General features: G+C 66.7%; 54 protein-coding genes (2 of these 54 running past the window's edge). 35 read left to right on the top strand and 19 right to left on the bottom strand.

What is annotated here, in order from left to right:
- The 5 genes in view from ASE58_RS14505 to ASE58_RS14485 are tightly spaced (at most 52 nt apart) and all read right to left on the bottom strand, a layout consistent with a single transcriptional unit that may run on beyond the window.
- Window positions 1-665: the 5' portion of an alpha/beta fold hydrolase gene (locus tag ASE58_RS14505; RefSeq protein WP_235513634.1), read on the bottom strand. The gene continues 151 nt to the left of window position 1, outside the view; only the first 665 of its 816 coding nucleotides appear in the window; it begins with the start codon at window positions 663-665; its stop codon lies off the left edge, out of view.
- Window positions 652-1,830, bottom strand: a complete 1,179-nt coding sequence (coaBC, locus tag ASE58_RS14500; RefSeq protein WP_055822824.1) for a bifunctional phosphopantothenoylcysteine decarboxylase/phosphopantothenate--cysteine ligase CoaBC — start codon at window positions 1,828-1,830, stop codon at window positions 652-654. Before coaBC ends, ASE58_RS14505 begins: the two co-directional genes overlap by 14 nt.
- Complete coding sequence (locus ASE58_RS14495) at window positions 1,827-2,915, bottom strand: hypothetical protein (RefSeq protein WP_055822821.1); 1,089 nt, start codon at window positions 2,913-2,915, stop codon at window positions 1,827-1,829. Before ASE58_RS14495 ends, coaBC begins: the two co-directional genes overlap by 4 nt.
- Window positions 2,912-4,444 carry a 2-polyprenylphenol 6-hydroxylase gene (gene ubiB / locus ASE58_RS14490; RefSeq protein WP_055762148.1) on the bottom strand — a complete coding sequence of 511 codons (1,533 nt, stop codon included), beginning with the start codon at window positions 4,442-4,444 and terminating at the stop codon, window positions 2,912-2,914. Before ubiB ends, ASE58_RS14495 begins: the two co-directional genes overlap by 4 nt.
- Window positions 4,445-4,496: 52 nt before the next feature.
- Window positions 4,497-5,228: a class I SAM-dependent methyltransferase gene (locus tag ASE58_RS14485; protein ID WP_055822819.1), complete on the bottom strand. Its 732-nt coding sequence runs from the start codon at window positions 5,226-5,228 to the stop codon at window positions 4,497-4,499.
- Between the two features lie 92 nt (window positions 5,229-5,320).
- On the opposite strand from ASE58_RS14485, the gene mutM reads away from it, so the two are divergent.
- From mutM to dnaA, 3 genes are all read left to right on the top strand, one after another.
- The gene (mutM, locus tag ASE58_RS14480; protein ID WP_055822816.1) at window positions 5,321-6,133 is read left to right on the top strand and encodes a bifunctional DNA-formamidopyrimidine glycosylase/DNA-(apurinic or apyrimidinic site) lyase; all 813 of its coding nucleotides are present in this window, start codon (window positions 5,321-5,323) and stop codon (window positions 6,131-6,133) included.
- 93 nt (window positions 6,134-6,226) lie between these two features.
- On the top strand, window positions 6,227-6,490 hold the full coding sequence (gene rpsT / locus ASE58_RS14475) for a 30S ribosomal protein S20 (protein WP_055762140.1): 264 nt from the start codon (window positions 6,227-6,229) through the stop codon (window positions 6,488-6,490).
- Between the two features lie 442 nt (window positions 6,491-6,932).
- Window positions 6,933-8,387 (top strand): chromosomal replication initiator protein DnaA, encoded by a 1,455-nt coding sequence (gene dnaA / locus ASE58_RS14470; RefSeq protein WP_055822811.1) that lies wholly within the window; start codon window positions 6,933-6,935, stop codon window positions 8,385-8,387.
- A 191-nt stretch (window positions 8,388-8,578) separates the two neighbouring features.
- Here the strand turns inward: dnaA and ASE58_RS14465 are convergent, their stop codons facing one another.
- The 4 genes from ASE58_RS14465 to secB form a co-directional block, all read right to left on the bottom strand.
- A complete protein-coding gene (locus tag ASE58_RS14465) occupies window positions 8,579-10,249 on the bottom strand; it encodes an alpha-D-glucose phosphate-specific phosphoglucomutase (protein WP_055822807.1) in 1,671 nt (556 codons plus the stop codon).
- A gap of 66 nt (window positions 10,250-10,315) precedes the next feature.
- Window positions 10,316-11,320 carry a tryptophan--tRNA ligase gene (gene trpS / locus ASE58_RS14460; protein WP_055822804.1) on the bottom strand — a complete coding sequence of 335 codons (1,005 nt, stop codon included), beginning with the start codon at window positions 11,318-11,320 and terminating at the stop codon, window positions 10,316-10,318.
- A gap of 16 nt (window positions 11,321-11,336) precedes the next feature.
- Window positions 11,337-12,917, bottom strand: coding sequence for a murein biosynthesis integral membrane protein MurJ (gene murJ / locus ASE58_RS14455; RefSeq protein WP_055822801.1), 1,581 nt, complete (start codon window positions 12,915-12,917; stop codon window positions 11,337-11,339).
- Window positions 12,918-12,946: 29 nt separating this feature from the next.
- Window positions 12,947-13,447, bottom strand: a complete 501-nt coding sequence (gene secB / locus ASE58_RS14450; RefSeq protein ID WP_055762125.1) for a protein-export chaperone SecB — start codon at window positions 13,445-13,447, stop codon at window positions 12,947-12,949.
- A 180-nt stretch (window positions 13,448-13,627) separates the two neighbouring features.
- Here secB and ASE58_RS14445 point away from each other — a divergent pair, with 180 nt between their 5' ends.
- From ASE58_RS14445 to ASE58_RS14435, 3 genes are read left to right on the top strand one after another with little or no spacing between them, the layout of a single operon-like run.
- On the top strand, window positions 13,628-14,272 hold the full coding sequence (locus ASE58_RS14445) for a Tim44/TimA family putative adaptor protein (RefSeq protein ID WP_443024669.1): 645 nt from the start codon (window positions 13,628-13,630) through the stop codon (window positions 14,270-14,272).
- Window positions 14,273-14,292: 20 nt separating this feature from the next.
- Window positions 14,293-15,579 (top strand): murein transglycosylase A, encoded by a 1,287-nt coding sequence (mltA, locus tag ASE58_RS14440; protein ID WP_235513632.1) that lies wholly within the window; start codon window positions 14,293-14,295, stop codon window positions 15,577-15,579.
- Window positions 15,560-16,105, top strand: a complete 546-nt coding sequence (locus ASE58_RS14435; protein WP_055822795.1) for a Smr/MutS family protein — start codon at window positions 15,560-15,562, stop codon at window positions 16,103-16,105. The genes mltA and ASE58_RS14435 overlap by 20 nt, the downstream gene beginning before the upstream one ends.
- A 71-nt stretch (window positions 16,106-16,176) precedes the next feature.
- On the opposite strand, the gene ASE58_RS14430 is transcribed toward ASE58_RS14435, so the two are convergent.
- Window positions 16,177-19,539, bottom strand: coding sequence for a family 16 glycosylhydrolase (locus tag ASE58_RS14430; protein WP_055822790.1), 3,363 nt, complete (start codon window positions 19,537-19,539; stop codon window positions 16,177-16,179).
- A gap of 346 nt (window positions 19,540-19,885) precedes the next feature.
- Here ASE58_RS14430 and ASE58_RS14425 point away from each other — a divergent pair, with 346 nt between their 5' ends.
- From ASE58_RS14425 to ASE58_RS14370, 12 genes are all read left to right on the top strand, one after another.
- Window positions 19,886-21,112, top strand: coding sequence for an outer membrane beta-barrel protein (locus tag ASE58_RS14425; RefSeq protein WP_055822788.1), 1,227 nt, complete (start codon window positions 19,886-19,888; stop codon window positions 21,110-21,112).
- A gap of 18 nt (window positions 21,113-21,130) precedes the next feature.
- A complete protein-coding gene (locus ASE58_RS14420) occupies window positions 21,131-21,934 on the top strand; it encodes a polysaccharide biosynthesis/export family protein (protein ID WP_055822786.1) in 804 nt (267 codons plus the stop codon).
- A gap of 29 nt (window positions 21,935-21,963) precedes the next feature.
- A complete protein-coding gene (locus tag ASE58_RS14415; RefSeq protein WP_055822781.1) occupies window positions 21,964-23,175 on the top strand; it encodes an ATP-binding protein in 1,212 nt (403 codons plus the stop codon).
- A gap of 37 nt (window positions 23,176-23,212) precedes the next feature.
- Complete coding sequence (locus ASE58_RS14410; protein WP_055822778.1) at window positions 23,213-24,553, top strand: GNVR domain-containing protein; 1,341 nt, start codon at window positions 23,213-23,215, stop codon at window positions 24,551-24,553.
- Between the two features lie 20 nt (window positions 24,554-24,573).
- Window positions 24,574-25,305 (top strand): P-loop NTPase, encoded by a 732-nt coding sequence (locus tag ASE58_RS14405; RefSeq protein ID WP_055822775.1) that lies wholly within the window; start codon window positions 24,574-24,576, stop codon window positions 25,303-25,305.
- Window positions 25,306-25,371: 66 nt separating this feature from the next.
- Entirely contained in the window at window positions 25,372-26,643 is a 1,272-nt protein-coding gene (locus ASE58_RS14400; RefSeq protein ID WP_055822773.1) for a lipopolysaccharide biosynthesis protein, read from the top strand.
- Entirely contained in the window at window positions 26,636-27,466 is an 831-nt protein-coding gene (locus tag ASE58_RS17990; RefSeq protein WP_055822770.1) for a hypothetical protein, read from the top strand. Before ASE58_RS14400 ends, ASE58_RS17990 begins: the two co-directional genes overlap by 8 nt.
- Window positions 27,463-28,914, top strand: a complete 1,452-nt coding sequence (locus ASE58_RS14390; RefSeq protein WP_055822767.1) for an MOP flippase family protein — start codon at window positions 27,463-27,465, stop codon at window positions 28,912-28,914. The genes ASE58_RS17990 and ASE58_RS14390 overlap by 4 nt, the downstream gene beginning before the upstream one ends.
- Before the next feature lie 75 nt (window positions 28,915-28,989).
- Entirely contained in the window at window positions 28,990-30,378 is a 1,389-nt protein-coding gene (locus ASE58_RS14385; RefSeq protein WP_162233530.1) for an O-antigen ligase family protein, read from the top strand.
- A 10-nt stretch (window positions 30,379-30,388) separates the two neighbouring features.
- Window positions 30,389-31,417: an acyltransferase family protein gene (locus ASE58_RS14380; protein WP_055822762.1), complete on the top strand. Its 1,029-nt coding sequence runs from the start codon at window positions 30,389-30,391 to the stop codon at window positions 31,415-31,417.
- 82 nt (window positions 31,418-31,499) lie between these two features.
- Entirely contained in the window at window positions 31,500-32,438 is a 939-nt protein-coding gene (locus tag ASE58_RS14375) for a glycosyltransferase family 2 protein (protein WP_235513631.1), read from the top strand.
- A gap of 60 nt (window positions 32,439-32,498) precedes the next feature.
- Window positions 32,499-32,810: a hypothetical protein gene (locus tag ASE58_RS14370; RefSeq protein WP_055822756.1), complete on the top strand. Its 312-nt coding sequence runs from the start codon at window positions 32,499-32,501 to the stop codon at window positions 32,808-32,810.
- 56 nt (window positions 32,811-32,866) lie between these two features.
- On the opposite strand, the gene ASE58_RS14365 is transcribed toward ASE58_RS14370, so the two are convergent.
- The 5 genes from ASE58_RS14365 to ASE58_RS14345 all read right to left on the bottom strand — a co-directional run bounded on the left by ASE58_RS14365 (window position 32,867) and on the right by ASE58_RS14345 (window position 37,423).
- Entirely contained in the window at window positions 32,867-34,258 is a 1,392-nt protein-coding gene (locus ASE58_RS14365; RefSeq protein WP_055822754.1) for a hypothetical protein, read from the bottom strand.
- Window positions 34,259-34,261: 3 nt separating this feature from the next.
- Entirely contained in the window at window positions 34,262-34,522 is a 261-nt protein-coding gene (locus ASE58_RS14360) for a spike base protein, RCAP_Rcc01079 family (RefSeq protein WP_055822752.1), read from the bottom strand.
- Window positions 34,523-34,626: 104 nt separating this feature from the next.
- Window positions 34,627-35,541: a glycosyltransferase family 2 protein gene (locus ASE58_RS14355; RefSeq protein ID WP_055822749.1), complete on the bottom strand. Its 915-nt coding sequence runs from the start codon at window positions 35,539-35,541 to the stop codon at window positions 34,627-34,629.
- Entirely contained in the window at window positions 35,538-36,611 is a 1,074-nt protein-coding gene (locus tag ASE58_RS14350) for an acyltransferase family protein (RefSeq protein WP_055822746.1), read from the bottom strand. Before ASE58_RS14350 ends, ASE58_RS14355 begins: the two co-directional genes overlap by 4 nt.
- Window positions 36,611-37,423 (bottom strand): WecB/TagA/CpsF family glycosyltransferase, encoded by an 813-nt coding sequence (locus ASE58_RS14345; RefSeq protein WP_162233529.1) that lies wholly within the window; start codon window positions 37,421-37,423, stop codon window positions 36,611-36,613. The genes ASE58_RS14350 and ASE58_RS14345 overlap by 1 nt, the downstream gene beginning before the upstream one ends.
- Window positions 37,424-38,025: 602 nt before the next feature.
- Here ASE58_RS14345 and ASE58_RS14340 point away from each other — a divergent pair.
- The 5 genes from ASE58_RS14340 to ASE58_RS14320 all read left to right on the top strand — a co-directional run bounded on the left by ASE58_RS14340 (window position 38,026) and on the right by ASE58_RS14320 (window position 43,205).
- The gene (locus tag ASE58_RS14340) at window positions 38,026-38,523 is read left to right on the top strand and encodes a glucuronosyltransferase (protein ID WP_055822740.1); all 498 of its coding nucleotides are present in this window, start codon (window positions 38,026-38,028) and stop codon (window positions 38,521-38,523) included.
- The gene (locus ASE58_RS14335) at window positions 38,520-39,020 is read left to right on the top strand and encodes a glycosyltransferase (RefSeq protein WP_055822737.1); all 501 of its coding nucleotides are present in this window, start codon (window positions 38,520-38,522) and stop codon (window positions 39,018-39,020) included. Before ASE58_RS14340 ends, ASE58_RS14335 begins: the two co-directional genes overlap by 4 nt.
- Window positions 39,020-39,982, top strand: a complete 963-nt coding sequence (locus ASE58_RS14330) for a glycosyltransferase family 2 protein (protein WP_055822734.1) — start codon at window positions 39,020-39,022, stop codon at window positions 39,980-39,982. Before ASE58_RS14335 ends, ASE58_RS14330 begins: the two co-directional genes overlap by 1 nt.
- A gap of 87 nt (window positions 39,983-40,069) precedes the next feature.
- The gene (locus tag ASE58_RS14325; RefSeq protein ID WP_055822731.1) at window positions 40,070-41,827 is read left to right on the top strand and encodes a type I secretion system permease/ATPase; all 1,758 of its coding nucleotides are present in this window, start codon (window positions 40,070-40,072) and stop codon (window positions 41,825-41,827) included.
- A gap of 4 nt (window positions 41,828-41,831) precedes the next feature.
- A complete protein-coding gene (locus ASE58_RS14320; protein WP_055822728.1) occupies window positions 41,832-43,205 on the top strand; it encodes an HlyD family type I secretion periplasmic adaptor subunit in 1,374 nt (457 codons plus the stop codon).
- Window positions 43,206-43,292: 87 nt separating this feature from the next.
- Here ASE58_RS14320 and ASE58_RS18365 read toward each other — a convergent pair whose 3' ends face one another.
- Window positions 43,293-44,675: a sugar transferase gene (locus tag ASE58_RS18365; protein WP_055762053.1), complete on the bottom strand. Its 1,383-nt coding sequence runs from the start codon at window positions 44,673-44,675 to the stop codon at window positions 43,293-43,295.
- A gap of 307 nt (window positions 44,676-44,982) precedes the next feature.
- Between ASE58_RS18365 and ASE58_RS14310 the strand changes: the two genes are divergently transcribed.
- Together ASE58_RS14310 and ASE58_RS14305 are read left to right on the top strand one after the other, a co-directional pair.
- Window positions 44,983-45,450: a PilZ domain-containing protein gene (locus tag ASE58_RS14310; RefSeq protein WP_055822725.1), complete on the top strand. Its 468-nt coding sequence runs from the start codon at window positions 44,983-44,985 to the stop codon at window positions 45,448-45,450.
- A 65-nt stretch (window positions 45,451-45,515) separates the two neighbouring features.
- Window positions 45,516-46,496: an NAD-dependent epimerase/dehydratase family protein gene (locus ASE58_RS14305; protein WP_055822721.1), complete on the top strand. Its 981-nt coding sequence runs from the start codon at window positions 45,516-45,518 to the stop codon at window positions 46,494-46,496.
- Here the strand turns inward: ASE58_RS14305 and dapE are convergent.
- On the bottom strand, window positions 46,481-47,647 hold the full coding sequence (gene dapE / locus ASE58_RS14300; protein WP_055822718.1) for a succinyl-diaminopimelate desuccinylase: 1,167 nt from the start codon (window positions 47,645-47,647) through the stop codon (window positions 46,481-46,483). The genes ASE58_RS14305 and dapE overlap by 16 nt on opposite strands.
- Window positions 47,648-47,717: 70 nt before the next feature.
- Between dapE and ASE58_RS14295 the strand changes: the two genes are divergently transcribed.
- The 4 genes from ASE58_RS14295 to ASE58_RS18460 all read left to right on the top strand — a co-directional run bounded on the left by ASE58_RS14295 (window position 47,718) and on the right by ASE58_RS18460 (window position 50,827).
- The gene (locus ASE58_RS14295; protein ID WP_055822715.1) at window positions 47,718-48,689 is read left to right on the top strand and encodes an esterase-like activity of phytase family protein; all 972 of its coding nucleotides are present in this window, start codon (window positions 47,718-47,720) and stop codon (window positions 48,687-48,689) included.
- A gap of 124 nt (window positions 48,690-48,813) precedes the next feature.
- Window positions 48,814-49,980, top strand: a complete 1,167-nt coding sequence (locus ASE58_RS14290) for a nucleotide sugar dehydrogenase (protein ID WP_055822714.1) — start codon at window positions 48,814-48,816, stop codon at window positions 49,978-49,980.
- Window positions 49,981-50,096: 116 nt separating this feature from the next.
- Window positions 50,097-50,594: a YcxB family protein gene (locus tag ASE58_RS14285; RefSeq protein WP_156347752.1), complete on the top strand. Its 498-nt coding sequence runs from the start codon at window positions 50,097-50,099 to the stop codon at window positions 50,592-50,594.
- Window positions 50,595-50,704: 110 nt separating this feature from the next.
- Window positions 50,705-50,827, top strand: coding sequence for a hypothetical protein (locus ASE58_RS18460; RefSeq protein WP_268795076.1), 123 nt, complete (start codon window positions 50,705-50,707; stop codon window positions 50,825-50,827).
- Between the two features lie 163 nt (window positions 50,828-50,990).
- Here the strand turns inward: ASE58_RS18460 and rpmB are convergent, their stop codons facing one another.
- A complete protein-coding gene (rpmB, locus tag ASE58_RS14280) occupies window positions 50,991-51,293 on the bottom strand; it encodes a 50S ribosomal protein L28 (protein WP_055762031.1) in 303 nt (100 codons plus the stop codon).
- Window positions 51,294-51,456: 163 nt separating this feature from the next.
- On the opposite strand from rpmB, the gene ASE58_RS14275 reads away from it, so the two are divergent.
- From ASE58_RS14275 to map, 4 genes are read left to right on the top strand one after another with little or no spacing between them, the layout of a single operon-like run.
- Window positions 51,457-51,687, top strand: a complete 231-nt coding sequence (locus ASE58_RS14275; protein WP_055762028.1) for a hypothetical protein — start codon at window positions 51,457-51,459, stop codon at window positions 51,685-51,687.
- A gap of 57 nt (window positions 51,688-51,744) precedes the next feature.
- Window positions 51,745-52,179 (top strand): nucleoside deaminase, encoded by a 435-nt coding sequence (locus ASE58_RS14270; RefSeq protein ID WP_055823530.1) that lies wholly within the window; start codon window positions 51,745-51,747, stop codon window positions 52,177-52,179.
- Between the two features lie 48 nt (window positions 52,180-52,227).
- Window positions 52,228-52,425 carry a ParD-like family protein gene (locus ASE58_RS14265; protein WP_055823527.1) on the top strand — a complete coding sequence of 66 codons (198 nt, stop codon included), beginning with the start codon at window positions 52,228-52,230 and terminating at the stop codon, window positions 52,423-52,425.
- A 1-nt stretch (window position 52,426) separates the two neighbouring features.
- Window positions 52,427-53,200 carry a type I methionyl aminopeptidase gene (gene map, locus ASE58_RS14260; protein ID WP_055823524.1) on the top strand — a complete coding sequence of 258 codons (774 nt, stop codon included), beginning with the start codon at window positions 52,427-52,429 and terminating at the stop codon, window positions 53,198-53,200.
- A 132-nt stretch (window positions 53,201-53,332) separates the two neighbouring features.
- Here the strand turns inward: map and ASE58_RS14255 are convergent, their stop codons facing one another.
- Window positions 53,333-54,010, bottom strand: a complete 678-nt coding sequence (locus ASE58_RS14255) for an OmpA family protein (RefSeq protein ID WP_055762025.1) — start codon at window positions 54,008-54,010, stop codon at window positions 53,333-53,335.
- Between the two features lie 176 nt (window positions 54,011-54,186).
- Between ASE58_RS14255 and ASE58_RS14250 the strand changes: the two genes are divergently transcribed.
- Window positions 54,187-55,491 carry a hemolysin family protein gene (locus ASE58_RS14250; RefSeq protein WP_055822708.1) on the top strand — a complete coding sequence of 435 codons (1,305 nt, stop codon included), beginning with the start codon at window positions 54,187-54,189 and terminating at the stop codon, window positions 55,489-55,491.
- A gap of 152 nt (window positions 55,492-55,643) precedes the next feature.
- On the top strand, window positions 55,644-55,968 hold the 5' portion of the coding sequence (locus ASE58_RS14245; protein WP_055822706.1) for a DUF3800 domain-containing protein. Its footprint extends 419 nt past the window's final position; only the first 325 of its 744 coding nucleotides appear in the window; the start codon lies at window positions 55,644-55,646; its stop codon lies off the right edge, out of view.

Genomic DNA, 55,968 nt, shown 5'->3' with positions numbered 1-55,968 from the left:
GCCTCGGCATAGGGGCGCGAGAAGCGTTGTGGCGTCTCGCCATCGTCGGCTCCCACGAGCAGCGCGACACGGGTGACCGGCGCCACCCCGCCGACCGTCATCAGCGGATCGAAACTGGTGACCGGCGCGGCGAAGCCGGCATGCCCCTGCTTCGCGCGGAACCTGCGCCATTCGGGCAGCATGCACGGGCATCCCGCGAGCACGACGCCATCGACCAGACCGGGGCGCAGGCCGGCGAGCGCCGCCGCCATCGCCGCACCGCCCGACTGGCCGATCAGGATGCTGCGCGCCTGCGGATAGCGGGCGCGCCAGCCCTTGATCGTGTCGGCCACCACCGCGATCCGGTCGGCGGTATAGGCATCGCCTCCGGTCCCGCCGCGCGATCCGGGGGAGTGGTTGCCGGCAGCGTCGTGATAGCCCGGCCGCAGCAGCGCAACGACATGGGCGGACGGGATGGCATCGGCCAGGTGCTGCGCCGATCCGGCGAACGATGCCGGCACCTCGCCCTCGCCATCGCCGTGGAGCACGATGACCAAGGTACGGACGTCCCGCGCTGCGCCGGGGCCGAACTCCTGCCCGGCCAGCGCCACGGCCGACGGAGCCGTCGCATGGGGCGCGCATCCGGCCACGGCGGCGGCGAGGAGGAGGAGGCTATGCCAGCGCATCGGCGATCCGGTCGGCCAATCGGCCGGCGACGTCATGCTTGGGTGCGTCGGGCCAATGCTCGACCCCTTCGGCCGTAACGAGATGGACGGTATTGCGGTCGCCGCCCATCACATCGCCCGACACGTCGTTGGCGACGATCCAGTCGGCATTCTTTGCCGTCCGCTTGGCCGTGGCATGGGTCAGCACGTCGTCCGTTTCGGCCGCAAAGCCGATCAGCAGGCGCGGGCGGCGGGGGGATTTGCCGAGCATCGCGAGGATATCGGGATTGGGCAGCAGCGTCAGCACCGGCGGGCCGTCGCCCTTCTTCAGCTTGGAGGGGGCGGCCTCCACCTGCCAGTCGGCGACCGCCGCGACCATCACCGCCGCATCGGCGGGCAGCGCCTGCGCCACGGCATTGGCCATGTCGCGCGCCGATTCAACATCGACCCGATCGACGCCCGGCGGGGTCGGCAGCGTCACCGGCCCGGCGATCAGCGTCACCCGCCCCCCGCGCGCGGCACAGGCGGCGGCGATGGCGAACCCCTGTTTCCCCGACGACCGGTTGGCGAGATAGCGCACCGGATCGATCGGCTCATGCGTCGGCCCGGCGGTGACCAGCACATGGCGCCCGGCCAGCGTCTGCGGCGCGGGCGGCGCGGTCATGCGTTCGATTGCTGCGACGATCGCGGCGGGTTCGGGCAGGCGGCCGGGGCCGAACTCGCCGCACGCCATCGCGCCCTCGTCGGGGTCGAGCACGGTGATGCCGTCGCCGCGTAGCGTCGCCACGTTGCGGACGGTCGCGGGATGTTGCCACATCCGCACGTTCATCGCGGGCACCGCCAGCACCGGCTTGTCGGTGGCGAGCAGCAGGGTGGTGGCGAGGTCGTCGGCGACGCCCGCCGCCATCCGCGCCATCAGGTCGGCGGTGGCGGGCGCGACGACGACCAGATCGGCCTGGCGGCTGAGCTGGATATGGCCCATCTCCGCCTCGTCCTTCAGGTCCCACAGGCTGGTATGGACCGGCTGTTCGGACAGGGCCGCCAGCGTCATCGGCGTCACGAATTGCGCGCCGCCATCGGTCAGCACACAGCGCACGCTGTGCCCGGCCCCGCGTAGCAGGCGGATCAGCTCGCACGCCTTGTATGCGGCGATGCCCCCACCGACGATCAGCAATATGCGTGTCATCGGGTGATCCTCTGCACCCGAACGCGTCGCCTGTCGAGCAAGGTGCGCGTCAGATCGCGCAGGGTGTCGGGCAAAAAGGCCATGCCGACCAGATAGGCAGGGGCGGCGATCAGTACCCAATGGAAGCTGTCGGTGCGTGCGAACAGTGCGACCAGCAGCGCGAACGTGCCGAAGACGGCGGCGGTACGCGCACCCAGTGACCCCGGTGCCGCCGCCCAGCCGACCAGCGCGACCATCGCCAGCGGCGCGCCCAACCACCAGGGCAGCAGGGTGAGCGCGGTCGATCGCGCCATGCCCGATGCGAACAGCGCCGGGCCGTGCCAGCCGCCCCAGCCGCCGGCGCTTGCGTCCAGCGGCCCGGCGACCATCGCGATCGCGCGCGCATGGAGCGACAGGATGGCAACGAACAGCAACAGGATCGCGCCCCATGCCAGCGCCTCGCGCCGCTGCCGATCGATCAGCGCCGCGAGTAGCATGACGATGGCGTAGAGCGCGGCGGTTTCGCGGATCAGCATGGCGCACAGCGCCAGCGCCACCGCCTCGATCCAACGGCCCTCCCGTCGGATGGCCAGCGACCATGCGACCAGCAGCCCGCCCCACAATTCGTGAAACTGCACCAGCGACGGCTGGACGAAGGCGACCATGCCGCCCGCCAGCAGGAACAGCGCGGTGATGCGCGGTGGCCCGCGACCGAACCAGTCGCCGATCCGCCGGGTCCAGGCAAAGCCGGTGGCGGCGGCGAGCAGCACCAGCAGCACGACCGACACGCTGTCGGGCAGCGCCGCCTGCACCACGCTCAGCGTCGGCAGGCGGACGGCGGTGAACGGGCGCAGCGGATAGCCCGCCGCGCGAAATTCGGTCGCGACCACGCCGTAATAATCTTCGCCGCGCCGGACCCCATCGACCACCGCGCCGTACAGGCCCAGGTCGCCCTGTCCGCGCGCGCCCGCATCCTCGACCGGGCGCATCCACGCGGTCAGCAGCAGCGCGACCCCAAGGAGCAGCAGGACGAGCGCCGATATCGGCCGCAATCCCGCGAACCGGCTGGGCGACGACAGCCACAGCGGCGGCCGTGGCCGGATCATCCCAGCAGCTGCACCAGTGCTGCGCCCGCCGCCCCGCTGGCCAGTGCGACCAGCCCGTAGCGCCAGCCGCCGCCGACCTTGACCACCGCGATATCGGGCAGCGGCGGGGAGGGCGGGGCACCACCGGGCGCGGGATAGCGCGCCTCGATATTGCGCAGCAGGTCGGGCAGCCGGGCAAAGGTGCGCAGGTCGGTGATGATCCGGTCGGCGACCATCGCTTCGGGGCCCAGCTCGTCGCGAATCCAGCCGCGCACGAACGGCGCCGCCGTTTCCCACAGGTTGATGTCGGGATCGAGCGCGGTGGCGACCCCCTCGACCATCACCATCGTCTTTTGCAGCAGCAGCAGATGCGGCTGGGTCTGCATGTCGAAATCGCGGGTGATGTTGAACAGCGAATCGAGCATCATGCCGACCGACATGTCCTTGACCGCCAGCCCGCGCATCGGCTCGCCCACCGCACGCAATGCCGTCGCGAACTCGGCGACATTGTGGTGCGCAGGCACATAGCCCGCCTCGAAATGGATTTCCGCGACGCGTTTATAGTCGCCGGTGATGAGGCCGTAGAGGATCTCCGCCAGCCACACCCGCGCGCGCCGGTCGATCCGGCCCATGATGCCGAAATCGATCGCGGCGATGCGGCCGTCGGGCAGCGCGAACAGATTGCCCTGATGCATGTCGGCGTGGAAGAAGCCGTCGGCGATCGCCTGCCGCAGGAACGCGCGGACGAGGCGCGTCGCCATCGCATTCAGGTCGTGCCCAGCGGCAACCAGCGCGGGGCGGTTCGACAGCTTGATGCCGTCGATCCACTGGGTCGTCAGCACCTTCGATGTCGTGCGCTGCCAGTCGATATCGGGGACGGTGAAGTCCGGTTCGGCCTCCATGCTGTCGGACAGTTCCGACGCGGAGGCAGCTTCGCGGCGCAGGTCGAGTTCCCGCGCGGTCCAGCGCTTCATCGTTTCGATGACGAGGCGCGGGCGCAGGCGCTTCAGCTCGCCGCCCATCGTCTCCAGCCGGGCGGCGGCCCATTCATAGGTGTCGATCGCGTCGAAGAACTGCGCCTCGACCCCCGGGCGCAGCACCTTTACCGCGACCTGCCGGCCATCGGTGGTTATCGCGCGGTGGACCTGCGCGATCGAGGCCGCGCCGACCGGCGTTTCCTCGATCGAGGCGAACAGCGCGGAGATCGGCTGGCCGAGGCCCGATTCGATCGCCGGCCGCACCACGTCCCATGGCAGCGGCGGCAGCGCGTCCTGCAGGCTCAGCAGGTCCTGCGCGACGGCTTCGCCGACCAGATCGGGGCGGGTGGCGAGCGTCTGCCCCAGCTTGATCGCGGCGGGGCCGAGCGCGGCGAACGCCTCGGCATAGCGCGGCGTTTTCGGCACGCGCGCGCCCAGTCGGGCGAGCCGCACCACGCGGCGCAGGCGCGCGGGCGTGCGCGGGTTGCGCTCGATATCGATCAGCGCGCCGTGCCGCGCCAGCGTGCGCCCCCATTTCAGGATGCGCCAGCCATGGGTGAGGGTGGACGTCATGCGGCCTTTTGCCCTGGACCCCCGCCTGCGCGGGGGTTCGATGCCTTCGGCATCAAATCTTCCACCCGCTATGGATCGCGACCAGCCCGCCCATGATCGGTTCGACCCGCGTGCGGATGAAGCCGGCATCGCCGATCATCCGCTCGAACGTCGGCATGTCGGGGAAGCGGCGGATCGATTCGATGAGGTAGCGATAGCTGTCCTCGTCATTCGCCAGCAGCTTGCCGAGCTTGGGCACCAGCTTGTGCGAATATTGATCGTAGACATCGGCGAAGCCCGGCCACGTCACGGTCGAGAATTCGAGGCAGAAGAACCGCCCGCCGCGCTTCAGTACGCGGTGCGCCTCGCGCAGCGCCTTCGGGATATCGGTCACGTTACGAATGCCGAACGCGATCGTGTACGCATCGAAGCTGCGATCGGCGAAATCCAGCGTCTCGGCATTCTGCTCGGACCAGAGCAGGCCGTCGATCTTGCGCTTTTTGGCGCGTTCCATGCCGACGCCCAGCATTGCCGGGTTGATGTCGGCGACGGTGATGTTCGCGCCGTGCTTGGCCATGCGGAACGCGATGTCGCCGGTGCCGCCCGCCATGTCGAGGATCGATTCGCCCTTGCCCGGCTTTACCCGCGCGACGAACCGGTCCTTCCACAACCGGTGCATGCCCCCCGACATGGCGTCGTTCATCAGGTCGTAGCGCGCCGCCACGCTGGCAAACACATCACCGACGCGCCGCGTCTTTTCATCGGGGGCTACGTCTTCGTAACCGAAGGATACCGTGTCGTTCATGTGTCTGCCCTAGCCGCGCCTTGTGGCGGGGGCAAACCGAACCTAGCTTTCTTTACAGTCAGGGACGTACCGGTCCCCATCGATTGGACCCCATGCCCGAACTGCCCGAAGTCGAAACCACCGTTCGCGGTCTGGCGCCCGTCCTGCAGGGCCAGCGGCTGACCCGAGTCATTGCCAATCGTCCCGACCTGCGCCGGGCGATGCCGGTCGACCTGGGCCAGCGGCTGACCGGGGCGACGGTCACCGGCCTGTCGCGCCGCGCCAAATACGGGCTGATCGATACCGATCGCGGCGACAGCTTCATCTTTCACCTCGGCATGTCGGGGCGCTGGCGGGTCGACCCCGCCGAACCTTTGGCCCACGACCACCTCGTGCTGGAAACGGCGGCGGGGCGGCAGGTGGTGCTGAACGATCCGCGCCGTTTCGGATCGGTCGACCTGCTACCGACCGCGGAGGTCGCCGCATGGCCGCCGTTCGTGGCGCTGGGGCCGGAGCCGCTCGGTCCCGATTTCACGGCCGAGCATCTCGAGCGCCGCTTTGCCGGACGCATCGCGCCGGTGAAGCTGCTGCTGCTCGACCAGCGGATCGTCGCTGGCTTGGGCAATATCTATGTCTGCGAGGCGCTGAACGTCGCGCGAATCGCCCCGACCCGCCCGGCCGGGCAGATCGCGCCAGAACGACTCGCCGCACTGGTCGATGCGACTCGCGCGGTGCTGCTGTCGGCGATCGAGGCGGGCGGATCGACCCTGCGCGACTATGCCCGGCCGGACGGTGAGCTCGGTTATTTTTCCAAGCAATTCCGGGTATATGGCCGCGAGGGCGAGGCGTGCCCGTGTGCCGGCGTCGTCGAGCGCCGGGTGGATGGCGGACGCTCCACCTTCTGGTGCCGAACTTGCCAGCGATAGTTGACCGGAGCGCGATGACCGTTTAAGGGGCGCACCTTCTCCGGTCGGGATCTGCTCGATCGGCACCAATCATTTGCGAGAGTCGAGGACGGCATGGCGAATACGCCACAGGCGAAGAAGCGTATCCGGCGCAATGCGCGTCGTGCGGAAATCAATGGTGCGCGCGTTGGCCGCATCCGTACCTTCGTAAAGAAGGTCGAAGCAGCGATCGTCGCCGGCGACCGCGAAGCGGCCACCACCGCGCTGTCGAATGTGCAGCCGGAACTGGCCCGTGGCGTCGCCAAGGGCGTGCTGCACAAGAACACCGCGAGCCGCAAGTTCGCACGCCTAACCAAGGCAGTCGGCGCGATCGCCTGATCCGCTGACGCCATTGGCGGCAAGCATGACACCCCGTCGGCGACCCTGCCGGCGGGGTTTTCTGCGTGTGTCCGCTGCCGTTCAGGGCGGGTGCCGGCCGGGTCGGAGCACCCGGAAATTTGGTTCCGCCCGCGCGCGTCGAATCACGCTGTCGGGAAATGGCGGAAATCCGTGGATTCCCGCGATTCAGCTCGGCTGATTCACCTTAAGATATTGATTAAAAACGTGAAAAAAGAAAATCGACGCATTTCTGCGGCTGGGGGCGTGTCAACCGTCTTTATTTCGGTTTGATGACTTGATCGAAGCGCGTTCCGGTTCCTAAACAGCACTCCCCGACGCCCTTGTGGCGATCCGGGGCCCGCGCGAATCTTTGCGTGCGACCGATGCCTCGGCGCGGTCGAGGGGGGATTTTTAGACGACGGACCAAGGGCGGTCGGGAAGCATGCTTCCCGGCGCGGGAGAGTTTTTGCCAGTGACGATACCGGTGGATCATGAACAGGTGGAGGTTGCGGCGGCATGGGCCCGCGTGCGCCAGAACCTGCGCGTGTCCGCCGGACAGCGCCTGTTCGACCGCTGGCTGAAGCCGATGGAGCTGGTCGCGCCCGATGGCGACGGCGTGGTGCGCCTGACGCTGCCATCGGCGTTCATGACCGATTGGGTCCGCAACCATTATGCCGAGCGGCTGGCGCATGAATTCCGCGCCCATCTGCCCCAGGTCCGGGACGTCGTCGTCGAAACCGCCACTGCCTTGCCCACGCGAATCGTTCCTCCCGCGCCGTTGTTCGACTCGGCCCCGGCCGATGCACCGCTGCCGCTGATGGCGGCCGCTGCGCCCGCGCCGCTGCCCGCCGTGTCGCAGCGCGCGCCGGCCGAGCGCCCTGCGTTCGACCCGCGCTATCGCTTCGACCGGTTCGTGGTCGCCCCGTCGAATCGTGTTGCGTTCAACGCGGCCAAGGCGCTGGCCGAACCGGGTGTGCCGCGCTTCAGCCCGCTGTTCCTCCACAGCGCCACGGGGCTGGGCAAGACGCACCTGATGCACGCCATCGGCCATGCGTTCCTCGAGGCCGATCCGGCGGCGAGCGCAGTCTATCTGCCGGCCGAGCGGTTCATGTTCGAATTCGTCGCGGCGATGCGCGCCCGCGACACCCACAGCTTCAAGGCGAAGCTGCGTGGCGTCGACCTGCTGATGATCGACGACCTGCAGTTCGTCGCCGGCAAGGACGCGACGCAGGAGGAATGCCTCCACACGATCAACGCGTTCATGGACGCGGGCAAGCGGGTGGTGATCGCCTGCGATCGTTCGCCGGCGCTGCTCGACGGGATCGATCCGCGGCTGCTGTCGCGGCTGGGCGGTGGCCTGGTCGCCGATATCAAGACGCCCGAGACGGAGCTGCGCCACGAAATCCTTGCCGCCAAGTTGGCCGAGGTTCCCGGCACGCCGGTGCCCGAGGACGTGATCGACCTGCTCGCCGGGCGGATTCGCGGCAGCGTGCGTGAGCTGGAAGGGGCGCTCAACCGCCTCGTCGCCTATGCCTCGCTCACCGGTGAGACGATCGACATGGCGTTCGCGCACGCGACGCTGGGTGAGATGCTGGCGGGGCCGGCGAAGCGCGTCACGATCGACGATATCCAGCGCGCGGTATCGGCGCATTTCGAGGTGAAGCAGCTCGACCTGATCTCGGCACGCCGGGCACAGGTGATCGCGCGGCCGCGGCAGGTGGCGATGTACCTTGCCAAGCGGCTGACGACCCGCTCGCTGCCCGAAATCGGCCGCAAGTTCGGCAATCGCGACCATTCGACCGTGATCCACGCCGTGCGCCGGATCGAGGAATTGCGCGGGGTCGATCGCGAGATCGACAGCGCGGTGCGCACGTTGATGCGCTCGCTCGAAGGCTGAGCGTACTTCCTACTTACACTATCCCGTTGGCTTCGAGCGCAGGTTCGAGCCTGTCGAGAACCGTAGTCGAGAAGGGGTTGCCCCAAAGGGGGCGTTCTCGACGGACGCTTCTCGACAAGCTCGCAGCTGCTCGAACCGAACGGATTGGGCGGGGGGGGGGTAGGATCTCCCTCACCCCGCCGATATCCGTCTTACGTGATGACGTCCGGTTCGTTGCGTCCGGTATGCGACTTTATCGACGCCAGCGTTTCCGCCGCTGCCACCAGCGGTGCCAGCGCGTCGCCGGTCTGCTGTGCCAGGTCGCCGTCGACCGGCGCATAGCGCTCGATATAGACGCGCAGCGTCGCGCCCTGCGTACCGGTGCCCGACAGGCGGAACACGATGCGCGATCCGTCGGCGAACAGGATGCGGATGCCCTGCTTGCGGCTGACCGATCCGTCGGTGCTGTCGTGATAGGCGAAGTCGTCGGCCTCGGCGATCGTCAGGTCGCCGATCGTCGTGCCGGGCAGCGTCGCCAGCCGATCGCGTAGCGACGCCACCAGGGCATCGGCCCCGGCTTGCTCCACGCCCTCATAATCGTGCCGCGCATAATAGTTGCGGCCATAGCGTGCCCAATGGTCGGCCATGATCTCCGCTACTGGCTGACGCCGCACGGCAAGGATGTTGAGCCACAGCAGCACCGCCCACAGGCCGTCCTTTTCGCGGACATGGTTCGATCCGGTGCCCGCGCTTTCCTCGCCACAGATGGTGACGAGGCCGGCGTCGAGCAGGTTGCCGAAGAACTTCCAGCCGGTCGGCGTCTCGTACAGCGGCACGTTCAGCGCCTGCGCCACGCGGTCGGCGGCGGCGGAGGTCGGCATCGAGCGGGCGATGCCGGCGATACCGTCCTTGTAGGCCGGGGCGAGGTGGGCGTTGGCCGCCAGCACGGCGAGCGAGTCCGAGGGCGTCACGAAGATGCCGCGGCCGATGATGAGGTTGCGGTCGCCGTCACCGTCCGACGCTGCACCAAAATCGGGGGCATCGTCGCCCATCATCCGCTCGTACAATTCGTGGGCGTGGACGAGGTTGGGATCGGGGTGATGGCCGCCGAAATCGGGCAGGGGGGTGCCGTTGACGACGGTGCCCGGGGCAGCGCCCAAGCGGCGTTCGAGAATTTCGGTCGCATACGGCCCGGTGACCGCGCTCATCGCGTCGAACGACAGGCGGAAACCGCCGGCGATCAGGTCGCGGATCGCGGCGAAGTCGAACAGCCCCTCCATGCATTCGGCATAGGCGGCTACGGAATCGATCACCTCGACGGTCATGCCGTCGACGGTGGTTTCGCCCGGCGTGTCGAGGTCGATGCCGGTCGCGTCGCTGATGACGTAGCGGTCGATCTCCAGCGTGCGGGCATAGAGCGCGTCGGTGAAGCCCTCCGGCGCCGGGCCGCCGTTCGACACATTATACTTGATCCCGAAATCCTCGTCCGGGCCGCCGGGATTGTGGCTGGCCGACAGGACTAGGCCGCCGATCGCGCCACGCGTGCGGATGACGTTCGAGGCAGCGGGGGTCGACAGGATGCCGCCCTGTCCGACGATCGCACGGGCAAAGCCGTTGGCGGCGGCCATGCGGATCGCGGTCTGGATGACTTCGCGGTTGAGGTAACGGCCGTCGCCGCCGATCACCAGCGTCGCGCCGTCCTTGCCCTCCACCACGTCGAACACCGACTGGATAAAGTTTTCGGCGTAATGCGGCTGCTGGAACACCCGCACCTTCTTGCGCAGGCCCGAGGTGCCGGGCTTCTGGTCGGTAAAGGGCGTGGTGTCGACGGTGGTGCTGGTCACGAACGGCGTCCCCTGTTGGGTGAGCAATGCTGCACGCATAATGTGCAGGGTCGTATACGGCCAGCAGCAACTGACCGTATTACCGTTCATCCATAAAACAAAAATTCAGACTTGAAGTCCCAACGCCTCCTGCGCAGCGCGCAGGGTCGGGCGCGCCAGCGCCTCGGCCTTCGCCGCGCCCTTGGCCAGGGTCGCGCCGACCGCCGCCCGGTCATCCAGCAGCGCCACCAGCCGGTCGCGGATCGGCCCGAGCTTCGCCACCGCCAGATCGGCCAGCGCCGGCTTGAATGCGCCGAACCCCTGTCCGCCGAACTGCGCCAGCACGTCCTGCGACGTTCCGCCCGACAGCGCGGCATAGATGGTGACGAGGTTACGCGCCTCGGGCCGTTCGGCGAGGCCAGCTACCTCGGAGGGGAGGGGTTCGGGGTCGGTCTTCGCCTTGCGGAACTTGGTCGCGATCAGCTCGTCGGAATCGATCAGGTTGATGCGGCTCATGTCCGACGGATCGGATTTGGACATTTTCGCGGTGCCGTCGCGCAAGCTCATGATGCGCGGCGTATCCTCGGGGATCATCGGTTCGGGCAGCGGGAACAGCTCGACCCCGAAATCGAGGTTGAACTTGGTGGCGATATCGCGCGCCAGCTCCAGATGCTGCTTCTGATCCTCGCCGACCGGCACATGCGTCGCCTGGTACGCCAGGATGTCGGCAGCCTGCAGCACTGGATAGGTGAACAGCCCGACGCTGGCCCCTTCACGGTTCTTGCCGGCCTTGTCCTTCCACTGGGTCATGCGGTTCAGCCAGCCGACCCGCGCCGTGCCGCCCAATATCCACGCCAGCTCGCTATGCGCGGGCACCCGCGCCTGGTTGAACAGGATCGAGCGATCGGGATCGATGCCGGCGGCCAGCAGGGTCGCCGCCATCTCGATCGTGTTCGACGCCAGTTCCTTCGGGTCCTGCGTCACGGTCAGCGCGTGGAGGTCGGCGAGGAAGAACAGGCACACATCGTCCGCGCCCATCCGGTCCTGCAACCGCACCCAGTTGCGGATCGCGCCCAGATAATTGCCGAGGTGGAGATTGCCGGTGGTCTGGATGCCGGAGACGACACGCATGGGAGTTTCCTACAGGTTACGCGGCACGCCGCCGGAGCAGCGCGCGAAGATCGGCCAGCCGGAATGCTCCGGTGGCAAGGCAGGCGAGGCCATAGACGATGGCGCCCGCGCCGACGAGGGCGACCATGCCGAGGATGCGGGTCACGACCGCCCCCGTCGTCCATGGCGCGACCAGACCATCGGCAAAGAATAGCGCGGCGCCCATCAGCAGCGCGGCAATGGCGAAGCGCGGCAGGCGGTGGGTCAGCTGCCGGTCGAGTGCGAAATGCCCGCGCCGCTTGAGCGTGACATACAGCATCGCGACATTGACCCATGCCGCGACGGCGGTCGCCAGCGGCGGGCCGATATGCGCAACGGTCGGGATCAGCGCGAGGTTGAGGACGATGTTGACCCCGATCGACCACAGCGCGAACCGCACCGGTGTCCGCGTGTCCTGTCGTGCATAGAAGCCCGGCGTTAGCACCTTGATGAGGACATAGGCCGGCAGCCCGAGCGAGAAGGCGGCGAGCGACTGGGCACAGCGGATCGTGTCCTCCGCGCCGAACGCGCCATGCTGGAACAGCGCGCGGATGATCGGTTCGGCGACAGTCAGGAACGCGATGGTCGCCGGCAGCGTCAGCAGCAGCGCCAGTTCGATACCCCGATTTTGCGTATCCATGGCGCCGGCATCGTCCTTGCGGCTGAGCTGGCGCGAGATGGTGGGGAGCAGGATGGTGCCCAGCCCGATGCCGATCAGTCCCAGCGGCAGCTGGTTCAGGCGGTCGGCATAATAGATGTACGAGATCGATCCGGCATCGAGCAGCTTGCCCGACAGCGCGGTCGAGATGACCAGATTGAACTGCATCGCCCCCGCACCCGCGGCGGCGGGCACGATCAGCTTCAGCATCGCGCGGACATCATCGGTCATGCGCGGGCGGCGGGGTTTCAGCGAGACGCCGGCGCGGCGGCAGGCCAGCATCAGCCAGCCAAGCTGGAGCGCGCCGCCCACCGTCACCGCCCATGCCTGCACACGGGCGGTCGCATACGGGTCCGGCCCGTGGAAAAACAGGAGGCCGGCAACCATCGCGATGTTCAGCAGGATCGGCGCGGCGGCATTTACCCAGAACTTGTCGAGCGAATTGAGGATCGCGCCGAGGAGCGAAACGATCGAGATCAGCAGCAGATAGGGGATGGTGATCCGCGACAGCATGACCGCGAACGCGAACTGGTCGGGCGTCGGATCGTTGAACCCGCCCGACAAAGCCCAAGTCAGCGGCCACGCCGCGATCAGCATCACGACGGTCGCTGCGATCAGCACCGGCAGCAGCACCGACAGAACGTCGCGGGCAAAGGCGATGGCGACGCCAAGCCCCTCGCCCTCGGCGGCCGCATCGCCCTCCGCCACCTTCTTGTTGAACAGCGGCACGAAAGCGGCGTTGAACGCCCCTTCGGCGAACAGCGCGCGGAACATGTTGGGCAGGCGGAACGCGACGAGGAACGCGTCGGACGCAAAGCCTGCGCCGACGAACGTCGCCTGCAGCGAATCGCGTCCCAGCGCCAGCACCCGGCTGGCGAGCGTCAGCCCGCCAACCGATCCCAGCGATTTCGCCAGCTTCATGGGATTAGCCCGCGCCTGCCCGGTCTGGTTCAGGCGTGGCCGGCGACTTCGCCGATCCCGGCCTGCTGTTCGGCCTGGGTGATGTAGAGCTGCGCGAAGTCGATCGGCTCCAGCATCAGCGGCGGGAAGCCGCCATCGCGCACCGCATCGGCCAGCACCCGGCGGGCGAACGGGAACAGGATGCGCGGCGCTTCGCCCAGCAGGAACGGCTGGAGATGCTCGGCCGGAATGTTGCGGAGGCCAAACAGCCCGGCGAACGACAGGTCGACCAGGTACATCACCTGGTCCTCGATCTCGGCGCGCGCCTCGATCTTCAGCACGACTTCGTGCACATCGTCGCCGACCTGGTTGGCGCCGATGTTGAACTGCACGTCCAGCTTCGGGCTGCCTGGCACCTGGTACACGCCCGGCGCGTTCGGATTCTCGAACGACAGGTCCTTCACGTACTGGGTGATGACGTTGACCGACGGCTGGCTGTCGTCCCCATTGGCAAAGGCGTCGATGCCGGTGGCGTCGTTCTGATCTTCCATGGTAGTTCCTGTCCGCTACGGCGGAAAGCTTTGGCGCTTGCCGCGTTAAGATGGCGCGGACTAGCAGCGGCAGGACCGCGATTCAACGGGTCGACCCACCCGGTGAAACAGATGGCCGCCGCAGCGTTTGTATCCGCGCCCGATCGGTCCTATGTCCGGTCGACGGAAGGAAGTGAAGGCATGGTGGTTTTTGTCGTCCTGCTCGCGATGATCGCGGCGTTTCTGGCCATGCGGCTCTATGCCGTACTGGGCAAGCGTACCGGTCATGAACCCCTGCCGCGCGCGGCCGAGGAACGCATCGGCACGCAGCCCGTCGCCCGCCCGATCGAGGTGACGTCCGAAGCGCGCGTGCTGGGCCCCCGCCATGTCGAAAGCGGTGCCGAAGCCGGCCTGCGCGCGCTGATTGCCGCCGACCCGACGTTCGACGTGGCGCAATTCGTCGAAGGAGCGAAGTCGGCCTATCGCATGATCCTCGAAGCCTTTTGGAAGGGCGATGAGGCGACGTTGGAATGGCTGACCGAGCGCGATGTGCGCGAAGCCTTTGCGCAAGCGATTGCCGATCGCAACGCGGCGGGCCAGACGCTGGAAAACCGGCTGGTGTCGATCGAGCGCGCGGTCGTGACCGAAGCGTCGGTCGAAGGTGGCGTGGCGCGCGTTGCGGTGCGCTTCGATGCCGATATCGCCGCGATCACCCGCGACGCCGATGGCAACATGATTGCCGGGTCGCTGTCGGATGCGGTCGAGACGCATGACGTGTGGACGTTCCTGCGGGTGCTCAAGAGCAGCGATCCGAACTGGAAGCTTGCCGACACCGACGAAGCCTGACGGCGATGCATAAGGGGGGGATGGCGGCACTCGCCGCGCTGCTGCTGGCCGGCTGTTCGAATGCGATCGTGCCGGGCGGTGCGGAAAGCGCGGCATCGCGACCGGCGCCCGAGCGGGATGCGGATGAGCGTCCAACCGCGACACCGGGTACCCCGACCCGGCCCCTGCCGGTGCGACAGCCGACCGCTGCGGTGCCGTTGCCGCCGATTACCGGTACGGAAGCTGTCGACGGCGCGACCACCGCGCTTGCCGCCGGGATCGTCGCCGGGCCGCCGGTCGCCAGCCTGCCGATCCCCGAGGACGTTGCCGCCCGCGCGCTGGCGGCATTCCGCATCAGTTGCCCCTCGGTCACGCGCAAGGCTGACCCGACCGGGCTGACGCGGCCGGCCGACTGGCAGGCCGCATGCGACGCCGCGCGCGGCGTCTCCAACGGCGGCGCACGCGCGTTCTTTGCGCAATGGTTCGAAACCGCGCAGGTCGGTGACGGCAAGGCGTTCGCCACCGGCTATTACGAACCCGAAATCCACGGCTCGCGCACCCGTCGCAGCGGCTATGAAACGCCGATCTATGGGGTGCCTGGCGATCTGGTCGAGGCGGATCTTGGCCTGTTCTCGCCCGACCTGAAGGGCAAGAAGATTCGCGGGCGGGTCGATGGCAAGGCCTTCGTACCCTATTTCGACCGTACCGCGATCGAGGATGGCGCGCTGGCCGGGCGGGGTCTCGAAATCGCGTGGGCGGCCGATCCGGTCGAGATGTTCTTCCTGCAGGTGCAGGGGTCGGGCCGGTTGCGCCTGCCCGATGACGGCGTGATGCGCATCGGCTATGCCGGGCAGAATGGCCGTGACTATACCGGCATCGGCAAGCTGATGCGCGATCGCGGGCTGGTGCAGCCCGGACAGGCGTCGATGCAAGGGCTGATGGCGTGGCTGCGCGCGAACCCCGAACAGGGCCGCGCGATCATGCGCGAGAACAAGAGCTTCGTGTTCTTCCGCGAACTGACCGGTGCGGGGCCGTTGGGCGCGCTGGGCGTGCCGGTCACGGGACAGGCGAGTGTCGCGGCGGATACCCGGTTCGTGCCGCTGGGCGCGCCGGTGTTCCTGTCGATGGACCGCACCGATGCCAGCGGACTGTGGGTCGCGCAGGATACCGGTGGCGCGATCAAGGGCACCAATCGCTTCGACACCTTTTGGGGCGCGGGCGACGAGGCGCGGGCGATCGCCGGCGGCATGAGCGCGCGCGGCACCGCGTTCCTGCTATTGCCGGTCGGCACCGTCCAACGGATTGCGGGTGGCCGGGCGACGCCTTGATCCGGGCGAGGCGGCGCTGTGGGCGCGGGTGGTCGCGGCGGTAAAGCCGCTGCACGCCGCGCGCCCGGTCGCCGTTGCGCCGACGCCGATGGAAAAGCACGGTGCGCCGGCGCCCAAGCCGGTGCGGGCGCGTCCGGCCGCCGTGCTGCCCGCGCCGGCCAAGGCGCGCACGCCGGGGCCGACGCTTGATGCCAGTTGGGACCGGCGGCTGTCGCGCGGGCTGGTCAGCCCGGAATCGACGATCGACCTGCACGGCCACACGCTGCAATCGGCGCATCTGCTGCTCGATCAGGGGCTGGCCCGCGCGATCCAGCGCGGTGACCGGGTGCTGCTGCTGGTGACGGGCAAGCCGCCGCGTCCCGAGTCGGAACGGCCGCACGCGCGCGGTGCGATCCGCGCGGCGGTGGGCGACTGGATTTTGGCGGGGCGGCATGCCGACCGCGTAGCCTCGATCCGCCCGGCGCATCCGCGCCATGGCGGGCAGGGGGCGCTGTACCTGATCCTGCGGCGGCCAGTGGCGCGCTAAACGCGAAAGGGAGGCTCCGGCATGTGCCGGAGCCTCCCCTCGTTGCCGCCCGTGCCGACCGGGGCTGGGGATCAGCTGTGGGTGATCATGCCCCACGACTTGACCGACAGCTGGTTGGCCATGACGCCCAGCAGTTCGATCGATCCATGGCCCTCCATCGACACGATCGCGCCATGGTCGCCGTTCACGATCGACAGCTTCTTCATGTCGACCGCGCCGTCGGCGAACCAGCCGCGCAGGTCGATGCGGTCGTCGCCGTCGAAGTCGGTGATCACGTCGTTGCCCGACACGCCGCTGAACAGGAACGTATCGGCCCCGCCGCCGCCGGTCAGCCGGTCATTGCCCGCGCCGCCGTCGATGCCGTTGTTCCATTTGTTGCCGACGATGAAGTTGTCGAGCGCGTTGCCGGTGGCGCGGACGGCGTTGCCGATCAGCGTCAGGTCCTCGACCTGTTCGCCCAGCACATAGTCGATCGAGGCGAACACCTTGTCCCGTCCGCCCAGGCCGGCGTGGAAATATTCGGTGACGGTATCGCGTGCATTATCGACATAATAGATGTCGTCGCCGTCGCCGCCTTCCATCCGGTCGGCACCGACGCCGCCGTTCAGCACGTCGTTGCCGTCGCCGCCGATCAACCGGTCGTCGCCGCCGCTGCCGACCAGCTGATCGTCGCCGTCGTCGCCGATCAGCGTGTCGTTGCCGCTGCCGCCGTACAAGGTGTCGTTGCCGCTGCCGCCGTACAACGTGTTCCAGCCATTGCCGCCGTACAGCGTGTCGTTGCCGGCCCCGCCATACAGCGTGTCGTTGCCGTCGCCGCCGTTCAGGATATTGTCCTGATCGTTGCCGGTGATGACGTTGTTGTCGGCATTGCCGTTGCCCCGGATGGCGGTACCGGTCAGGACCAGATCCTCGACATTGGCGCTCAGCGTATAGTCGACCGAGGCGAACACCTTGTCATAGCCGCCGGCACCGCCGTTGTAGAATTCGATCACGGTGTCGCGGACATTGTCGACATAATAGGTGTCGTCGCCATCGCCGCCGGTCATCCGGTCGGCGCCGGTCCCGCCGTCGAGCAGGTCGTTGCCGAGGCCCGCATTCATCACGTCGTCACCGCCGCCGCCATAGAGGCGGTTGTTGTTTTCGTTGCCGTACAGCGTGTTGTTCTGGGCATTGCCGATGCCGGTGATCGCCGGGCCGACCAGCTGCAATTCCTCGACATTGTCGGACAGGGTGTAGTCGACCGACGAGCGGACCCGGTCATAGCCTTCTCCGAACAGTTCCTCGATCACGTCGCCGACATGGTCGACATAATAGAAATCGTCGCCCTGGCCGCCGGCCATGAAGTCGGCGTCATATCCGCCCGAAAGCGTATCGTTGCCGGGCCCGCCATACAGCTTGTCGTTGCCGGCATCGCCGTAGAGCATGTCGTTGTGCGCGCCGCCGTCGATGATGTCGTTGCCGTCGCCGCCGTACAGCGTGTCATAACCATCGCCGCCGATCATCGTGTCGTTGCCGGCACCGCCGTAGAGCTTGTCGTTGCCCGCGCCACCGTCGAGCAGGTCGTCGCCGCGCCCGCCATAGAGCGTGTCATGCCCGCCCAGGCCCCGCAGCGTGTTGCCCAGGTCGTTGGCGGTCAGGATATTGTCCTGCTCCGTCCCGGTGCCGCTGCGGGCATTGCCGATGAGGGTCAGGTCCTCGACATTGGCGGTCAGCGTATAGTCGACCGAGGCGAAGACCTTGTCATAGCCGCCCTTGCCGTTGTTATAATATTCGCTGACCCGGTCGCCGGCATTGTCGACATAATAGGTATCGTCGCCGTCGCCGCCGGCCATGTCGTCGGCCCCGGTCCCGCCGTCGAGCAGGTCGTTGCCCGCGCCACCGGCCATGGTGTCGTTGCCCGCGCCGCCGAACATCTTGTCATGGCCGGCGCGGCCATCCATCACGTCCGCACCCGCGCCGCCGGTCAGCAGGTCGTCGCCGAACGTGCCCTGCGTGTGTGGCACGCTGTCGTCCAGGTAGAAGGTCTCGCCCTTGCTGGTGTAGCTTTCGGTGTCGCTGTTCGCATAGACGCGGACATAGTCGACCTTGAACTGCCCCGTGCCCGTCGTGGCATCGGGCGCACCCGGCCAGCTGCCGCCGACCGCCAGGTTGATCATCATGTAGAATTCGGCCGTCGCATCGCTCGGCGACTTGTAGCGCGCGACCTCGACGCCATCGATGTACCAGACCAGCGAGTCCTTGGTCCAGTTCATGCCGTAGGTGTGCGGCTCGCTCGAATCGACATGCGTCGTCTGGCTCTGCATCGTATGCGTGCCGGTCGCCGCCGTGTGGCTGCTCATGTAGATCGTGTCCGACCGGTCGCCGACGGCTTCCACGACGTCCAGCTCGGGCGGCCAGCGGCCATCCGCCGACTTCAGCCAGAAAGCGGGCAGGAAGCCCTTCCCTTCGGGCAGGGTCGCGCGAATTTCGAAATAGCCGAATTTCTGCGAGAAGGCGTCCTTCGTCGAGAGGACCCCGGTGGTATAGCTGCTGCCGTTCAGCAGCGAGGACAGGTCGCCCGCCGGCTTCGCCGTGATCGCCAGCACACCGTTGTCGATCGAGAAGGGATTGACGCCCAGGAGCTTGGACGCGCTGCTGAAGGTGTCGTTGACATAGGCGCCGACTTCGCCGGGGCGGTAATTGTCGTTGGTCCCGCCGTTACCCCAGTCGGTGCGCCAGAACCCGCCCTGCGACTGGGTGACCAGCTTGTCGAAATTCTCCTCGAACGTCAGCTTCAGCTTGCTGCGGTCGAGCTCGAGTTCGAAATTCTTGGCCGACAGCGCTTCGACCTGGGTATCACGCAGCACGACCCGCTGGTCGTCCGACAGGGCGATCGTCACGTCCGCGCCGGTCTGCGTCATGCGCGCCTTGAGCTCGGCAAAGTCGTGATAGCCAAAGCCGCTGAGGCGAACATTGTCCTGCGCGACGTTGAAATTGTAAACCGCGTCCGACCCTTCGCCCTTGCGCAGCACGATCGTGTCGATGCCCTTGCCCGCGACCAGAACGTCGTCGCCCAGGCCCCCGTCCAGTTCGCTGCCGACGTCGTTCGCGGTCAGGATGTTGTCGAGCGCATTGCCAAAGCCGAACCGCGTATCGACGCCCTGCAGCGTCAGGTTCTCGACATGATCCGGGAGCTTGCTCGTCTCGACATGGCTTATCAGCGTATCGATCCCGCCGCCGGCCTTCTCGACGACGTTCGCCTTCGACCAGAGGTGATAGGTATCGTCCCCGCCACCACCGATCAGCGTGCTGACCGCCTTGCCATATCCCAGACTATGCAGGCTGTTATTGTCGGCATTGCCGGTGCTGACGCTGCCGTCGGCGTTCTTTGTCGCGCCGCTCTTAACAGCCCCCGAAACCGAAAGCTTCTTTCCTGCGCCGTTGACGTAATCCATGTGGACGAATCCCTCTGACCAATCGGTCATCGGATCGCCGATTTGCTGTAAAGTTTCGGCTTGCGCATGAAGTTAAATCATTGTTCATCTTAATTTGCCTAGCCAGTGTGTCGTTCGCTGGGGCTGACGATCCGGTACGGTGCGGACTGAACACGGATGCGGCGTGTCGATTGGGGCGTTTTGCCCTCAGGCGCACCGGAATGCTGGTTTTTTTTGCAATGCAGCATTGTTTTGACGTCGCCATCATCCTGGGTTAGGCGGACCCATGACTGAAACCGGCGCAGCTTGGAGATGCAAGGTGCCAATCCGTAAGCGAATCGGCGCGCGCCAACGGTGCAGTGTGGGTATGGTGCTGACATCGGCGATGCTGGTGGGCGCCGTGCCTGCCGTGGCGCAGCCGCGCGATGTCGCCGGGCGATCGCGCGATGTGCAGCAGCCCTTGTCACTATACCTGCCGTCGGCGGTCGCGTCGGCACCGGTGTCGCTGCGCGAAAACGATATCCGGATCACGCCGGCATTGTCGGTCGCCTATGACGACAACATCTTTCGTACCATCAAGGGGGCGTCGGGCCGGGAAGACGAGCTGATCGTCGCGCCGTCGGTAACGGCGCAGGTCGACCGGGTTCTCGCCGGTGCGCAAGTGACGGCAAGTGCGCTGTATGGCTACGAAGTCTTTACCTTCCATCCGGATCGCAGCCGTCCGCGTATCGCGCTGAACGCACGCGGCACGGCGGGGATCGCGGGTACGTGCAGCGTCACGCCCTACGGCGAATATCGCCGCGAACGCACCGATTTCGGCGATCTGAACGCTCCGCTCGACAACACCATCCGCACGTCGCGCTTCGGCGCGACCGCGACGTGTCAGCGGCCGGCGGGTCTCTATCCGCTGCTGTCGGCCGAGCGGTATCAGTCGAGCAACGACGGTGAATTCGAATATGCCGATCAGCGCACGACCTCCGGGGTCGTCGGCATCGGGTATCGCCGGCCGAGCCTGGGGCAGGCGCTCGCCTATTATCGCCGCGACGATATCGTGCGTCCGAACCAGGTGCGGGGCGACAGTTCGGTCGACCGCGCCGGGGTGGCGATCGACCGTGCAGTGTCGCCGCTGCTGACCGCCAGCGTCGACCTCCACTGGCTGTCGGTGCGCAGCCAGGACCCGCTGATCGAGGATTATGGCGGCCTTGGCTGGCGTGCGCAGGTCGTCAGCCGCGCGCTGGCCCCGCTGAAGATCGAGGCGACGGCCGCGCGGTCGGTCGTGTTCGATACGCTGCTGACCACCGCCTATGCCGTGCAGTCGAGCTACAGCCTGGTCGGGCAGATGCAGGTCAACGAACTGACGTCCGCCACGCTCGGTTTCGATTACCGGACACGCGATTTCCGCGCGCCCCCGAACGGTGTGCGCGGCGGGTTGGAAAAGGATCAGTCGCCGATCTTCCGTGCCGGTTTGGCACGGCAGATGACCGGGCGCCTGTTTCTGCGACTCGACGCGACCCATTCGCGGCGCAAGACGGAGCCATCGATCGGCGATTTCGATGCGACGCGCGTCACCGCGTCTGCTGAAATGCGATTCTGAGGAAAAGGCTGAGCCAAGATGAACAGCAACAAGATGCGCCTGGTCGGCGGGGCGGTGTTTGCCGCAATGACCTTCACGTCGGTCCTCCCGGCGCAGACCCCGGCGACCGCGCCGGCGGCCACGCTGCCGCAGGCGGGCTATATCCTGGGTCCCGACGATGAAGTCGCGATCAGCGTCTATGGCCGCACCGACATGGCGGTAAAGACGCGTATCGCCGCCGACGGCACGGTCAACATGCCGCTGCTGGGCCCGGTGCGGGCCGCCGGCATGACCGCCGCCGACCTGTCGCGCAGCCTGGCCGCCGAATATTCGCGTCGCGGATACCTGACCAAGCCGTCGATCAGCGTCGAGGTTTCGAACTATGTCAGCCGGTCGGCGACGGTGCTGGGCAATGTGCCCAATGCCGGCAACTATCCGCTCGACCGCCCCTACACCATCGCGATGCTGGTCGCGCGGGCGGGCGGCGTGCGGGCCGATGGTGCCAATGTCGTCGTGCTGACCCCGATGAACGGCACGCCCGAGCGGCTGTCGCTGGCCGATCTGACGGCGGGCGGCGCGCGGCTGGTGCGGCCGGGCGATACGCTGTTCGTACCGCCGGCCGAAATGGTCTATGTCTATGGCCAGGTGAACGAACCGGGCGCCTTCGCGGTGCAGCCGGGCATGACCTATCGCCAGGCGCTGGCGCGGGCCGGCGGCCCGACGCTGGCGGGATCGACGCGGCGGATCGAGGTGCGTCGCAGCGGCAAGAAGGTGGAGGGGCTGGGCCTCGACGATGTCGTGCAGCCCGAGGACGTGCTGATCATCAAGGAAAAGCTGTTTTGATCGCGACCGGTCTCTAAAGGGAATTTCGCATGGGCGTGTTCGCCAGTTTGAAGGCCATGTTCGCGCGGCTGATCGATCCGCCCGGCAGCGGCACGTTGCGGATCGAACGCGTCGTGCCGTATCCGCCGGCGGCGGTGCCTGCCGCGCCGGTCGAACAGCCCGATCGTCGGCTGCGCATCCATCGCGGCTTCGCAGCGGCGTTGCCGGTCGAGGACCGCTTCGGCCTGTCGGGCCGGACGGAAGAAGTCGACCGGATGGTGCGCGGCGTGGTGTGGGAACGCAAGCACGTCGTCGTGTTCGGCGCGCGCGGGTCGGGCAAGACGTCGCTGGTCCGCGTGTTCGGCGACTTCGCCGACGAAGTGGGCCAGGTCGTCCTGTACGAATCCACCAGCGGCAATATCGGCTTCACCGATCTGTTCCGCCCGTTCCTCGAATCGTTGCCCGGCACCGGCCGCGATACCGCGCTGATGCAGCGGCTGGCCGCGCTGGAGACGACGCCGTTCGGCCCGCGCGAGCTGGCAACGGCCCTGGGAGAGGTGCGGCAGTCGACCGTCCTCGTCCTCGACGAATTCGACCGGATCGACGATCCGGCGGTCCAGTCCGAAGTCGCCGCGCTGATGAAGCTGCTGAGCGACATGCATGCGCGCGTGCAGGTCGTGATCGTCGGCATCGCGGCGAATGTCGACGACCTGATCAGCGGTCATCCGTCGCTGCGGCGGCATATGCTGGTCGTGCCGGTCGGGCCGATCGCGGCCGACGACCTGCGCAGCCTGCTGGAGACCTGTGCGGGCAAGAGCGGCATGACCTTTGCGCCCGACGCGGCGGCGGCGATCGTGCATTCGGCCTATGGCTCGCCCTATCATGCCCGCCTGTTCGGGGTGGAATCGGCGCTGGTCGCCAACGCGCGGGGCAGCGACCGGATCGAGATGGCCGATGTGATGCGCGGGTTCCAGTCCGCATTCGGGGCCTGGGCCGACATCAGCGGCAACGACCATCGCATTTTCGCGCGGGCCGTCGGTGAGCCGGGGGTCAACGACGATCTGCTGCGGCTGGTCGAACATGCGACGCTGGGCGCGGGTGAGTCAGCGGATGCTTCGCTTGGCCGCGCGATGGTGCAGGTGGACCCGGCGCTGGTGACGATGGCGCATGGCGCGGTGATGTTCCGCGACAGCCTGGCGCCGCAGTTCCTGGGATTGATGATCGAACATGGGGTCGGGGCGCGCCGGTTCGGCGGGCAGTGATCGGGGACGGGGCCTGCCCCCGGAAAGGTGTGACGAAATGAGCTTCAACTTAGCCGATCTCTGGCAGGTCGTACGAACCCGGCTGCTGCTGATCCTGTTGGTCGGCGGGGTGGTGTTCGCGCTGGCCGCGACGCTGGCGCTGATCCAGCCGCGCCAGTACCGCGCGACCTCGTCGCTGCTGGTCGACCTTGCCCAGACCGACCAGTCGGAAAAGGACCAGCAGCAAAGCGCCGCCGTGATTGATTCGATCATCGGCACGCAGGTCAGCGTGCTGCGCAGCGAACTGGTCCTGTCCGAAGTGGCGGCGAAGTCCGGTCTGAACGAAAAGCCGAATGATCCGGTCGAGGTGCAGCGCGTTCGCGAAGAGATCGCGAAGAACCTGACCGTCGATACCGATCGCCAGAGCAACGTGATCACGATCGGCTTCATCGACCGCGATCCGGAAACGGCCGCACGGGTCGCGAACCTGTTCGCCGACACCTTCCTCGCCAAGCAGGTCGAGCTGCGCGTCAACCCGGCCCGCGTCAACGCCCGCTGGTACGATCAGCGGACGGCGGAAGTCCGCGAGCGGTTCGAGGCGGCCCAGCGTCGCCTGACCGATTTCCAGCGCGCCAACGGTATCATCGGCGTCGACCGCATGGACGTCGAGGCGGAAAAGCTGAAGAGCCTGTCGGCCGAGCTGACCAGCGCAGAGGCCGCCGCCGCCGAGGCACGGTCGAAGGCCGGTGGCGCGAACATGCCCGAGGTCAACGCCGCGCTGTCGGTGCAGGGTCTGCAGCAGCAGGTCGCGATCAAGTCGGCCGAGGCCGCCGAACTCGCCCGGACGCTCGGCCCGAACCATCCCGAGATGGTCGCGGCGCAGGCCCAGGTGGCGACGCTGCGCGCCCAGCTGGCGGCAACCCGCGGTATCCAGTCGAACGCCCTGTCGGCCGCCAGCGGTGCAGCGGTGCGGCGCGAGGCCGACCTGCGCAGCCGCCTTGCCGAACAGCAGTCGCGCATGCTGCGCATGTCGGGCACGCAGGACCAGCTGTCGGTGCTGCAGCGCGACGTCGATGCCGCGCGCCAGACCTATGAAACGGTGCGCCAGCGGCTGAACGATGCCGCGCTCAAGAGTGAGGTGTCGCGCGCCAACACGACGATCCTCGACCGTGCGGTCGCACCGCTGCTGCCGTTCAAGCCGAACGTGCTGCTGTGGCTGCTGGGCGGGCTGGTGTTCGGTGGCGTGCTGGGTTGCGGCCTTGCGCTGTTCCTCGAAATCGCATCGCCGCGGGCGCGTTCGGTCAGCGGGCTGTCGAAGGCGACCGAACTCGACGTCCTGGCCGATTTCACCGACGGCAGCTCGGACACCTCCACCGCCCTTGCGCTCCGTCACGCCTAAGCTTCGGGAAAGTACATCCTATGCGTTTGAAATCGACGGTACATCGCCAGGGGGCGGGGGACACGCCCGTTCAGGGTAACGACGACGCCCGGTCGCTGTTGCAGCCGGGGGACCAGCGCGTCGACCCGCTGGTCGTCGCGGCGTTCCGCAACGACGACATGGTGGCCAAGATCCGCGCGATCCGGGCCAAGGTGATCGCGGGGACCAGCGAGCAGACGGGCATGGCCACCCGCATCGCGCTGACCGCCATCGTCGGCGTCTCGCCCGGCGATGCGCCTTCGGTGCTGAGCGCGAACCTGGCGACGGTGTTCGCCCAGATGGGAACCGTCACCGGCCTGGTCGATGCCGGCCTTGCCGATCCGGCGATCGCATCGCTGTTGCGCGTGCCCGAGTCACCGGGCCTCGCCGACAGCCTGCGCACGCCCGATGCCCCAATCGCCGCTCAGCGGACCGCGATCCCCGGCCTGTTCGTCCTGCCGGCGGGCAGCGATGCCGCATCGCAGGCGAGCCATCTGGAGCGCGGCGCATTGGTCGATCAGGTCGAACAATGGTCGATGCCGGGCGTTCGCCAGATCATCGTCGCCTTGCCGGCGATGGGCGACCGCGTTCTGGCGCTGGGCAACCTGCTTGCCGGGTTCGACAATGTCGTGATCGTCGCGGAAAAGCACCGGACCAAGATCGCCGACATCCGCCGCATCGTCGACGTCCTCGACCAGCGCGGCATCCCCGTCGCCGGGTCGGTCCTCGTCTGATCCGGTGTTCCGGCTGGGCGACGTCCCGATGTCGCCCGGTCGGAAGACGATGACGATCCCGCCCGCATGAACCCGCGCCGCACCCCCCCCTGGATTGATGTGCTGCGCCGCTATGGGCTGGTCAGCGGCTCGTCGGCATTCGTCTCGGTCGCGCATTTCGCGATCCAGCTGGTGGCGATCGCCCGGCTGCCGGCCAGTGGGGTCGGATTGCTCGCCTTTGCGATCGTCCTGATTCAGCTGGGCTTCGGCCTGTCGAATGCGCTGGTCTGCGCACCCTATTCGATCCTTGCCCACCGCGCGGGTGACAGCGCCGATGGCCTGCCGACATTGCGTGCGATCAATCTCGCGCTGTCGGCTGGCTATGGCGTGCTGGTCGGTATCGTCATGGGCGTCGGTGCGTCCTCGCTGCCGGTCGGGCTGGGCTTTGGCGCGACCGCGTTCCTCGCGCTGATCCGCTGGTTCGGGCGCAACCATGCCTATGCCGCCGACCAGCCGATGCGGGCGGCCCTGTCCGACCTGCTCTATGCCGCGATCCTGGGCCTGTGGGCCGGGGGCGTGCTGCTGCTGGGCGGCGGGCTGGCGCATATCGCCGCCGGGTTCGTGGTGGCATCGCTGCTCGCGCTGGTGCCGTTCGGTTCGGTGATCGGCGAGCTGGTCGGGATCGCGTCCTTCGGTGCCTATCGCCCGATCTGGCGCGATCAGGCGAGCTGGGCGCTGGTCGGTGTCGTGACCAGCGAGGCGACGACCAATGGCCATGCCTATCTGGTGACGGCGATGCTGGGGCCGGACGCGTTCGCGCCGCTCAGCGTCGCCGCACTCTTCCTGCGCCCGCTCAACGTCTGCGTGACCGCGCTGACCCAGACCGAACGTCCGCGCATGGCCCGCGACCTGAGCGCCGGGCGCGTCGATGCGGCCGAGCGGTCGCGCCGCCATTTCCTGCTGGTCCTGCTGCTGCTATGGGCCGGCACGATCGCGCTGGCGGCGGGAATGCTGTGGCTGGTGCCCGGCACCGTCGTCCCGGCAAAGCTGGATGCGCAATCGGTCGAGATCGCGGTGGTGCTGACCGGGGTGATCGCGCTGCTGCAATGCCTGATGACGCCGTCGAGCGTGTTGTTGCAGGCCGCCGACCGGTTTCGCGCGCTGGCGACGGCCAGCATGGTGGCATGCGGCGTGTCGATCGCCGGCGTCGTGCTGGTGCTGACCAGCCTTGCCGCCGCGTGGTCGCTGATCGGCATCCTGCTGGGGCAGATGGTGATGATGTGGGGCATCGTGGTGGCCGAGCGGCGCTGGCGCCGCGACCGCCGGGAAACGGTATCGAGGGAACGGAACCATGCTTAAGGCTCTTGCCAAGACCCTGTATCTGGGGGCGCTGCGCCGCTACGCCTTCGTGCGGCTGCGCACGGTGCGGCAACGGCCGCATGGCCTGCCTTTCCCGCTGGTGGTGTCGCTGACCTCCTATTCCAAGCGGTTCGACACGCTGGCCCCCACGCTTGCCACCCTGCTGTCGCAGGCGGTGAAGGCCGATGCGACGGTGCTGTGGATCGCCCCGGCCGATATCGACGCGCTGCCGGCGGAGGTACGCGCGCTGGAGGCCCATGGGCTGACGATCCGGACCACCCCCGATCTGCGCTCGTACAAGAAGATCATCCCCGCACTGGAGGCGTATCCCGACGCAGCCATCGTCACCGCCGACGACGACGTTTACTACCCCGCCGACTGGCTGGGGTATCTGGTCGACGACTGGCGCGCCGACCGTCGCGAAATCCTGTGCGCCCGCGCCCATCGCATGAAGCGGCAGGGCGACGGCCTGGCCCCCTACGTCGACTGGGAACATCAGGTCGCCGATCTGGGCGACAGCCCCAATCTCTTCGGCACCGGCATTGGCGGCATCCTCTATCCGCCGGGCATCTTTCATCCCGACGTTACGCGGGTCGACCGGTTGCTCGAACTGTGCCCGACGACCGACGATGTGTGGTTGAACTGGATGGCGCGGCTGTCGGGCGCGACGGTGCGCCGGGTCGGCCCGCGCCGCCGCTTCCGCGAATGGCCGGGGTCGCAGGAAGTCGCGCTGATGAACGTCAATTTCGTCAACGACTCGAACAACGACCGCCAGATCGCCCAGATCGTCGAAGCTTACGGCGTGCCGGAGAATATCCGATGACAATCAAGGGTCGCGCCGTCGCCGCGGTGCGGTGGACCAGCTTTGCCACGGCGGGGCGGGTGCTGTTGCAGACGCTGCAGATCTTCGTCCTCGCCCGCCTGCTGACCCAGCATGATTTCGGGTTGATGGCGATGGTGCTGACCGTCACCGCCTTTGTCCAGCTGTTCGCCGATCTGGGCGTCAGCTCGGTCATCATCCACAGCCGGACAATCTCCGACGGCGCGCTGACCACGCTGTATTGGCTGAACGTCGCGATCGGCGCGGCGCTGGCCGGGATCGTCGCGGCGGCGTCGCCCGCACTGGCCGGTTTTCTGGGTGATCCGCGCGCCGCGCTGCCGCTCGCGCTGTCGGGCTTATCGTTCCTGTTCCTGGCGTTGGGGCAACAGATCAAGGTGCTGGCCGAAAAGCGGCTGGAGTTCCGCACCATCGCCATCGTCGAACTGTGTTCGGCGGCGATCAGCACGCTGGCAGCGATCATCCTCGCGTGGAACGGGGCGGGGGTCTATGCGCTGGTCGCGGCGATCCTGCTGCTGAGCGGTGGCAACAGCCTGTTCTACTGGATCTTCGCGCGGTCGGACGACTGGCACCTGCGCGCCTATTTCCGCTTCGCCGATGCCAGGCCGTATCTGGGATCGGGCATGTATCTGCTGGGCGCCAGCCTTGCCAATACCGCCGCGGTGCAGATCGACATCCTGATCGTCGGGCGGCTGCTCGGCAGCACGATGCTCGGCATCTATTCGGTGCCGCGCGAATTGTGCCTGAAGGTGATGATGGCGACCAATCCAATCATCACGCGGGTCGGCACGCCGCTGCTGGCCGAGGTGCAGCATGACAAGGGGCGCATCCGCAACGTCTATCTGACGACGCTGGCGATGACCTCGGCGATCAATTTCCCGATCTACGGCTTCATCGCCGCCTTTCGCCAGGACGTCGCGCTGATCGCACTGGGGCCGCGCTGGGGCGATGCCGCCGACCTGCTCGGCATGTTCGCGCTGTGGGGCATGTTCCGTTCGCTGGGCAATCCGGTGGGCAGCCTGCTCTACGGCACCGGCAAGTCGAAGGTCGCGCTGATCCAGTCTCTGAGCGTTGCGGTGGCGCTGGCGATCACCGCCGCGATTTCGGCGCATTGGGGTGCGATGGGTGTCGCGGTGGGTATCACCATCTTCTATGCGGTCTTCGCGATCGCGCTGTGGGCAGGCGTCATCCGGCCGCTGACCGGCGCGGGGTTCGTCGAGTATAATGTGCAATGGTTGCGCCCCCTGGTGGCCACCGCCGCTGCGGCGGCCGTTGGCCTGTTCGTGGCGATGCCGATTACCGACCACTTCATCCGGATCGTGGCCGGCGGTATCGCAGGGGGGCTGGTATATCTTGGCAGCAGCTGGTTCCTGAACCGGCGCTGGGTACTGTCGATGATGGCGCTGGTCAGCCGGCGCAGGGCGGAGGCTTAGGCCATGGCGACGACGATCCCCGAAACGATGCTCCCGGCACCTGTGCCGCAGCGAAGCTGGCACCGTTCGACCGAAATGCTGCGCTATGACCGGCGGGTGCAGCTGTTCTTCCAGTTCGTGCTGCTCGCGCTGTTCTACATGATCTGCGTCAATCTGCGCTACATGCCGGCGAACGATGCGTATGCTGCGGCAGAGAATCTCGATGGCGAAGTGCTGGCTGCGCAGGCTGGCAGCGCGTTCCGGCAGTTCTTCTATTTTGCTCTCTTCGGGGTCGTGACGGTCGTCGTCTTCTACATGCGCGGCTTGAAGAACCTGCATGCCATTTCATATGCTTATCTGATTGCCTGCATGTGGTGTCTGCTGAGCGCGACTTGGGCGATCGATCCCGGCATCTCGATCCGTCGTTCGCTGGGCATGGTCGTCGTGCTTGCCAGCATGGCATTCGCCATCGAGATTCTAGGCGCGCGAAAGACGGTACGCATCATGTACATCTTTCTCGGATTGACCGTGGTCGCGTCTATCGTCACGGCCAGCCTGTCGTCGATCCCGCTTTTCTCGTTTGCGGTCCACCCGGCAAACGAGCTCGATCCGGAATTGATCGGGACGTGGAAAGGGATTTTTCGGCACAAGAACGTGACCGGCGCGGTCATGGCCTATGCGACGATCATCTTTTTCCATCACAGCTGGCGTCGGCGACACTGGCTGGACATCGTCCTGTGTCTCGGCGCCGTTCTAGTGCTGGCGAAGACCCACTCCAAGACGTCGCTGGGCTGGGTCGGCATCAGCCTGATCTTTTCGTACATATTGTATCGCTGCCGGGTGGGTAATCCGTCGAAGCGTATTCTGTTCTGGTATGGGCTGATCCTGCTTGTCGCCACGGCAGGTATGCTGGTCGCCATGAACTGGGACCTCGTTTACGCCTATTTCTCGGATTACGAGACCCTGTCGGGACGGGTGGCGATCTGGGCATCGATCATGCCGTACATCCGCGACCATTTCCTGCTCGGATCGGGCTACGGCTCGTTCTACGCGATCGGTGAAGCGTCGCCGATGTTGCGGTTGGGGGTGAACAAGGTCGTCGCGGCGGTCGGACACTCGCACTCGGGCTATTTCGAGATTTTGCTGACCACCGGCATCATTGGTCTGATTCTGGCGCTGGTCGCGCTGGTCGTCCTCCCCTTCTACCGGTTCTGGACGGCATCCGATCGCGACCTTCCGCTGGCGTCGATGGGGGCTGGGGTCTGGTTCTTTGGCGTGGTGCAGAACTTCACCGAGGCGCAGTTCTTCGCCCCCGACAAGGAAAGCTGGTCGTTCGTGGTCGTGTTCATCCTCATCATGCACACGCGGTATGTCGCGGCGCTGCGTGGCGAGGACCAGTGGCTGGTCGATACGAACTGGGACACCACCCGGCCCGTCCGTCGCCACGGTTGGTCGCGGCGCTATCGCCAGCAGCAACCAGGATAAGGGGCGGGGCATGGCACAGGAGCATCCGGCACCGCGCCAGTCGCGCCAGCGACTGCTGCATATCGACGTGGCCAAGGGGCTGGGCATGTTGCTGGTGGTCTATGGCCATCTCGTGCAGGCGGCGTCCCCCGGCGAAACCGCGTGGTACGCGACGACGCGCGACATCATCTACACCTTCCACATGCCGTTCTTCCTGTATCTGAGCGGCTATGTCTTCTTCCTGACCAACGCGCATCTCCGTATCGGAGCGGCGTGGCGGTCGCTGGTTGCATCGCGGGCGGATCGCCTGCTGGTCCCGTTCGTGTTTTTCGGCCTCGTCATCATCGTCGGCAAGGCCGTGGCCGCGCAGTTCGGCGAGGTGCATGAAGGTGTTGGCAGCATTCCGGCCGGGCTGTGGCGGGTGTTGTCGAACACGCCGGACAACCCGACGATCTCGATCTGGTACCTGCTGGTCTTGTTCGTGTATTCGCTCGTCACGCCGTTCCTGTTCTCAGGTTTCCGGGGAAGGCTGGCATGGCTGGTCGGGCTGGCGCTGATCATATCTATGGGCGCGGAATATTTTGCGGTCACCGAGCGATTCTATCTGGCGCGTCTGCTGCGCTATTATGTTTTTTTCGTCGCCGGCGGCTGGGCGTGGCTCCATTGGGACTGGTGCGTCGCGCGGTTGAAGCGATGGTGGTTGCCGCTGACGCTGCTATTCGCCGCCGCCGCTTCGCAGGGGCCGTGGCATCCCTTCGCGCTTCTGTATTGCGGACTGCTCTCGATTCCAGCGCTGCACGGGGCGATGCTTTTCCCGATCGCGCAGCGGTCGCGGTTGTTGCGGGTCGTCGGCGCTAACTCGATGGCAATCTACCTGATGAATACTATTTTCATCGGCGTGGCGAAGCTGGTCTGGCTCCGTCTGTTTCCGGCGGACGGAGGATGGAATGCGCCGTTCCTCGCGGTGTTGATGGTTGCGGGGGTGGTCGGGCCGATCGTCGCACGTGCGATCATCGTCCGGATGCCGGTCATTCGGCGAATTGGGAAATATATCGCCTGATGCGGCACAGGCCGACGGGTGGGTGAAAGGGATTTGGGGTGGCGCTGACAAAGCGAGCAGGTCGGGACGATCGCGGATGGTGATGGACGCACCGGGCGCGACGGTTTCGGTCGTCATCCCCAATTACAACCGGGCCGATGCGGTCGTCGCGGCGGTGCAGTCCGCGCTGACGCAGGATTTCGCACCGCTGGAAGTGATCGTCATCGATGACGGGTCGCGCGACGACAGCGTGGCGCGGCTGCGTGCGATCGACGATCCCCGCCTGGTCGTGATCGCGATCGCCAATGGCGGTGCCGGGCCCGCGCGCAATCACGGGTTCGACGTGGCGCGCGGCGATTATGTCGCGCTGCTCGATTCGGATGACTGGTTCCTGCCCAATCACCTGTCCGAGCTGATGGCGATGGCCGATGGCGACTTGCAAGTTGCGGCCTATTCGGCGGTGAAGGCCGATCGCGGTGGCGGCCGCTTCGTCGTCAAGCCGCCGCGTGGTATCGGTGAAGAGGAGGACATGGCGTCCTATCTGATGTGCGACCGGGGTTTCGTGCAGACCAGCGGGCTGCTGGTCCCGCGAGCGATCGCGGCAAAGGTCCGGTACCGCGCGGACGTCACCTTCGGCGACGATACCGATTTCGCGGTTCGGCTCGCGCTGGCCGGCTGTCGTTTCCGCATGACCCGGTCGCCGAGCGTGATCTGGGCCGACGATCCACGCGACGACCGGTTGTCGGCGCGGGGGCATCGCGCGGAAAAGGTGCAGTGGCTGACCGACCTGCGCCCGCATATCCCCGAACGCGCCTATCGCGGCTATTTCGGCTGGCACATCGCCAAGGTGGTGCGGCACACCGATCCGATGGCCGCGTTCCGGCTGTACATGGCGGCGTTGCTCCGCGGGGCCTATTCGCCGCGTCTGGCTAGCACCGTCTTCATCCAGATTTTCCTGCCGCAGCGCGCCTATCGCAAGGCTGCGGACCAGTGGATCGCGTGGCGGGGCAAGTTGCGCGGTACGGTCGTTCCGCCTGCCTGACCCGGACGTCCGGCCAATCGCCGGTTGCGCTGCGGCGCGGCAATCGCCATCTCTACGCCCATGCTGTTACTCGCCCTCATCGCCTATCAGACCATGCTGCCGGTCCCGCCGCCGCGTCCGGACCCGAAACCGGCGGTGATCGACGATACCAAGCGGATCGAGGTTGCAGGCTGGCCCTATGTCGTGCGTCGCCTGCCACCGGACATGGTCGAAATCACCGGAGGCGACCCGGCCGCACCGCGCAACAACACGATCCTCGCGCGGTTCCGCACCGCTGCGGAACGCACCACCGGTTGTACGCTGAGCAAGCCGAGCTTCTTCGATGGCGGTGTACGCGGTGACCTCGACTGTTCGGCGCAGCGCATTCCCTGACGCGTGCCGAAATCGCCGATCGCCGGACGGTTGCGTACCGCCCGGCGATCGACCTGCTACAGCGCCTTGCCGGCGGCCATGCCACGCACCCGGATCGTCGCGGCGACGGTCGCGCCGCTGATCGGCTTTGCGCTTAGTTGCAGATAGCATTGCGTGCTGTCCGCGATCCAGCGCGGGCTGCGCATGATGCCGGCCATGCCTTGCGCCGGCCACGGATCGGCAAGGCCCGTCGCCGGGGTGCCGAACGCGCGGATCTGCTGCCCGCTGCCACTGTGAAAGAGATACAGACCAACCCCCGACAGCCCGGTCGTGCCCGGATCGACCTCGATCTCGGCGATGGCGCGCAGCACGTCGCCGATCGTCGGCGTGATCGTCTGGCGCAACAGGATGACATCGGCGGTGCCGTTGGCCGTGCCCGATAGCGTGACCTGCTGCCAGTCCTTTGTCGGCGGCCCATCTTCGTCGAGATAGCTGCGCCCGCCAAACGCGGATGTCGTGACCTTCGCATAGGCACCGCTGACCCCGGCCGCCAGCAACGTCGTCCACCCGGTGCCGATCTGTCCCGTCGCGCCCGATCCCAACGTCCCGCCGGTCCCGCCGAAATAGGGCTGGGTCGACAGCGCCGCCGCCGGGTTGACGCCCGCCTGACCGGCCCGCTCCGCCTGTCCAAATGGGAGCACGCCGCCCAGCGGATAGATACGCCGCCACTCGCGCGCCAGCACCCGCCCGACCTGATACGCCCCCTGGGTCGACAGGTGCAGCCCGTCGATGGTGACGCCGGCCATCGCCTGTCCCTCCGCACTGGTCAGGTCGCCCAGGATCGCCGGGGTATCGACCGCGCGGATGCCGCGCTGGCCATGCAGCGTCAGCAGCCAGCGATTGACGACGCTCCAATGGTCGAGCTGCGGACTGGCGGCGGTGTTCGACAGTCGCATCGCGGTATAGGCCGCCGCGCCATGCGGATAATCGAGCAGGATGGTCAGCAGCATTCCCGCACCGACAATCCGGTCGACGATGCCGGTCAGGTTGGCGATCGATTGCGCCGCGCTCCACGCGTTGCGATCGTTCGCGGTGGGCGCGACCATCACGACATGGCCGACCCCGGTCGCCAGCAGCCGGTCGACCCGCGATCCCAGCCCCGGATAGTCGATGCCGTTCCACAGCATCGGCCCGGTCCATTCGCCGTTGCGCGCGATCATGTCGGCCGGCTCCAGCACCGCGCGACCGCCCGACAGGAAATTCGCCCAGTGCACCGCTCCGACCGTCTGGCCGAGCAGGGTCGGCACATCGCCCGCCGCATTGGTGCCGGCAAAATGCTGCGCGGCATGGCTGGGCCCGAAGACCGCGATGCGGTTGTTCGCCGGCATGCGCAGGTTGCGGGTGGCCAGCTTCGTATCGAGCGCCCGGTCGGTGATCCCGCCCTGCGCCCCCGATTGCCTTGCGGTCATGGGTCAGGCCTCCGCAATCAGGTTGGATGCGGTGGTGCCGGTCGCGCGGACGAAGCGCGCCCGCACCGCGATGTACGATGCGTCGGGCAGGTTGCGATAGGTGACGTCGGCCGCCCCCTCAACCCCGCGCAGCGTGACGTCGCCGCCGCTACCGACATAGATGCCCTTGGGCGATGCGGGCAGTTCGGCGGTGTCGCTCGGAGCGATGGGATAGGGGGCCAGCGCCGGCCCGTTCGCCGTGTCGGGATGATTGGTATATGCCATGGAACGCCTCCGTCGTCGGCACCCCGATGATGCCAACAGGCGTTCCCTATATGTTCACGATTTCGCTGTAGGAAAGCGGTTTTCGCGATCCGGGCGATGCCCGATCAGCCGCCATATTCCTTGAAGCCGTGGCCGGTCAGCCCGGCGATCCGACCGAACTGGCGTATCACCCGCCCGGTCGCGGTCAGCCGCCGCTGCGTGGAAAGCGCCGACAGCGGCCAGAGCAACAGCGCCGCGCCGGTCATCGCCAGCGTCCGCAGCACCAGCACCCCCCGCCGCGCCGCGCTGGCCCGGTTCCATGCCACGATCGTGTCGGTATTGCCGACCCGCCAGACCCGCCGCCAGGCCCAGCGCAGCGTGGTGCGATCCGCCGGGACCGATTCGAAAACCTCGGTTGTGTTGGTCCAGGCGAAGCGCCGCCCCGCCGCCGCCCAGCGGGTATACAGGTCGAGGTCCTCTCCGCCGATCTGGTTCAACCGGGTGTCGAACCACGGGGCAGGGGTTGAATCCCACAATGCCCTGTCGGCAATCGCCGAGGTCAGGCTGAACAGCATGCCGGTGGGACCATCGTCGCGCCGCTCGGCCTGGAACACGAACAGCGCATCGTTCCAATGCGGCGGCGGGCCATCGAACTGATAGCGGACGGGTGCCCCGGTCATGTCGGCACCGTACGCACGATGCGCCGCCAGCAGCCTGGCCAGCCAGTCCGGCCCCACCCACTGATCGTCGTCCAACATCGCGACATGGGTCGCTCCGCGCACCGCAAGCGCATGGTCGACCAGCGCATTGCGTGCATGGCACAGCCCCGGCGTCTCGACGACGAAGGCGTCGATCGCATGGATGTAGCCCGCCGCCGCCATCGCTTCGGCGGTCGCGACGCCCTCGCGGTGCTGTCGATCGTTGTCGGCAATGACGATCGTCATCGGCGGCGCATCCACCTGTGCCGCCAGCGATGCGAGCAGGGTGCGCAACTGATCGGGCCGACGAAAGGTCGGAACGGCGATGGCGACATGCGTCATGCGATGGCTTCCTGTGCCGATCCGGCGACGCGCGGGGTCCGCCGCAGGATCAGCCGGCGCCCCGGCACTTCGACGAACCGATAGGTGCATTCGCAAAACAGGATCGTGACGAGGATGAGGGCCGCATAGGCGAGTGTGTCGTACTGAACGATGCCGCGCCCGTGCGCCATCGTAACGCTCCGCGCGGCGATATCGCGCAGCAGCGGATGCCAGAGATATAGCGAGTAGGAGATGATCCCCAGCCGCATGGCGACCGGGTTGGCGAGCACCGTCCGCGCCAAACGCCCTTCATAGGAGCAGCACAGGATCAGCAGCGGCAGCAGCAGCACGACGATCAGGTCGCCGCCCGGTATCAGTAGCGCCAGCGCAATCGCGGTGCAAACGACGACAAGTGCCGCGTCGCCGTCCAGTCGGCCCCGCAATATGGGATGCCCGGCGAAACGCTGGGCCAGCATGCCGAGGATGAATCCGCCCAGGCAGCGCAATACCGGCAGGATCGAGTCGCGTTGCACGACATCCATCGGCCCCCGCACGCCCAGTCCCGACAGCGCAACCAGCAGCAACAGCGCGGCGGCACCCATCGCCGCTGCCTGCCACCATCGCGACCGTACGCCGATGGCGAGTAGCGGGAACAGCAGATAGGCGACGCATTCGGTGCTGACCGACCAGCTGTTGCCGGCCAGCGCCGTGGTGCCCAATCCCCAGGACTGGACCATCACCAGGTTGGCGACGACATCGCCCGTCGCCAATCGTCCGCCGTCGCCGGACATATCGACCAGCGCCCGCAGCAGAAACGCCAGCGTGACGACGAGGTGCAGGGGAAACACACGCGCCAACCGGTGGCGGAGGAAGTCGCGATAGCGCCGGGCCGATGGCAATGCGGCCATCATGTCGCGGTAGCCGATCGCCATGACGAACCCGCTCAGGACGAAGAACAGGTCGACGCACAGATAGGCACGATCGAACAGTGACATTCGGAAGGCCGCAAAGACCGGCTGTTGCGGCAAGTGGTAGAGCATGACCGACAGCGCGGCGATCCCGCGCATGCCCGTCAGCGTATCGACCCGCATCAGCGAGCTTTGTCCGAACGTTTCATCGCCAGCTTCACCACGTCCCAGATGCCCAGCGCCAGCGAATGGGGATTGGTCGTGATGTAGCGCCAGGCGAACTTGCGGGGCTGGGTCATCATCCGGTGCAGCCATTCCAGATTGGCCCACTGCATCCATTTCGGGGCACGGGTATATTCGCCGACGAAGTAGTTATAGCAACCGCCACAGGTGACGATCCAGCCGTGGTCCAGTCGGCGTTTCAGCGCGATCGAGAATTGTTGTTCGCGCGGCTTGCCCATTCCGACCCAGATCACGTCGGGCTGTGCCGCAGCAATCTCCTCGATCACCGCCGCATCCTGTTCGGGCGTGAAATAGCCGTTGCGCCGGCCGGCGATGCGCAAGCGGGGATAGCGCGCAGCCAGGAACGCCGTGAACGCCACGTTCACCTCCTCGCTTCCGCCCAGCAGGAAGAAGGAGCGGCCATCCTGTTCGCACCGTTCGGCGAAATCGGTCATCAGGTCGGTAGTCGCGCTGCGTTCCGCGATACGATGCCCGGTCAGGCGCGACAGGACGACCCACACCCCGCCATCGGCATGGATGATGTCCGCCTCGCGCATCGCCTCGCGATAGGCGGGATCGGTCGCGGCCAGCGAAATGCCATGTCCGTTGATGTCGAACACCAACACGGCACCCAGGCCCGGTTCGCCCGGTTCCCGCCGGCATTCTATCGCCATCCGGTCGGTCAGCGCGGCACGCCCGGCGGTCACCACGGGGAAACCAGCGATCCTCGTCTTGTCCATACCGGATCGACTACCTGCTGCCTTGGCGTTCATCGTGCCTTCCATTGCAATAGTCGGCACTTGGCACCCAATCAAAACGTACAGCAGGAAGGGGGCGTCGGGCTATAGTCCTTGCACCATTCCGACCGTGCAACGGCTGATGTCCATCACCGGGCGTTGGTAAGCCCGCGATAGTCGAGACATAGTATTGTGGCATTAACAAGCGGTTGCCACGACAGCGCGGACGCGCAGCGGCCACGATCCGCTCACGCCGTTGCCGGAATACCGACGACAATCGGCACAAAGACAGCGCCATGGTGATTCGTCAGCCGTCGATACGGGGTAAGCGATGGTCCGGTCCTCCCGCACTGGTCATGCTGCTCTGCGGCAGAATTCATAGCTGGCACGACCGATCGAACCGCTGGTACGGTGGATTGACGGCGCATCGGCAAATTGTCAATTACTAGGGTTCGTCTGCGTGATAAACGGTTCGCTACGTGCGAACCATGCCTGCCGAACATGGCGGATTTTTATGATGCATTGCACAATTGTCACGCAATGCCTTCTGGTGCATGGATCGTTGGGTTTCGGATGGTGGCGAGCATGGGCGGGATGTATGCCGCCGGCGAGCCCTAGGGGTATGGGAGCAGCATGCGATGAACGGCGACCCTGCGGTCAGTCCGATTGCGCGACCAGCGACGCATGCGCCGCGCTCACGGGTGCTGGCGGTGTCGTCTGGTGGCGGGCATTGGGACGAATTGATGCTGATGCGTCCGTTGCTGCAACAATATGACACGCGCTACGCCACGACGTCCGCTGCGCTGGCCGCGCGGGACGGGATCGAGGATGCGGTCATCCTGCCCGACTGCAATCGCAACGAACCGGTGCAGTCGCTGCGATCGGTTCTGCGCGCGTTTTATACCGTCCTGCGCATCCGCCCCGACGTGATCGTGTCGACGGGCGCCGCACCGGGCTTTTTCTGCATCCTGGCCGGACGGTTGGTTGGTGCGCGCACGATCTGGATCGACAGTTTCGCGAATGCGGAGCAGCTGTCGATGTGTGGCAAGCTGTCGCGCTATGCCGCGTCGCTGTGCCTGGTCCAATGGCCGCATCTTGCCGGCGCGCGCGCGCGTTTCATGGGGGGGCTTTTGTGATCCTGGTCACGGTCGGTACGCAATTGCCGTTCGATCGGTTGATCCGGGCGGTCGACGCCATTGCGCCGCAATTCGACGTGCCGTTCTTCGCGCAGATCGGCCAAGGCGCCTATCAGCCCGAGAACATGCGCTGGGGCGCGACAATCCCGCCGTCCGAATTCGACGACATGATGCGCGATGCCCGGTTGATCGTGTCGCATGCGGGCACGGGCACGTTCCTCACCGCTCGGCGGTTCGGCAAGCCGGTGGTCCTGTTCCCGCGCCGTGCCGCGTTCGGCGAACATCGCAACGACCACCAGATGGCGACGATCGGACGACTGGCCGATATTCCCGGCGTCATCGGGGCGATGGACGAAGCCGATCTCGCGCCGGCCCTGCGCCAGGGGCTGGAGCAGGATATGCCCGCCGTGTCCGAGGATTCCGACCAGCGCGATGCGTTTCTCCACGCATTGTCCGATTTCATGCAGACCGGTAAGCTCGCAAAGGCGCCATCGTGATGACCGACGAACTGGCCGAACGGGCCGTGCAGGGCACGCCGACCGTATCGATCGTCATGCCGACCTATAACCGTGCCGATCGCATGGGGCCGACGCTCGATTCGATCCGTGGGCAGACCTTCGCCGATTTCGAATGCATCATCGTCGACGACGGGTCGAAGGATGCCGACGAACTGGAACGGGTCATCGCCGCGATGCACGACGACCGGTTCCGGGTCATCCGCACCCATAATCGCGGTGCCAGCGCGGCACGCAATACCGGGATCGACGCCGCGCGCGGTGACTATATCGCGCTGCTGGATTCGGACGATCAGTTCCTGCCGGAAAAGCTCGCCCGCTCGCTGGACGCGATTCGCGCCCATGGCGGCGACTGCCTGGTCTTTACCCAGATCGCGATGGATCGCGGCGTGGGAACGAACTGGATCAAGCCGCCGCGCGGCCCGATGCCTGGCGAACGGATCGACGAATATATCTTCTGCGCGCGCGGCTGGGTGCCCTGTTCGACGGTCGTCCTGCCGGCGAAGGTCGCACGCGAGGTGCGGTTCGACGAAGCGCTGCCCTCGACGCAGGATACCGATTTCGCCATCCGCTGTGCGACCACGGGCATGCCGTTCGTCTACCTGCCCGAAGCGCTGTCGATCGGCGACGACGTGTTCGATCCGAAGCGGGTATCGAAACAGCCCAAATATGTCCCGCTGCTCCACTGGATCGACCGGATGCGCGGCAAGCATGTGTCGGAACGCGCCTATTGGGCATATCGCGGCTGGCATGCGGCGCGCAGTGCCGCGCGGGCGCGGCGGTTGTATGGTGCGCGGCTGTATCTGCAGTCGCTGGTCCATGGCGCCTATCCGCCCAAGCTGGCGCTGGTCGTCGGCGCGCAGGTACTGTTGCCGACCACCGCCTATCAGCGGATGGCCGACGGGATCGCCTATCTGTTCGGGCGGCGGGCGCCCGACGCCTGATCGCTTCAAGCAATCAGCGAAAATTAACGACTTTCAACTAGGCTGACGGCCTGCGGATGCTGATGTCCGCCTGTTGAAAGTTTGCGGATGATCCCCGTTTCCTCGGCCGGGCAAGTCCCGCCGCTTGCGCGTTCGCGCCTGAGCATCGCGCTGCGTGGGTGCCGGACGCATCTTGTCGCGGCGGCGTCGTTCAGCGCCATCGGCAACCTGCTGTACCTGGCCCCATCGCTCTACATGCTGCAGGTCTATGATCGCGTCCTGCCCAGCCGGGGGCTGGGGACGTTGGCGGCGCTCAGCGTCCTGATGCTCGGCGCGCTTGCGGCGCTAGCGGTGTTCGAATGGCTGCGGTCGCGCGTGCTCATCCGCGCCTCGGTCCAGGCGGAGCGGGTATTGGCCGGGCCGGCGCTGCGCATCGCGCTCAGCCAGCCCGCGCTGTCGCGGCTGGAACGGGGCGAGGTGATGCGCGACGTCGACACGCTGCGCCAATCGATCGCCAGCCCGGCGTTCTTCGCCGCGCTCGATGCTCCATGGACCCCGATCTACATCCTCGTCGGTTTCCTGCTCCACCCGCTGCTCGGCGCGTCGATGGTGGCGTCGGGTGTGCTGCTGATCGGGCTCGCCTGGCTGAATGAGAAGCGTACCGCGGCGCCGATGAAGCAGGCGAGCGAGGCGCAGAGCATCGCCTATGCCCGGCTGAACCACGGGGTTGCCCATGCGTCCGAAGTGCGCGCGCTGGGCATGGTCGACACGCTCGCCGCCCGGCACGAACGCGATCGCGGCGTCGCCGGCCTGTTGCAGCTGCGCGCCAGCTTCGCGGGGAGCAGCCTGCAGGCGGCGATCAAGTTCGTCCGCCTCGCGCTGCAATCGGGCGCGCTGGCGCTGGGCGCGGTGCTGGTGGTCGACGATGCGATCTCGGCCAGCGCGATCATCGTCGCCTCGCTCCTGACGGCGCGTGCGCTGGCCCCGATCGACCAGCTGGTCGCGGGGTGGAAGACGATCGTACAGGCACGGATCGCCTATGCCCGGCTCGACCGGATGCTGGCGCTGCCGTCGACCGATACGCCCGACCGCACCAACCTGCCGGCGCCAAAGGGCGCGATCACGCTGGAGGGGCTCGGCATCGCCGCGCCGCTCGACGGGCATCCGATCCTGTCGGGGATCGACGGGGCGATCGGCGCGGGCGAGGTGATCGGCATCGCCGGGCCCAGCGGGTCGGGCAAGTCGACGCTGCTGCGCGCGATCGTCGGCGCGGTGGATATCGATGCCGGCCATGTCCGCTTCGACGGGATCAGCCGCACCGACTGGGATCGCGACCGCCTGGCCCGGCATATCGGCTATATGCCGCAGGACCCGGTACTGTTCCACGGCACGGTGAAGGAAAATATCGTCCGCTTCTATGTCGGGACCGATGCCGCCGGCACCGCGCTGCTCGACGAGGCGGCGATCGGCGCGGCCAAGGCGGCCGGCGCCCACGACCTGATCGCCGCGCTGCCGCAAGGGTACGACACGATCCTCGGCGTCGGCGGTACCGGCCTGTCGGGTGGGCAGGCACAGCGTGTCGCGCTGGCGCGCGCGCTGTTCGGCAATCCGGCGATCCTCGTCCTCGACGAACCGACCGCGCATCTCGACACCGATGGCAAGAAGGCGCTGGCCCGGTTGCTGGCGTCGCTCCGCCAGGCCCAGCGCACCATCCTGTTCGCCAGCCACGATCCCGACCTGCTGGCCGCATCCGACCGGCTGATGCTGCTCGATCAAGGGCGGATCGAACGGTTCGGGCCGCTCTTCGGGCTGCGGTCGCGGCGCAAGCCCGATCAGGACCAGCCGACCTCGTTCGTAAAGGCGTAACCCCATGGATTTCTCGACCACGATCGACCGGCTGCGACCTTCGCCGTCGACCACGCCGCGCCGACCCCGCGCGCTCCACGATCCGGGGCGCGAGGTGCGTGCCGGCGCGGCGCTGGCCGCGGTGCTGGTGCTGGGGGTGGGCGGCTGGGCCGTCGCCAGCCGGCTCGATGCCGCGGTGGTGGGGCAGGGGGTGATCCGCCTCGCCGATACGCGACAGGTCGTGCAGGCGCCCGCCGCCGGCATCGTCTCCGCGGTGCATGTCGCCAATGGCGCGACGTTGCGCGCCGGACAGCCGGTGATCGATTTCACCACGTCCGACGCGCTGGCGCAGGAACGCGCGCTCGCCGCCCGCGCTTTGGGGCTGCAGGCGGAGGTCGCCCGGCTGGAGGCCGACCTGCGCGGCGAATCGCGCGTGCCCGCGCCCGCCGCCTTCGCGGCCTTGCAGGGCGACGACCGGACCCAGGCGGCGGCGGCACTGGCCGCGCAACAGGCGCAGCTGAACGCCGAACGCGCGCTGCAACGCTCCGAAGCCGGCGTGATGGCCGACCGTTCGCGCCAGATCGCGCACCAGATCGATGGCGTCGGCGAACGCCTCGCCTCGCTGCGTGAGCAGGAAGCGCTCAGCCGCGACGAGCTGTCGGGATATCAGCGGTTGTACGAAAAGGGGCTGTCGACCCGCACCCGGCTGCTGGCGCTGCAGCGCTCGGTCGCCGATCTGGGTGGCGCGGCGGGCAGCAGCCGTGCCGACATTGCCCGGTTGCGGACCCAGGTGGGGGAGACGCGATTGCAGTTGCAGCAGATGCGCAACGAACGCATGGCCGCCGCCGCCGACCGGCTGCGCCTTGCCCGCACCGAACTCGACACCGTGTTGCCGGGCTGGCGTGCGGCACGGGCCGAATTGCAGCGGATGACGGTGCATGCACCGATCGCCGGCACCGTATCCGCCACCCATCTGCCGGTCCCCGGATCGGTGGTCGCCGCGGGTGCCTCGCTGTTCGAGATCGTACCCGACGCGCGTGTCATGGCGGTCGAGATGCGCGTACCGATCAACGAAGCCGCCGACCTGCGCACGGGACAGGCCGCACGGGTCCGCATGGTCGGGCCGGGGATGCAGACGCTGCCGCCGCTCGACGCGGTGGTCGCGCGGGTGTCGGCCGACAGCGTGCAGGACGATCGCACCGGTGCCTCCTATTATGTCGCGACGGTGCGGGTGTCGCCGGCGGCGGCGCAGGCGGCGGTACGATCGGGCAATTTCGCGGGCGGGGTTCGCGCCGGCATGCCGGTCGAGGTGATGATCCCCACCCAGTCGCGCAGCGCGCTGGACTTCGTACTGGGGCCGCTGCTCTCGCGCAGCGGGGGCATGTTCACCCAGCGCTGATCCGCCCGCCCCGGAACGCGAAAACGCCGCCCGCTCCCTGTCGGAGCGGGCGGCGTTTTTGTTTGTCCAACGGTGCCTTGGCGGCGCTCAATAGGTGTTCTTGTGAACCAGCACCTTCAGCGTCATGACGACGATGGTCAGGTCGAGCCAGAACGACCATTTCGAGATATATTCCAGATCGGCCTGCAACCGCCCGGTCAAATCCTCTTCCTGATGCGTCGCACCGCGGAAGCCGCGAACCTGCGCCAGGCCGGTGATGCCGGGCTTCAGCGCGTGGCGGTGCCAGTAGCGCTCGTCGATGTCCCAGAACAGCCGCTCGCCCGCCAGCGAGCCGAGCGCGTGCGGGCGCGGGCCGACGATGCTCATCTGCCCCAGCAGCACGTTGAACAGCTGGGGTAGTTCATCGATGCTGGTGCGGCGGATGAAATAGCCGACGCGGGTGATACGGTCGTCGTCGCGCCGGGTCGACTGGCTGCCGCTGGCGTCGCTCATGTCGGTGCGCATGCTGCGGAACTTCAGGATGTTGAAGAACGCATTGCCCTGACCCACCCGGCGCTGGCGGAACAGCACCGGCCCCCGGCTGTCGAGCTTGATCGCCAGCGCGACCATCAGCAGCGCAGGTGCCAGCAGGATCAGGACCGGGATGCAGAACATCAGGTCGAACGCCCGCTTGGCGATCGCCTTGCGCAGCTGCAGCGGGCCGACCGACACCAGCAGCGTCGGCGACCGTTCCAGCTTCGACACGCCCAGCGCGCCGAACTGGTCGACTTCCTGCGCGATGATCTCGCCGCGGACATTGGCGCCCTTCAGCATCATCGCCCATGCCTTGCGCTCTTCGAACGGGCAGGCGATGACCACGCGCTCGCACCCGCCGATCAGGTTGCTGAACATGTTCAGCATCGCCGGATCGCGCAGATCGGGGCGCAGGCCCACCGTGTCGGTGTCGAAATGGCGGAACCCGTCAGGGATTTTTGCGGGAACGCGGTCGCGGATCAGCAGCTGATAGACCAGCTTGGAGCGCAGGCGCAGCTGGACATAGGCGGCCAGGATCTGGCGGAACACGATCAGCAGGATCGACCCGGAAAACATGGTGATGAGCAGCTGCAACCGCGACAGGTCGCGATCCATGCGAAAGAAATAGGCGATCAGGAAGAAGGTCGCGTAGGTGAACAGCAGCGACCGGATCGCCGGGCCGGTCTCTACGGCCAGCCGGTCGTTAATGCCGACCGAAAAGGCGCCGGCGTTAAATGCGATCACCGAATACATCGCGGCGGCGACGATGAACATCGGCACATATTGCGCCTCGGGCCGCATCAGCAGCGCGGGCAGCGCGAATCCGATGCCGATCGCGGCGACATCGACCAGCAGCATGACGATGTACAGCCGGACGCGCACCGAATGCGGCTGCCCCCAGAACGCCGTAAAGCTCCGTTCGTCCGTCCCAGCAGGATTGACCAATCGCGCGTCCATGTTGTCAGAGGCTTCCCTTGTCGGTGCCGGTGTGACCGGTCGAACCTTTTCGTGCTGCTACCCGATAGCCACAGCGTTCCGCAACTGCGAACATAATATTCGCCGTGATCCGACATTAATGTCCGACGACCCGATGCCTGATTCCAAGAATCGGACGTTAACCATTTGATAACCACGACTGGGGCACAAGCAGGCGGCACGATCGACCTGACACCTGCATTTTTGCCGACCGGGAATCGCTTCGCGACAACCCTTTCGTAAGCACTTCGCCTTACATCTTGGCAGGTCAGCCAATTTGGGGAACGTCGTGCCGCAACCCGCCCAGTCCGTTACCGCGTCCGCCAGCGATCGTCGCATCGACGAACGCGTCGGGATTCAGCGCTCCGCCGTATTGCGGATCGACGCACACACCTCGATCCCAGTTACGCTTGTCGATCTGACCCGCGACGGGTGTCTGATCGAAAGCGACGTGGTGCTCACCGCCGACCAGCGCGTCGAGCTGGGCCTTGCCGGGATCGGCGCGGTCACCGCGCGGGTCGTGCGCTCCAGCACGGTCGGCTATGGCTGCGAATTCATCGAACGCCTGCCACCCGGCGCGGTCACCAGTGCCAGCCAGGGCAATGTCGTCCGGTTGCAGGGCATGGCCGTGGGTACGCAGGCATCGTCGAGCCACGGCAGGAAGCTGTCGCCGCGGCAACAGGTCGCGGCGGCGGTCGGCGTCGGGATCGGCGGCTGGGTCGTCCTCGGCGCGGTGGCGGCGCTGCTGCTGCGCTGACGGGCGTTGCATCCTGCCCATGGGACGGGCAATCGATCGCCTTCGCCTCTGGGATTTGATGCTGCATGAACGGACCCGTCCTCATTACCGGTGCGGCCGGCTTTGTCGGTCATGCCACCGCCCACCGGTTGCTCGACCGGGGGGAACGGGTCGTCGGCATCGACATCGTCAACGATTATTATGATCCGGCACTGAAACAGGCGCGGCTGGCCACGCTGACCGCGCGCGACGGCTTTCGCTTTCACCAGGGCGATATCGTCGAGCCGGGGCTGATCGCGCAGCTGATCGCCGACCACGGCATCGTGCGCGTCGTCCATCTCGCGGCGCAGGCCGGGGTGCGGCACAGCATCGACAATCCCTTTGCCTATCAGCACGCGAACCTGGCCGGGCATCTGGCGGTGCTGGAGGCGTGTCGCCATGCGCCCGGCTTCGTCCACCTCGTCTATGCCTCGTCCAGCTCGGTCTATGGCGAGCGGGAGATGGGCGAGCGCGGCTTTTCCGAAGACGACGCGGCGGTCGCGCCGGTATCGCTCTATGCCGCGACGAAGCGGTCGTGCGAGCTGATGAGCATCGCCTATGCGAAACTCTACCGCTTTCCCCAGACGGGGCTGCGCTTCTTCACCGTCTATGGCCCGTGGGGCCGGCCCGACATGGCCTATTTCTCGTTCACCGACCGCATCCTGCGCGGGGAACCGATCGAGGTGTTCAACGAAGGCCGCATGGCGCGCGACTTCACCTATATCGACGATATCGTCGACGGGGTGGTCGGCGCGCTGGACCATGCGCCCGATGCCGGGCAGCACCGGTTGCTCAACATCGGCGACAGCCATCCGGTATCGCTGATGGAAATGATCGCGACGCTCGAATCCGCGCTGGGCCGCGAGGCAATCAAGCAGATGCGCCCGATGCAGCCCGGCGACGTCCCCGTGACCTTCGCCGACGTATCGCGGCTCCACGCGCTGACCGGATACCGGCCGAAGGTGATGCTGGCCGAGGGGCTGGCGCGTTTCGTCGCGTGGTATCGCGACTATTACCGCACCGGCTGATCCGCCAGCGCGGCCAGCGCGATATCGGCATAGATATCGACCAGCGCGGTCAGATCATCGACAGCCACCGCCTCGTCGATCTTGTGCATCGTCGCGTTCAGCAGCCCGAATTCGACCGTCGGGCACAGCCGCGACAGGAACCGCGCATCCGACGTGCCGCCGGTCGTCGACAATTCGGGCGTCAGCCCGGTGTGCCGCCCGATCGCTGCCGAGACCAGCGCGGAAAACGCGCCCGGCTGGGTCAGGAACGCCTCACCCGAAATCCGCCCCTCGACCCGCGCCTCGGGCGCATGGGCGTGGACGATCGCGGTGATGCGTTCGACCAGATCGGCGCCGCGATGTTCGTCGTTGAACCGGATCGACAGGCGCGCGGCGGCATGGCCGGGGATGACGTTGGTCGCCGGATTGCCGACGGAGATGTCGGTCACCTCGATATTCGACGGCTGGAACCACGCATTGCCGGTGTCCAGCACGACCGCCTCGATCGCCGCCAATGCCGCGACCAGCTTCGGGATCGGATTGTCGGCGAGGTGGGGATAGGCGACATGCCCCTGTCGCCCCGGCACGTCGATCCAGATATTGACCGATCCCCGCCGCCCGATCTTCACCATGTCGCCCAGCCGCTGCTGCGAGGTCGGCTCGCCCACCAGGCACAGGTCGGGCGCGATGCCGCGTGCCGCCATCCGATCGATCAGCGCACGGGTGCCATGGATCGCCGGCCCTTCCTCATCGCCGGTGATGATGAGGCTGATCGTCCCGGCATCGGCCGGCACCCGCCCGGCGGCAGCGACGAAGGCGGCGACTGCGCCCTTCATGTCGACCGCGCCGCGCCCGAACAGCAATCCATCGCGCCGTTCGGGAGCGAAGGGCGGGCTGGTCCAGCCGGGGCCGGGGGCGACCACGTCGACATGGCCGGCAAAGGCGACATGCCGCCCGCCGTTCCCGCGCACCGCCAGCAGGTTTTCGACCGGGCCGTCGGGTGCCTCGCCCACCACGAACCGGTCGACCGCGAAGCCCAGCGGCACCAGCGCCGCCTCCAGCACGTCGAATACCGTGCCCGTCGCCGGGGTCACGCTGTCGCACGCGATCAATCGTGCCGCCAGATCCACGACATCCACCACCGGCATCGATCCTTCTTTCGCGCTGTGCATCGGCGCGCTGTACCGCAATTGCGAAAAATGGCTACTGTCGCCCACGACATGATGGGGTAGAGGCAGAGCGATGTTGCGTGTCCTGCTGGTCTGTCTTGCCGTGCTGCTGCTGGTCCCGAGCTGGGCGGGCAGCGAACGGCTTCCGCTGTATCGCGGCGCGCCGGTCATCCACAGCAGGCCGGTCGCGCTGTTCCCCGACGATCCGAAACGGGTGAAGAACGGCGTCCTGACCTATCTCGGCGGGGTCGAACTGCATGCATCGGACCCGGCGTTCGGCGGTTTTTCGGCGCTGCATGTCGATGGCGATCGCTTTACCTTGTTGTCGGATGGCGGATCGCTGGTGCGCTTTCGCATGGGGGCCGACTGGCAGGTCCGCGATCCGCGGGTAACCGAACTGGCCGGTCCCGGCACCGGTTGGGAAAAGCGCGACCGCGATACCGAATCGCTAGCGATTCTGCCGAACGGCGACATGCTGGTCGGCTATGAACGGCATAACCAGGTCTGGCGGTTCGACCGCACCCTGCGCCCCGTCGCCCATGCCGCCCCGCCGCTGATGAAGCGATGGTCGGACAATAGCGGGGCCGAGGCGATGGCGCTGATGCCCGACAAATCGGTCGTGGTGATGAGCGAGGCGTATCTGTCGCCGGGCAAATGGGGCTTCGTCGCGCTGCGCTTTCATGGTGGCGATCCGACCGTGGCCGGCGCACGGCCCAGCGTCTTCCACTATTACCCGCCGCTGCACTATGCCGTGTCGGACGCGGCGGCGCTGCCCGACGGGCGGCTGCTGGTGCTGACCCGCAGCGCCAATATCCACGACTTCTTCATCGTGCAGCTGCAGGTCGCCGAAATCCGCAACCTGAAACCGGGGGAGGGCGTGAAGGGCAAGACCGTCGCGATCTTCAAGGGCCCCGTCCTCCACGACAATTTCGAAGGGATCGCGCTGACGCGTGAAGGCGGCCGCATGATCCTGTGGATGGTGTCCGACGACAACCAGTCGATGTTCCAGCGGACCTACCTGCTGAAATTCGCTTTGGCGTATTGAGCGTCCACACTGGCGCGAACCGGCGCGCGAACCTATGCTGTGCTGCAGCAAGGGTTGCCGCACGGGGGTGCGGGGGGCTAACGGGCGCATGGCGGCCGCGTGCGGCATAGCGGGGATGGTTCGAATGAAGATTGCGGTTTTTGGCCTGGGCTATGTCGGCATGTCCAACGCCGTCCTGCTGGCACAGCATAACGACGTCGTGGCCGTCGACATTTCGGAAGACCGCGTTGCGCTGGTCAATGATCGCAAGTCACCGATCGTCGATGCCGAGCTGGAACGCTTCCTGGCCGAGCGCGCGCTCAACCTGACCGCGACGACCGATGCGGCGCAGGCACTGACCGGCGCGGACTATGTGATCGTCGCCACCCCGACCAATTACGATGTCGAAACCGACAAGTTCAATACCGGCTCGGTCGAGGCGGTCATCAAGCAGGCAGCGGCCGCCGCCCCGCAGGCGACGATCATCGTCAAGTCGACCATCCCCGTCGGCTTCGTCGACGATGTGCGTCAGCGGCTGAACGCGCCGAACGTGGTCTTCAGCCCCGAATTCCTGCGCGAAGGCCGCGCGCTGTACGACAATCTTCACCCGTCGCGGATTATCGTCGGCGAACGTTCAGACCGCGCGCGCATCTTTGCCGACCTGCTGCTGCAGGGTGCGGAAAAGAAGGATGTGGCCGTCCTGTTCACCGATTCGCGGGAAGCGGAGGCGATCAAGCTGTTCGCCAACACCTATCTCGCGATGCGCGTCGCGTTCTTCAACGAACTCGACAGCTACGCCATCGCCGGCGGCATGGACACGAAGCAGATCATCGAAGGCGTCGGCCTCGATCCGCGCGTCGGCATGCACTATAACAACCCCAGCTTCGGCTATGGCGGCTATTGCCTGCCCAAGGACACGAAGCAGTTGCTGGCGAACTATTCCGAAGTGCCGCAGAACCTGATCCGCGCGATCGTCGATGCGAACCGCACCCGCAAGGATTTCCTGGCCGACCAGATCATCGCCCGCCGCCCGAAGCGCGTCGGCGTCTATCGCCTGACGATGAAGGCCGGATCGGACAATTTCCGCCAGTCGTCGATCCAGGGGATCATGAAGCGGGTGAAGGCCAAGGGGATCGAGGTCGTCGTGTACGAACCCTCGCTGCACGAGGGCAATTTCTTCGGATCGCGCGTGGTCAAGGATCTGGGCGCGTTCAAGGCCGAGTGCGACGTCATCATCGCCAACCGCGCCGCCCCCGAACTGGGCGATATCGGCGACAAGCTGTTCACGCGGGATATCTTCGGGTCGGATTGATCCGGGGCAGGGGCGCAATCTCCTCCCCGGTACGGGGAGGGGGGCAGCGAAGCTGATGGCGGGGTCGCGCCCCGCTACGCAATCGCGACGGGAATCCGGTCGTTGCGGCTGGCGGCATGATGCCGCACCTTCGGACCATTGCCATGCACATCCACTATGCGTCCACCCGCGCGGAGGTGTGGCGCTATTACTGGCGGTTGTGGCGGCAACGGCTGTGGAAGGCGCACCTCGCCGTCTTCGTGGTGCTGGCAACGCTGGTCTTTGCGCATCTGTCGGAGCGCGACTGGCCCATAGCGGCTGGCCTGACGGCCGCCGTGCTGGCCGCCTGCATCCCGCTGGTCTGCTTCATCCTGTACCCGATGCTGCGCTTCAACCCGGAAGTCCGCGCACTTTCGGCGACGGTAGACGGGCTCCAGACCTCGATCGGCCGGCGGCACGCCGCAATCCCGTGGTGCGACATTGCGGCGATCGAATCGGTCGACGGGACGTTCGTGATCCGGCGTTCGGATTTCAACGGGCTGATCGTGCCCGCCCGCGCGTTCGCGAGCGACGAGGCGCAGCTGGCGTTCGAGCGATTCGTGCGTGCACAGGTCGACGCGGCGCACGGCGGTTGAGCCGCTCCTTGTTGTCCTGTGCCGCTGTCACCGACCGAGGCCGCGGCGGCCTCGATTGCCCGCGTCGATACCGACCGCTAGGCTGGCGGGGTAGGACAAGGAGGCACTGGATGATGCGGCAACGACTCGAACGCTGGGGTAACACTGCGCTGGTGCTGGCCGGTATCTGCACCGCGTTCGAATATGGTCCGCGCGCGGCCTATGCGGTCGGCCTGTGGGTCGGGTCGCACTGACGACCCTGCCGGCGCCGATCCTGCGCACCTTGGTCGGGGAGGTCTGGCGCGAGCGGCCCGCCACTCCCGATGGAAAAAAGCCGTCAGGCACTGCCCACGACAAAACCCGCCGGGTCGCTATGCAGCGCCCCGGCGGGTCTGTCTTGTAACCGGCGTGACCGAATCAGGCGGCTGCGGCGGTTGCCGCGGCGGCCTTCTTCTTCACGTCGCGCTTCAGGCGGCGGGCACGCAGCGACAGATCGTCGTCGCTGGTCTTCAGCAGCCAGTTGTCGAGGCCGCCGACATGCTCGACCGAACGCAGGCCGTGGGTCGACACGCGCAGACGGATCGAGCGCTCCAGCGCTTCCGACATCAGCGTGACGTTCTGCAGGTTCGGCAGAAACGTGCGCTTGGTCTTGTTGTTGGCGTGGGAAACATTGTGACCCACCTGCCGGCCCTTGCCGGTCAGCTCGCAGATGCGCGACATGATATGATCCTGATTCTGTGTCGGGACACATGCCCCGGAAAGACGGCGCGGATAGCGTCGAACGGCGTCCGCGTCAACCACAAGGGCACGCGTGCAACCCGTGCCGCCACGACTGCGTTGTTACGGCAACGATTCAGACGATGACAAGATCGGGAGACGGTAGATGCGCGGATTTCTGGGGCTGCTGGGCGTGGTCGTGCTGATCGTCGCGGGGCTGATGGCGTTCAATTTCATCAACATCGACCAGACGCAGCGCGCCGCGCTGCCGCAGGTGAAGCTCGAGGGCGGACAGGCGCCCAAGTTCGACGTCGAGGTCGGCAAGGTCGAGGTCGGCACCGTCAACAAATCGGTCGAGGTACCGGCGATCAAGGTCGAAAAGCCCGCCGGGCAGTAAGAACTGGCTGACGGCGGCGGGTGCTGGCAAAGGGTCGGCATGTTCGATGCCGCCCCGATGCGCCACGCGCTTGCCGCCGCCCGCGCCGCTGCCGACTCGGGCGAGGTGCCGGTTGGCGCGGTCGTGATGCGGCAGGGCCAATTGATCGCGACCGCCGCCAATGCGCCGCGCGCGCTGGCCGATCCGACCGCCCATGCCGAAATCCTGGCGATTCGCGCCGCCGCGCAGGCGCTCGGCCGCGACCGCCTGGAGGATTGCGACCTGTGGGTCACGCTGGAGCCGTGCGCGATGTGCGCCGGTGCGATCGCGCATGCGCGCATCGCCCGGCTATATTATGGCGCACCCGATGCGAAGGGCGGGGCGGTCGAGCATGGCCCGCGCTTCTTCACCCAGCCGACCTGCCACCACCGCCCCGACATCTATCCCGGCATCGCCGAGGCCGAATCGGCAGCGCTGTTGCGCGATTTCTTCGCCGACCGACGCGGAGTTTGACCACGCGATATACGGATCATATATGGTTCGTATATCGAAAGGATGGCGATGGGTATCGTGAAGATCGACGACGCGCTGCACGAGGAAGTGCGGCGGGCGAGCAGGGTGTTGTGCCGCTCGATTAACGCACAGGCCGAATTCTGGATGACGATCGGCATGATCGCCGAGGCCAATCCCGACCTGTCGTTCAACCAGATCGTGCGCAGCCGCCTCGCCGCCGCGCAGGTGCGTGCGGTCGCCGCCTGATATGGTAAAGTCCCCCGCCGAACTCGACCTGATGCGCGTGTCGGGCCGGCTGCTCGCGTCGGTGTTCGAGATGCTCGACCGCCAGCCGCTGGCCAGCATGTCGACGCTCGCGATCAACGATCTGGTCGAACGCTTCATTGTCGAGGACTGCGCGGCGCGCCCGGCAAGCAAGGGGCAGTATGGCTTTGCCTATGTCCTCAACAGCTCGATCAACGACGTCGTATGCCACGGCGTGCCCGAAGCGGCGGCGATCGCGCGGGACGGCGATATCGTGAACCTCGACATCACGCTGGAGAAGGACGGCTTCATCGCCGATTCGTCCAAGACCTATATGGTCGGCAGCGTCTCTCCGCAGGCCCGGCGGCTGGTACAGGCGGCGCAAGGCGCGATGTGGGCCGGCATCGCGCAGGTCCGCCCCGGCGCGCGGCTGGGCGATATCGGCGCGGCGATCGAACGCCATGCGATGAAACACGGCTATAGCGTGGTGCGCGAATATTGCGGCCACGGCATCGGCCGGGAAATGCACGAGGAGCCTTCGGTCCTGAACTTCGGCCGTCCCGGCACCGGCGCGGTGCTGCACGAGGGGATGACCTTCACCATCGAACCGATGGTCAATCAGGGATCGCGCAAGGTTGTGCAGGAGGACGACGACTGGACCGTCGTCACCGCCGATGGAAAACTGTCGGCGCAGTTCGAACACACCGTCGCGGTGACCGCGACCGGGGTAGAGGTGCTGACGCTGCGGTCGGACGAAACGCCGCCGCGCCGCTTTTGATAGGTGGGTGTAACCGCGTAAGAACCGTCACCCCGGCCTTGAGCCGGGGTCCCGCTTCTTTCTCCACCGTCGCAAAAGAAGCGGGACCCCGGATCAAGTCCGGGGTGACGAAGGGGCCAAACTGGTGATGGCTTACCGCAGCTGATCCTGCTCGATCGGCACGATCTTGATCTCGACGCGGCGGTTCTCGGCGCGGCCTTCCTCGGTCTCGTTCGACGCGATCGGCTGGGTCTCGCCGAAACCGCGCGTGCCGATGCGGGCCGACTGCACCCCGCGCGAGGTCAGATAGGTCGCGACCGACGATGCGCGGCGTTCCGACAGCGTCTGGTTATACGCGTCCGATCCGGTCGAATCGGTGTGGCCGTACACGTCGATATAGGTCTGGTTGTAATCGCGCAGCACGTCGGCGACCTGATCCAGCGTCGAGCGGAACTGCGGCTGCACATTGGCGCTGTCATAGGCGAAGGTGATTCCGGCAGGCATGTTCAGCACCAGGTCGTCGCCACGCCGCGTCACTTCGACATCGGTGCCGGCGGTGCGGGCGCGCAGGTCGCGCTCCTGCTTGTCCATATATGCGCCGATCCCTGCACCGGCGAGGCCGCCGATGCCGGCGCCCAGGATCTTTTCGGTCCGGTCGCGCCGGCCACCGACCAGGTCGCCCAGCAGATAGCCGCCGACCGCGCCGCCAATGCCGCCGATCGCCGCGCGCGAGATGCTGCGCTCGCCGGTTTCCGGGTCGGTCACGCAACCGCCGGTCAGCATCGCCGCCGACAGCGCGCCTGCGATCCAGAATTTCGAGCCCTTCGCCATATGCTATTCTCCAACGTATCCGATTTTGTGTCCTGCCCGGAAAAACCGGGCAACGCGCCACTTGTTCCGCAGCCGTTTTGAACGGTTCCTGACGAAGCGGGCGACGTAATCGCACGCCGGCACGCGACTCGCCGGTTGTGCGGGGCGCGGCATTGCGGCATGGATGGGCCAGTTCAATGGAACCTCTCACACCCTTCCCCTGGTTCGACGTCGTCATCATCCTCGCGCTGGTGGCGTTGAACGGCGTGTTCGCCATGTCCGAACTCGCCATTGTTTCTGCGCGCAAGGCACGGCTGGAAGGCCTGGCGAAATCGGGGGGCAGGGGCGCGCAGACCGCGATGCGGCTGGCCGACGATCCCGGCAAGTTCCTGTCGACCGTCCAGATCGGCATCACCCTGATCGGCATCCTGTCGGGTGCCTATTCGGGGGCGAGCCTGGGCGGGCCGGTCGGTGAGCGGCTGGTGCTGCTGGGCCTGCCCGAATCGCTGGCGGCCAATGTCGGCTTTGGCGTGGTCATCGGCGTCACGACCTTTGCCAGCCTCGTGATCGGCGAGCTGGTGCCCAAACAGTTCGCGCTGCGCAGTCCGGAGCCGATCGCGGTGCTGGTCGCGGTGCCGATGCTGTGGCTGTCGTACATCACCGCGCCGTTCGTGTGGCTGCTCGACACCACCTCGTCGCTGATCTTCAAGCTGCTGGGCATGAACCGCGAATCGGAAAACCGGGTGACGGCGGAGGAACTGCACCTGCTGGTCGCCGAAGCCAGCAAGTCGGGCGTGATCGAGGAGCATGAGCGCTCGATCATCTCGGGCGTCGTCCGCCTGGCCGACCGGCCGGTGCGCGAGGTGATGACGCCGCGTACCGAGGTCGAATGGCTCGACGTGACGCTCGACGAAGCCGGTATCCGCGCGGCGATGGCGACCACGCCGCACACCCGCCTGCCGGTCGCCGAAGGATCGGTCGATGCGGTGATCGGCGTGGTGCAGGCGCGCGATATCGTCGCGGCGATCTGTCGCGGCGAACCGCTCGACCTGCGCACCCTGCTGCACGAAGCGCCGGTGCTGCCCGATCAGGTCGACGCGATGGACGCGCTGCAGGCGATCCGCCGTGCCGATGTGCCGATGGGCCTCGTTCATGACGAATATGGCCATTTCGAAGGGCTGGTGACGCCCGCCGACCTGCTGCGCGCCATCGCTGGCGACTTCGCCTCGGATGCGGAAGAGGGCGATCACCCACTGATCGTCCGGCGCGAGGATGGGTCGCTGCTGGTATCGGGACAGACGCCTGCCGACCAGCTGGCCGAGCGCATCGGCATCGACCTGCCCGAGGACCGCGACTACGCGACCGTCGCCGGCCTCGCGCTGGCGGTGCTCAAGCACCTGCCGACCGAGGGCGAGTATTTCACCGAACAGGGCTGGCGCTTCGAAATCGTCGACATGGACGGGCGCAAGATCGACAAGCTGCTGGTGCAGTCGGTTGGATAGGGACTGCCATGTTTTCTCGTGTACCTAAAACATGGGTTGAATTTTAACGATTGGCGGAGTATATCCTGCCTTGGTCGCGGAAAGCTAAGCCGTGGCCGATTCCGGAGCCCGCGCCTTGTTGCGCGGGCTTCCGCGATTCTGTAGCTTGTGGTATGCAGATCGCCTTTCTCGACGAATTTGGCCATTGCGGGCCGTATGTCTCTCGCACAGACCCGAAATATAACACTAGTCCGGTTTTCGGATTAGCGGGCTATGTCATGCCCGCGGCCAACGTTCGTCACTTCGCCACGTTCTTTTATCAGCTGAAACAGTTCATGCTTGCGGCTGATATCAAGGCTGCGGGCGTGCATCCTGCGACGTGGGAAAAGAAGGGCGCCAAGCTCCTGACAACAAAAAACATCAGAAAATATCCGCACGTCAGAGAAGGCGTCAACCGCCTTTTGAACGAGCTGTACAAGTGCAACGGGCGGATAATAT

Source organism: Sphingomonas sp. Leaf9 (genome assembly GCF_001421355.1).
Classification (GTDB): domain Bacteria; phylum Pseudomonadota; class Alphaproteobacteria; order Sphingomonadales; family Sphingomonadaceae; genus Sphingomonas.
The sequence above is the reverse complement of the archived record's forward strand: the minus strand, read 5'-3'. Positions and strand labels throughout refer to the sequence as shown.

Bases quoted from the DNA above. Each gene is read 5' to 3' on its own strand.
- coaBC (WP_055822824.1), bottom strand. From the start codon at position 1,830: ATGACACGCATATTGCTGATCGTCGGTGGGGGCATCGCCGCATACAAG.
- ASE58_RS14495 (WP_055822821.1), bottom strand. From the start codon at position 2,915: ATGATCCGGCCACGGCCGCCGCTGTGGCTGTCGTCGCCCAGCCGGTTC.
- ubiB (WP_055762148.1), bottom strand. From the start codon at position 4,444: ATGACGTCCACCCTCACCCATGGCTGGCGCATCCTGAAATGGGGGCGC.
- ASE58_RS14485 (WP_055822819.1), bottom strand. From the start codon at position 5,228: ATGAACGACACGGTATCCTTCGGTTACGAAGACGTAGCCCCCGATGAA.
- mutM (WP_055822816.1), top strand. From the start codon at position 5,321: ATGCCCGAACTGCCCGAAGTCGAAACCACCGTTCGCGGTCTGGCGCCC.
- rpsT (WP_055762140.1), top strand. From the start codon at position 6,227: ATGGCGAATACGCCACAGGCGAAGAAGCGTATCCGGCGCAATGCGCGT.
- dnaA (WP_055822811.1), top strand. From the start codon at position 6,933: ATGCTTCCCGGCGCGGGAGAGTTTTTGCCAGTGACGATACCGGTGGAT.
- ASE58_RS14465 (WP_055822807.1), bottom strand. From the start codon at position 10,249: ATGCGTGCAGCATTGCTCACCCAACAGGGGACGCCGTTCGTGACCAGC.
- trpS (WP_055822804.1), bottom strand. From the start codon at position 11,320: ATGCGTGTCGTCTCCGGCATCCAGACCACCGGCAATCTCCACCTCGGC.
- murJ (WP_055822801.1), bottom strand. From the start codon at position 12,917: ATGAAGCTGGCGAAATCGCTGGGATCGGTTGGCGGGCTGACGCTCGCC.
- secB (WP_055762125.1), bottom strand. From the start codon at position 13,447: ATGGAAGATCAGAACGACGCCACCGGCATCGACGCCTTTGCCAATGGG.
- ASE58_RS14445 (WP_443024669.1), top strand. From the start codon at position 13,628: ATGGTGGTTTTTGTCGTCCTGCTCGCGATGATCGCGGCGTTTCTGGCC.
- mltA (WP_235513632.1), top strand. From the start codon at position 14,293: ATGGCGGCACTCGCCGCGCTGCTGCTGGCCGGCTGTTCGAATGCGATC.
- ASE58_RS14430 (WP_055822790.1), bottom strand. From the start codon at position 19,539: ATGGATTACGTCAACGGCGCAGGAAAGAAGCTTTCGGTTTCGGGGGCT.
- ASE58_RS14425 (WP_055822788.1), top strand. From the start codon at position 19,886: ATGGTGCTGACATCGGCGATGCTGGTGGGCGCCGTGCCTGCCGTGGCG.
- ASE58_RS14420 (WP_055822786.1), top strand. From the start codon at position 21,131: ATGAACAGCAACAAGATGCGCCTGGTCGGCGGGGCGGTGTTTGCCGCA.
- ASE58_RS14415 (WP_055822781.1), top strand. From the start codon at position 21,964: ATGGGCGTGTTCGCCAGTTTGAAGGCCATGTTCGCGCGGCTGATCGAT.
- ASE58_RS14410 (WP_055822778.1), top strand. From the start codon at position 23,213: ATGAGCTTCAACTTAGCCGATCTCTGGCAGGTCGTACGAACCCGGCTG.
- ASE58_RS14405 (WP_055822775.1), top strand. From the start codon at position 24,574: ATGCGTTTGAAATCGACGGTACATCGCCAGGGGGCGGGGGACACGCCC.
- ASE58_RS14400 (WP_055822773.1), top strand. From the start codon at position 25,372: ATGAACCCGCGCCGCACCCCCCCCTGGATTGATGTGCTGCGCCGCTAT.
- ASE58_RS17990 (WP_055822770.1), top strand. From the start codon at position 26,636: ATGCTTAAGGCTCTTGCCAAGACCCTGTATCTGGGGGCGCTGCGCCGC.
- ASE58_RS14390 (WP_055822767.1), top strand. From the start codon at position 27,463: ATGACAATCAAGGGTCGCGCCGTCGCCGCGGTGCGGTGGACCAGCTTT.
- ASE58_RS14385 (WP_162233530.1), top strand. From the start codon at position 28,990: ATGCTGCGCTATGACCGGCGGGTGCAGCTGTTCTTCCAGTTCGTGCTG.
- ASE58_RS14380 (WP_055822762.1), top strand. From the start codon at position 30,389: ATGGCACAGGAGCATCCGGCACCGCGCCAGTCGCGCCAGCGACTGCTG.
- ASE58_RS14375 (WP_235513631.1), top strand. From the start codon at position 31,500: ATGGACGCACCGGGCGCGACGGTTTCGGTCGTCATCCCCAATTACAAC.
- ASE58_RS14370 (WP_055822756.1), top strand. From the start codon at position 32,499: ATGCTGTTACTCGCCCTCATCGCCTATCAGACCATGCTGCCGGTCCCG.
- ASE58_RS14365 (WP_055822754.1), bottom strand. From the start codon at position 34,258: ATGACCGCAAGGCAATCGGGGGCGCAGGGCGGGATCACCGACCGGGCG.
- ASE58_RS14360 (WP_055822752.1), bottom strand. From the start codon at position 34,522: ATGGCATATACCAATCATCCCGACACGGCGAACGGGCCGGCGCTGGCC.
- ASE58_RS14355 (WP_055822749.1), bottom strand. From the start codon at position 35,541: ATGACGCATGTCGCCATCGCCGTTCCGACCTTTCGTCGGCCCGATCAG.
- ASE58_RS14350 (WP_055822746.1), bottom strand. From the start codon at position 36,611: ATGCGGGTCGATACGCTGACGGGCATGCGCGGGATCGCCGCGCTGTCG.
- ASE58_RS14345 (WP_162233529.1), bottom strand. From the start codon at position 37,423: ATGAACGCCAAGGCAGCAGGTAGTCGATCCGGTATGGACAAGACGAGG.
- ASE58_RS14340 (WP_055822740.1), top strand. From the start codon at position 38,026: ATGAACGGCGACCCTGCGGTCAGTCCGATTGCGCGACCAGCGACGCAT.
- ASE58_RS14330 (WP_055822734.1), top strand. From the start codon at position 39,020: ATGACCGACGAACTGGCCGAACGGGCCGTGCAGGGCACGCCGACCGTA.
- ASE58_RS14325 (WP_055822731.1), top strand. From the start codon at position 40,070: ATGATCCCCGTTTCCTCGGCCGGGCAAGTCCCGCCGCTTGCGCGTTCG.
- ASE58_RS14320 (WP_055822728.1), top strand. From the start codon at position 41,832: ATGGATTTCTCGACCACGATCGACCGGCTGCGACCTTCGCCGTCGACC.
- ASE58_RS18365 (WP_055762053.1), bottom strand. From the start codon at position 44,675: ATGGACGCGCGATTGGTCAATCCTGCTGGGACGGACGAACGGAGCTTT.
- ASE58_RS14305 (WP_055822721.1), top strand. From the start codon at position 45,516: ATGAACGGACCCGTCCTCATTACCGGTGCGGCCGGCTTTGTCGGTCAT.
- dapE (WP_055822718.1), bottom strand. From the start codon at position 47,647: ATGCACAGCGCGAAAGAAGGATCGATGCCGGTGGTGGATGTCGTGGAT.
- ASE58_RS14295 (WP_055822715.1), top strand. From the start codon at position 47,718: ATGTTGCGTGTCCTGCTGGTCTGTCTTGCCGTGCTGCTGCTGGTCCCG.
- ASE58_RS14290 (WP_055822714.1), top strand. From the start codon at position 48,814: ATGAAGATTGCGGTTTTTGGCCTGGGCTATGTCGGCATGTCCAACGCC.
- ASE58_RS14285 (WP_156347752.1), top strand. From the start codon at position 50,097: ATGATGCCGCACCTTCGGACCATTGCCATGCACATCCACTATGCGTCC.
- ASE58_RS18460 (WP_268795076.1), top strand. From the start codon at position 50,705: ATGATGCGGCAACGACTCGAACGCTGGGGTAACACTGCGCTGGTGCTG.
- rpmB (WP_055762031.1), bottom strand. From the start codon at position 51,293: ATGTCGCGCATCTGCGAGCTGACCGGCAAGGGCCGGCAGGTGGGTCAC.
- ASE58_RS14275 (WP_055762028.1), top strand. From the start codon at position 51,457: ATGCGCGGATTTCTGGGGCTGCTGGGCGTGGTCGTGCTGATCGTCGCG.
- ASE58_RS14270 (WP_055823530.1), top strand. From the start codon at position 51,745: ATGCGCCACGCGCTTGCCGCCGCCCGCGCCGCTGCCGACTCGGGCGAG.
- ASE58_RS14265 (WP_055823527.1), top strand. From the start codon at position 52,228: ATGGGTATCGTGAAGATCGACGACGCGCTGCACGAGGAAGTGCGGCGG.
- map (WP_055823524.1), top strand. From the start codon at position 52,427: ATGGTAAAGTCCCCCGCCGAACTCGACCTGATGCGCGTGTCGGGCCGG.
- ASE58_RS14255 (WP_055762025.1), bottom strand. From the start codon at position 54,010: ATGGCGAAGGGCTCGAAATTCTGGATCGCAGGCGCGCTGTCGGCGGCG.
- ASE58_RS14250 (WP_055822708.1), top strand. From the start codon at position 54,187: ATGGAACCTCTCACACCCTTCCCCTGGTTCGACGTCGTCATCATCCTC.